The 57,671-nt window shown below is 50.7% G+C and carries 54 protein-coding genes and 5 tRNA genes (2 of these 59 running past the window's edge); 21 read left to right on the top strand and 38 right to left on the bottom strand.

Annotated features, from left to right (window positions below):
- The 6 genes in view from flhA to INP78_RS09410 are tightly spaced (at most 18 nt apart) and all read left to right on the top strand, a layout consistent with a single transcriptional unit that may run on beyond the window.
- Positions 1 to 509: the 3' portion of a flagellar biosynthesis protein FlhA gene (gene flhA / locus INP78_RS09435; protein ID WP_194741943.1), read on the top strand. Its footprint begins 1,579 nt before the window's first position; 509 of the gene's 2,088 nt are visible here — the last part of the coding sequence; its start codon lies beyond the left edge, outside the window; the stop codon is at positions 507 to 509.
- A gap of 1 nt (position 510) precedes the next feature.
- A complete protein-coding gene (gene flhF / locus INP78_RS09430; RefSeq protein WP_194741942.1) occupies positions 511 to 1,902 on the top strand; it encodes a flagellar biosynthesis protein FlhF in 1,392 nt (463 codons plus the stop codon).
- Positions 1,895 to 2,683, top strand: a complete 789-nt coding sequence (locus INP78_RS09425) for a hypothetical protein (protein WP_194741941.1) — start codon at positions 1,895 to 1,897, stop codon at positions 2,681 to 2,683. Before flhF ends, INP78_RS09425 begins: the two co-directional genes overlap by 8 nt.
- 18 nt (positions 2,684 to 2,701) lie before the next feature.
- Positions 2,702 to 3,436, top strand: a complete 735-nt coding sequence (locus INP78_RS09420; RefSeq protein ID WP_194741940.1) for an RNA polymerase sigma factor FliA — start codon at positions 2,702 to 2,704, stop codon at positions 3,434 to 3,436.
- A complete protein-coding gene (locus INP78_RS09415) occupies positions 3,436 to 4,188 on the top strand; it encodes a flagellar motor protein (protein ID WP_194741939.1) in 753 nt (250 codons plus the stop codon). Before INP78_RS09420 ends, INP78_RS09415 begins: the two co-directional genes overlap by 1 nt.
- Positions 4,188 to 5,078: a flagellar motor protein MotB gene (locus INP78_RS09410; RefSeq protein WP_228522779.1), complete on the top strand. Its 891-nt coding sequence runs from the start codon at positions 4,188 to 4,190 to the stop codon at positions 5,076 to 5,078. Before INP78_RS09415 ends, INP78_RS09410 begins: the two co-directional genes overlap by 1 nt.
- Before the next feature lie 4 nt (positions 5,079 to 5,082).
- On the opposite strand, the gene INP78_RS09405 is transcribed toward INP78_RS09410, so the two are convergent.
- The 9 genes from INP78_RS09405 to smc form a co-directional block, all read right to left on the bottom strand.
- Positions 5,083 to 7,305: a bifunctional diguanylate cyclase/phosphodiesterase gene (locus INP78_RS09405; protein WP_228522777.1), complete on the bottom strand. Its 2,223-nt coding sequence runs from the start codon at positions 7,303 to 7,305 to the stop codon at positions 5,083 to 5,085.
- A gap of 294 nt (positions 7,306 to 7,599) precedes the next feature.
- A complete protein-coding gene (locus tag INP78_RS09400) occupies positions 7,600 to 8,127 on the bottom strand; it encodes a DoxX family protein (RefSeq protein ID WP_194741937.1) in 528 nt (175 codons plus the stop codon).
- A 72-nt stretch (positions 8,128 to 8,199) separates the two neighbouring features.
- On the bottom strand, positions 8,200 to 8,829 hold the full coding sequence (locus INP78_RS09395; protein ID WP_228522823.1) for a sulfite oxidase heme-binding subunit YedZ: 630 nt from the start codon (positions 8,827 to 8,829) through the stop codon (positions 8,200 to 8,202).
- Between the two features lie 7 nt (positions 8,830 to 8,836).
- On the bottom strand, positions 8,837 to 9,784 hold the full coding sequence (gene msrP, locus INP78_RS09390; RefSeq protein ID WP_194741936.1) for a protein-methionine-sulfoxide reductase catalytic subunit MsrP: 948 nt from the start codon (positions 9,782 to 9,784) through the stop codon (positions 8,837 to 8,839).
- A gap of 164 nt (positions 9,785 to 9,948) precedes the next feature.
- The gene (locus INP78_RS14720; RefSeq protein ID WP_194741935.1) at positions 9,949 to 10,350 is read right to left on the bottom strand and encodes a GFA family protein; all 402 of its coding nucleotides are present in this window, start codon (positions 10,348 to 10,350) and stop codon (positions 9,949 to 9,951) included.
- Positions 10,351 to 10,378: 28 nt separating this feature from the next.
- Positions 10,379 to 11,200, bottom strand: a complete 822-nt coding sequence (locus INP78_RS09380; protein ID WP_194741934.1) for a tetratricopeptide repeat protein — start codon at positions 11,198 to 11,200, stop codon at positions 10,379 to 10,381.
- A 58-nt stretch (positions 11,201 to 11,258) separates the two neighbouring features.
- Positions 11,259 to 13,346 carry an NAD-dependent DNA ligase LigA gene (gene ligA, locus INP78_RS09375; RefSeq protein ID WP_194741933.1) on the bottom strand — a complete coding sequence of 696 codons (2,088 nt, stop codon included), beginning with the start codon at positions 13,344 to 13,346 and terminating at the stop codon, positions 11,259 to 11,261.
- A gap of 1 nt (position 13,347) precedes the next feature.
- On the bottom strand, positions 13,348 to 14,814 hold the full coding sequence (locus INP78_RS09370; RefSeq protein WP_194741932.1) for a cell division protein ZipA C-terminal FtsZ-binding domain-containing protein: 1,467 nt from the start codon (positions 14,812 to 14,814) through the stop codon (positions 13,348 to 13,350).
- 52 nt (positions 14,815 to 14,866) lie between these two features.
- A complete protein-coding gene (smc, locus tag INP78_RS09365) occupies positions 14,867 to 18,376 on the bottom strand; it encodes a chromosome segregation protein SMC (protein WP_194741931.1) in 3,510 nt (1,169 codons plus the stop codon).
- A gap of 90 nt (positions 18,377 to 18,466) precedes the next feature.
- On the opposite strand from smc, the gene queF reads away from it, so the two are divergent.
- Positions 18,467 to 18,913, top strand: a complete 447-nt coding sequence (gene queF, locus INP78_RS09360; protein WP_194741930.1) for a preQ(1) synthase — start codon at positions 18,467 to 18,469, stop codon at positions 18,911 to 18,913.
- 320 nt (positions 18,914 to 19,233) lie between these two features.
- Here the strand turns inward: queF and INP78_RS09355 are convergent.
- The 3 genes from INP78_RS09355 to INP78_RS09345 form a co-directional block, all read right to left on the bottom strand.
- Positions 19,234 to 19,309: transfer RNA gene (locus INP78_RS09355), tRNA-Glu, on the bottom strand.
- 88 nt (positions 19,310 to 19,397) lie between these two features.
- Positions 19,398 to 19,473: transfer RNA gene (locus INP78_RS09350), tRNA-Ala, on the bottom strand.
- Positions 19,474 to 19,652: 179 nt separating this feature from the next.
- Entirely contained in the window at positions 19,653 to 20,165 is a 513-nt protein-coding gene (locus tag INP78_RS09345; RefSeq protein ID WP_194742192.1) for a glutathione peroxidase, read from the bottom strand.
- Positions 20,166 to 20,404: 239 nt separating this feature from the next.
- On the opposite strand from INP78_RS09345, the gene INP78_RS09340 reads away from it, so the two are divergent.
- Both INP78_RS09340 and queD read left to right on the top strand, forming a co-directional pair.
- Positions 20,405 to 20,578: a hypothetical protein gene (locus INP78_RS09340; protein ID WP_228519760.1), complete on the top strand. Its 174-nt coding sequence runs from the start codon at positions 20,405 to 20,407 to the stop codon at positions 20,576 to 20,578.
- Positions 20,579 to 20,694: 116 nt separating this feature from the next.
- A complete protein-coding gene (gene queD / locus INP78_RS09335; RefSeq protein ID WP_194741929.1) occupies positions 20,695 to 21,141 on the top strand; it encodes a 6-carboxytetrahydropterin synthase QueD in 447 nt (148 codons plus the stop codon).
- Here the strand turns inward: queD and rfbD are convergent.
- The 7 genes from rfbD to INP78_RS09300 all read right to left on the bottom strand — a co-directional run bounded on the left by rfbD (position 21,138) and on the right by INP78_RS09300 (position 26,606).
- Positions 21,138 to 22,055, bottom strand: a complete 918-nt coding sequence (rfbD, locus tag INP78_RS09330; protein WP_368667985.1) for a dTDP-4-dehydrorhamnose reductase — start codon at positions 22,053 to 22,055, stop codon at positions 21,138 to 21,140. The genes queD and rfbD overlap by 4 nt on opposite strands.
- Positions 22,056 to 22,067: 12 nt before the next feature.
- The gene (gene rfbC, locus INP78_RS09325) at positions 22,068 to 22,619 is read right to left on the bottom strand and encodes a dTDP-4-dehydrorhamnose 3,5-epimerase (RefSeq protein ID WP_194741927.1); all 552 of its coding nucleotides are present in this window, start codon (positions 22,617 to 22,619) and stop codon (positions 22,068 to 22,070) included.
- Entirely contained in the window at positions 22,619 to 23,500 is an 882-nt protein-coding gene (gene rfbA / locus INP78_RS09320) for a glucose-1-phosphate thymidylyltransferase RfbA (protein WP_194741926.1), read from the bottom strand. The genes rfbC and rfbA overlap by 1 nt, the downstream gene beginning before the upstream one ends.
- Positions 23,500 to 24,585: a dTDP-glucose 4,6-dehydratase gene (gene rfbB, locus INP78_RS09315; protein WP_194741925.1), complete on the bottom strand. Its 1,086-nt coding sequence runs from the start codon at positions 24,583 to 24,585 to the stop codon at positions 23,500 to 23,502. Before rfbB ends, rfbA begins: the two co-directional genes overlap by 1 nt.
- 118 nt (positions 24,586 to 24,703) lie before the next feature.
- A complete protein-coding gene (dnaQ, locus tag INP78_RS09310; RefSeq protein ID WP_194741924.1) occupies positions 24,704 to 25,384 on the bottom strand; it encodes a DNA polymerase III subunit epsilon in 681 nt (226 codons plus the stop codon).
- 12 nt (positions 25,385 to 25,396) lie between these two features.
- Positions 25,397 to 25,846 carry a ribonuclease HI gene (gene rnhA / locus INP78_RS09305; RefSeq protein ID WP_194741923.1) on the bottom strand — a complete coding sequence of 150 codons (450 nt, stop codon included), beginning with the start codon at positions 25,844 to 25,846 and terminating at the stop codon, positions 25,397 to 25,399.
- Complete coding sequence (locus INP78_RS09300; RefSeq protein WP_194741922.1) at positions 25,812 to 26,606, bottom strand: class I SAM-dependent methyltransferase; 795 nt, start codon at positions 26,604 to 26,606, stop codon at positions 25,812 to 25,814. Before INP78_RS09300 ends, rnhA begins: the two co-directional genes overlap by 35 nt.
- 101 nt (positions 26,607 to 26,707) lie before the next feature.
- On the opposite strand from INP78_RS09300, the gene gloB reads away from it, so the two are divergent.
- The 7 genes from gloB to INP78_RS09265 all read left to right on the top strand — a co-directional run bounded on the left by gloB (position 26,708) and on the right by INP78_RS09265 (position 34,478).
- The gene (gene gloB, locus INP78_RS09295) at positions 26,708 to 27,487 is read left to right on the top strand and encodes a hydroxyacylglutathione hydrolase (RefSeq protein WP_194741921.1); all 780 of its coding nucleotides are present in this window, start codon (positions 26,708 to 26,710) and stop codon (positions 27,485 to 27,487) included.
- Positions 27,488 to 27,566: 79 nt separating this feature from the next.
- Positions 27,567 to 29,228, top strand: coding sequence for a transglycosylase SLT domain-containing protein (locus INP78_RS09290; protein ID WP_228522776.1), 1,662 nt, complete (start codon positions 27,567 to 27,569; stop codon positions 29,226 to 29,228).
- A 53-nt stretch (positions 29,229 to 29,281) separates the two neighbouring features.
- Positions 29,282 to 30,958, top strand: a complete 1,677-nt coding sequence (locus INP78_RS09285; RefSeq protein ID WP_194742190.1) for a peptide-binding protein — start codon at positions 29,282 to 29,284, stop codon at positions 30,956 to 30,958.
- A 2-nt stretch (positions 30,959 to 30,960) separates the two neighbouring features.
- A complete protein-coding gene (locus INP78_RS09280; protein ID WP_194741920.1) occupies positions 30,961 to 31,986 on the top strand; it encodes an ABC transporter permease in 1,026 nt (341 codons plus the stop codon).
- Between the two features lie 14 nt (positions 31,987 to 32,000).
- A complete protein-coding gene (locus INP78_RS09275) occupies positions 32,001 to 32,822 on the top strand; it encodes an ABC transporter permease (RefSeq protein WP_194741919.1) in 822 nt (273 codons plus the stop codon).
- Between the two features lie 38 nt (positions 32,823 to 32,860).
- Positions 32,861 to 33,646, top strand: coding sequence for an enoyl-ACP reductase (locus tag INP78_RS09270; RefSeq protein WP_024930069.1), 786 nt, complete (start codon positions 32,861 to 32,863; stop codon positions 33,644 to 33,646).
- A 259-nt stretch (positions 33,647 to 33,905) separates the two neighbouring features.
- Positions 33,906 to 34,478, top strand: coding sequence for a cold shock and DUF1294 domain-containing protein (locus INP78_RS09265; protein WP_194741918.1), 573 nt, complete (start codon positions 33,906 to 33,908; stop codon positions 34,476 to 34,478).
- Here INP78_RS09265 and INP78_RS09260 read toward each other — a convergent pair.
- From INP78_RS09260 to INP78_RS09205, 12 genes are all read right to left on the bottom strand, one after another.
- Complete coding sequence (locus INP78_RS09260) at positions 34,462 to 34,878, bottom strand: type II toxin-antitoxin system VapC family toxin (RefSeq protein WP_194741917.1); 417 nt, start codon at positions 34,876 to 34,878, stop codon at positions 34,462 to 34,464. The genes INP78_RS09265 and INP78_RS09260 overlap by 17 nt on opposite strands.
- On the bottom strand, positions 34,878 to 35,189 hold the full coding sequence (locus INP78_RS09255) for a type II toxin-antitoxin system Phd/YefM family antitoxin (protein WP_228522775.1): 312 nt from the start codon (positions 35,187 to 35,189) through the stop codon (positions 34,878 to 34,880). Before INP78_RS09255 ends, INP78_RS09260 begins: the two co-directional genes overlap by 1 nt.
- Positions 35,190 to 35,263: 74 nt before the next feature.
- Positions 35,264 to 37,162: a SurA N-terminal domain-containing protein gene (locus INP78_RS09250; RefSeq protein ID WP_194741916.1), complete on the bottom strand. Its 1,899-nt coding sequence runs from the start codon at positions 37,160 to 37,162 to the stop codon at positions 35,264 to 35,266.
- Between the two features lie 318 nt (positions 37,163 to 37,480).
- Positions 37,481 to 37,557, bottom strand: a tRNA-Asp gene (locus INP78_RS09245).
- Between the two features lie 163 nt (positions 37,558 to 37,720).
- Positions 37,721 to 37,796, bottom strand: a tRNA-Val gene (locus INP78_RS09240).
- Positions 37,797 to 37,858: 62 nt separating this feature from the next.
- A complete protein-coding gene (locus INP78_RS09235) occupies positions 37,859 to 38,131 on the bottom strand; it encodes an HU family DNA-binding protein (protein ID WP_019882242.1) in 273 nt (90 codons plus the stop codon).
- A gap of 120 nt (positions 38,132 to 38,251) precedes the next feature.
- A complete protein-coding gene (gene lon / locus INP78_RS09230; RefSeq protein ID WP_194741915.1) occupies positions 38,252 to 40,687 on the bottom strand; it encodes an endopeptidase La in 2,436 nt (811 codons plus the stop codon).
- 135 nt (positions 40,688 to 40,822) lie between these two features.
- Positions 40,823 to 42,112 (bottom strand): ATP-dependent Clp protease ATP-binding subunit ClpX, encoded by a 1,290-nt coding sequence (gene clpX / locus INP78_RS09225; protein WP_194741914.1) that lies wholly within the window; start codon positions 42,110 to 42,112, stop codon positions 40,823 to 40,825.
- Positions 42,113 to 42,139: 27 nt separating this feature from the next.
- Positions 42,140 to 42,787 carry an ATP-dependent Clp endopeptidase proteolytic subunit ClpP gene (gene clpP / locus INP78_RS09220; protein WP_305076179.1) on the bottom strand — a complete coding sequence of 216 codons (648 nt, stop codon included), beginning with the start codon at positions 42,785 to 42,787 and terminating at the stop codon, positions 42,140 to 42,142.
- 3 nt (positions 42,788 to 42,790) lie between these two features.
- The gene (gene tig / locus INP78_RS09215; protein ID WP_194741913.1) at positions 42,791 to 44,101 is read right to left on the bottom strand and encodes a trigger factor; all 1,311 of its coding nucleotides are present in this window, start codon (positions 44,099 to 44,101) and stop codon (positions 42,791 to 42,793) included.
- Between the two features lie 302 nt (positions 44,102 to 44,403).
- Entirely contained in the window at positions 44,404 to 44,778 is a 375-nt protein-coding gene (locus INP78_RS09210) for a RidA family protein (RefSeq protein ID WP_194741912.1), read from the bottom strand.
- Between the two features lie 125 nt (positions 44,779 to 44,903).
- Positions 44,904 to 44,988: transfer RNA gene (locus INP78_RS09205), tRNA-Leu, on the bottom strand.
- A gap of 147 nt (positions 44,989 to 45,135) precedes the next feature.
- Between INP78_RS09205 and INP78_RS09200 the strand changes: the two genes are divergently transcribed.
- Genes INP78_RS09200 through INP78_RS09185 form a run of 4 tightly spaced genes read left to right on the top strand, consistent with a single transcriptional unit; the run spans position 45,136 to position 51,070 of the window.
- On the top strand, positions 45,136 to 45,372 hold the full coding sequence (locus INP78_RS09200; RefSeq protein ID WP_194741911.1) for a hypothetical protein: 237 nt from the start codon (positions 45,136 to 45,138) through the stop codon (positions 45,370 to 45,372).
- A gap of 44 nt (positions 45,373 to 45,416) precedes the next feature.
- On the top strand, positions 45,417 to 46,835 hold the full coding sequence (locus tag INP78_RS09195; RefSeq protein ID WP_194741910.1) for a TolC family protein: 1,419 nt from the start codon (positions 45,417 to 45,419) through the stop codon (positions 46,833 to 46,835).
- Complete coding sequence (locus INP78_RS09190; protein ID WP_194741909.1) at positions 46,832 to 47,896, top strand: hypothetical protein; 1,065 nt, start codon at positions 46,832 to 46,834, stop codon at positions 47,894 to 47,896. Before INP78_RS09195 ends, INP78_RS09190 begins: the two co-directional genes overlap by 4 nt.
- 36 nt (positions 47,897 to 47,932) lie before the next feature.
- Positions 47,933 to 51,070, top strand: coding sequence for an efflux RND transporter permease subunit (locus INP78_RS09185; protein WP_194741908.1), 3,138 nt, complete (start codon positions 47,933 to 47,935; stop codon positions 51,068 to 51,070).
- A 31-nt stretch (positions 51,071 to 51,101) separates the two neighbouring features.
- Here the strand turns inward: INP78_RS09185 and INP78_RS09180 are convergent, their stop codons facing one another.
- Genes INP78_RS09180 through INP78_RS09165 form a run of 4 tightly spaced genes read right to left on the bottom strand, consistent with a single transcriptional unit; the run spans position 51,102 to position 55,358 of the window.
- On the bottom strand, positions 51,102 to 51,776 hold the full coding sequence (locus INP78_RS09180) for a hypothetical protein (RefSeq protein ID WP_194741907.1): 675 nt from the start codon (positions 51,774 to 51,776) through the stop codon (positions 51,102 to 51,104).
- Between the two features lie 17 nt (positions 51,777 to 51,793).
- On the bottom strand, positions 51,794 to 53,224 hold the full coding sequence (pabB, locus tag INP78_RS09175) for an aminodeoxychorismate synthase component I (RefSeq protein ID WP_194741906.1): 1,431 nt from the start codon (positions 53,222 to 53,224) through the stop codon (positions 51,794 to 51,796).
- Positions 53,215 to 54,285 carry a hydantoinase/oxoprolinase family protein gene (locus tag INP78_RS09170; protein WP_194741905.1) on the bottom strand — a complete coding sequence of 357 codons (1,071 nt, stop codon included), beginning with the start codon at positions 54,283 to 54,285 and terminating at the stop codon, positions 53,215 to 53,217. The genes pabB and INP78_RS09170 overlap by 10 nt, the downstream gene beginning before the upstream one ends.
- Positions 54,282 to 55,358, bottom strand: a complete 1,077-nt coding sequence (locus INP78_RS09165) for an ATP-grasp domain-containing protein (protein WP_194741904.1) — start codon at positions 55,356 to 55,358, stop codon at positions 54,282 to 54,284. The genes INP78_RS09170 and INP78_RS09165 overlap by 4 nt, the downstream gene beginning before the upstream one ends.
- Between INP78_RS09165 and INP78_RS09160 the strand changes: the two genes are divergently transcribed.
- Positions 55,353 to 56,060 (top strand): HisA/HisF-related TIM barrel protein, encoded by a 708-nt coding sequence (locus tag INP78_RS09160; RefSeq protein ID WP_194741903.1) that lies wholly within the window; start codon positions 55,353 to 55,355, stop codon positions 56,058 to 56,060. The genes INP78_RS09165 and INP78_RS09160 overlap by 6 nt on opposite strands.
- Positions 56,061 to 56,125: 65 nt before the next feature.
- On the opposite strand, the gene hxlB is transcribed toward INP78_RS09160, so the two are convergent.
- The 3 genes from hxlB to tal form a co-directional block, all read right to left on the bottom strand.
- Positions 56,126 to 56,662 carry a 6-phospho-3-hexuloisomerase gene (hxlB, locus tag INP78_RS09155; RefSeq protein WP_194741902.1) on the bottom strand — a complete coding sequence of 179 codons (537 nt, stop codon included), beginning with the start codon at positions 56,660 to 56,662 and terminating at the stop codon, positions 56,126 to 56,128.
- A 102-nt stretch (positions 56,663 to 56,764) separates the two neighbouring features.
- Complete coding sequence (hxlA, locus tag INP78_RS09150) at positions 56,765 to 57,397, bottom strand: 3-hexulose-6-phosphate synthase (RefSeq protein ID WP_019882222.1); 633 nt, start codon at positions 57,395 to 57,397, stop codon at positions 56,765 to 56,767.
- Between the two features lie 175 nt (positions 57,398 to 57,572).
- On the bottom strand, positions 57,573 to 57,671 hold the end of the coding sequence (gene tal, locus INP78_RS09145; RefSeq protein ID WP_194741901.1) for a transaldolase. The gene runs 855 nt beyond the window's last position; 99 of the gene's 954 nt are visible here — the last part of the coding sequence; the start codon falls outside the window, past its right edge; the stop codon is at positions 57,573 to 57,575.

Below are 57,671 nucleotides of genomic sequence, written 5' to 3'. Positions count from 1 at the left end.
TGCCAAAAATGATTACGCTGTCTAGCCTGCAAAAAGTATTGCAGAACCTGCTCAACGAAGGCGTGCATATCCGTGATATGCGCTCCATTCTGGAAACACTGGCCGACCATGCGCAATATACCCAGGATACTAATGACCTGACTTCTATGGTGCGCATCAAACTCGGCCGCGCCATTGTGCAGGACCTGTTCCCTTACAGCAATGAAATTACCGCCATGACGCTGGATGGCCAACTGGAAAGACTGCTGCTGCAAGCCTTGCAAAACAACCAGTCTAACCAGAGCGTGATTGAGCCTGGTATTGCCGAAAGACTGTCACAACAGACAGAAGTGGCTGCCAGACAACAAGAGCAAATGGGCCTGACCCCGGTGTTATTGGTGGCTGCCCCGCTACGCCAGGCTTTATCCAGATTTTTAAGAAGAACCGTCCCGCATCTCAGAGTGTTGTCACATGACGAGCTGCCAGATAACAAATCCATTCGTGTCACCAGTTTAATCGGAGCGCAATAATATGAACATCAGAAGATTTTTTGGCAAAAATGCACGCGAAGCATTGGCGCAAGTCAAACAGGCATTGGGTGATGATGCCATTATTGTTGCGAACCGTAGCGTCAATGGCGGCACCGAAATCATGGCCATGCTGGAAACAGACATTGCCTCTAATGCGAATTCAGCGCCTGCCGAGATGGGGATGGAACAATCCCGCAGCTTGCTGGACTTTGTCAATGCACAAGGCCAAGTGAATGCACAAGGCCAGGCCCATGCACAAAGCCAGCTAGCGCGCCAGGCAGCACCACAAGCGGCAATGTCAGCGCCTAGCGTGCAACACAGCACGCCAGTGGCTGAAGAGCCAGCCGCCAATGAAGGCGCCATTCTGGATATGCTCAAACAGCATAGCGAGCAGCAAGAACAAGCTTACCAGGTGGCCACGCAAACGCTGGAAGACAAAATGATGGGCATGATGCAGGAAATGCGTCAGATGCGCAGCCATTTTGAAACCCAGATGAGCGCCATGACCTGGCAGCACCATTTGCAACACAGCCCAGCCAAATCCAAAGTGCTGAGCACCCTGCTCTCTGCCAACTTCAGCGCCTCACTGTCACGCCAGATTGCTGAAAAAATGCCGAACCATATTGATGTCAACAAAGCGCCGATGTGGGCCAAGGAAGTGATTAGCCGCAACCTGCACACTTTGGATGATGAAGATGCCTTGCTGGACCGTGGTGGCGTGTATGCCCTGGTTGGCCCGACTGGCGTTGGCAAAACCACCACAACGGCCAAACTGGCTGCACGTTATGTGATGAAACACGGCACCCAAAACCTGGGCCTGATCACCACAGACAGCTACCGGATTGGTGGTTACGAACAACTGCGTATTTACGGCAAAATTTTGGGCGTAATGGTGCATGCCGTCAAAGACGAAGAAGACCTGAAAATTGCGCTGAATGAATTGAAAGGCAAGCACATGATTCTGGTAGACACTGTGGGCGTGAGCCAGCGTGACCAAGCCGTGACCGAGCAGCTTTCTATGCTGAGCCGTGCAGAGACGCCGATTCAAAAATTGCTGTGCCTGAATGCAACCTCTACCGGTGATACGCTAACTGATGTGATGCGCAGCTACAAAAAACATGATATCGCCGGTTGTATCGTCACCAAACTGGACGAAGCCGCCGCGATTGGCAATGTACTGGATGTCTTGATCCGCGAGCGTATGCGCCTGTTCTACACCACCAGTGGTCAGCGTGTACCGGAAGATATTGAACTGGCCGACAAGCCGGCCCTGATCGAGCGCGTATTGACGCCGCATCAGGCCAGCTTGCCTTACCAATACCTGGATGAAGAGTTGCCGCTGGTGATTTCCAGCATGATGCAAACCGCTGGTCAGGAGCAGCAACATGTTTAACTACCGCGACCAGGCGGATGGCTTGCGCCGCATTATGGCAAAAACCTCTGCACGCATCATTAGCGTGATTGGCGCTAATGGCCAGCCAGCCACGCCATGGATGCGCAATCTGGCACTGGGCATGCTTGCCCCTGAGCAACGTTTGCTGTTGATACACGCCAACCGCCAGCCTGGGCTAGCGCACTCATTACAGTCCATCGTGACCAACAACAGTGCACTCAAACGCGCCATCCTCAACCATCCGCAAGGCTATGACCTGACCTGTTTGGCCGAAAATGACCTGTTAACCTCGCCTTTATCTCAGGATTTAAAAGGGCAGCTGGACGGTATAGTGAAACAACTTTCGTACGATTACGATACCGTCATGATTGAAGCACAGCTGGATACGCAAGACCACAGCCTGATGATGCCACTCATTGCAGAGCATGAGCTGGTGATTCAAATGGACAGATCTGACACCGCCATTAAAGCGGCCTATGTGACGATCAAGCACATCAGCCAGCAGCATGGCCAGATCCCGTTGGGCGTGGTGGTGACAGGGGCCAATCATGACCAGGGTCAACAATACTTTATGCGCTTGAACCAGGTATGCAAGCAGTTTCTGGGCGTCACGCTGGACTTTATCGGCGCCATGCCGGCAGAAGTTTTGGCCGAACAGAAGAAAGCGGGCAATGCCAAGGCTGCGGTTGCCGAAGCTGGCCAGACCGCATTGGCTTTTAAATCAGTGGCACATCGTCTCGAAAAGCAACGGATCACCACGCCATCACTGGCTGTTGCCTAAAGTAAAAAGAGGAAAAACATGTATACCGCTAAAGGCACGACTAACAATACCGACCAGATGCTGAAACAGCATAGCGGTCTGGTTAAAAAAATGGCTTATCAATTAAAAGCCAAGCTGCCCTCCTGTGTCGAACTCGATGACCTGGTGCAAGCAGGCATGATAGGCCTGATGGATGCGATTCAGCGTTATGAAGATAATCACGGCGCGCAATTTGAAACCTACGCCTCACAGCGTGTGCGTGGTGCCATGCTCGATGAGTTGCGTGGTGCCGACTGGCTGCCACGCGGTATCCGCAAAAACATGCGCGATATCGAGGTCGCGGTACAGCAACTGGAACAAAAATTTGGCCGCCCACCTACCGAGTCAGAGATTGCCAAGCACATGAACTTCACGCTGGATGATTACTATGATGTCTTGAGCGACTGCCAGGGCCACCAGCTGATTTACTACGAAGATTTTCAGGATGACGATGGCGGCGAGCACTTTCTGGACCGTTATGTGGATGACGACACCAGTGATCCGGTCAAATCCTTGCTGGAAAGTGATTTCCGCGAAGCATTGATTGACTCTATCGACCATTTGCCCGAGCGTGAAAAATTGCTCATGGGCTTGTATTACGAGCAAGAGCTCAATTTAAAAGAAATCGGCGCCATTATGAGCGTGTCCGAATCACGCGTCTGCCAGTTGCATAGCCAGGCCGTGGCCCGTTTACGTGCCTCCATGCGCGATAAATCCTGGACCGGAGTGGCCTGATGGATTGGGGCAGTATTGCCGGGCTGGTCATTGCGCTGGCTGGTCTGGTCTTTGGGCAATTAATTGATGGAGGTCGTCTCAACTCGTTGATGCAGCCCGCAGCATTTGCCGTGGTGATTTTAGGCACCACCGGTGCCGTGCTGCTGCAAACCGAATTCAAGCTGTTTATCAAAGGCATACGCATGCTGCGCCTGGTGTTTGTACACCCGCAAGACGACAGAAAAAAGCTCGCCATTAAAATCAACCAGTGGAGCCTGCAGGCACGCAAGGAAAGCGTATTGTCACTGGAAAGCTATATCAAGCGCGAACAGGATCCTTTTGTACGCAAAGGCTTGCAGTTGCTGGTTGACGGCACGCCGGCTGACCGCATTCGCGAAGTGTGTGCGATTGATATGTATTACTATGAATTGCAGGAACGTGAAGCCGCCAAAATCTGGTCAGCGGCAGGTGGTTATGCGCCCACCGTGGGTATTTTGGGTGCAGTACTGGGGTTGATTCACGTCATGGAAAACCTGTCAGACCCGGCCAAAATTGGTAGCGGCATTGCGGTGGCTTTTGTCGCCACCATTTATGGCGTCGCCCTGGCCAACCTGGTCTTCCTGCCGATTTCAAACAAATTAAAAGGCCATGTTCAGCACGAAATGTCCAGGCGCGAAATGCTGCTCAATGCCTGGGTGTCGATTGCGCGTGGTGACAATCCGAAACTGGTCACCGAGCGCCTGGAATCCTATCTGCACTTGCGGGAATCCTGATGTACAGGCGCCAAAAACTGGACGATGATGATGAGAGCCATGACCGTTGGCTGATTTCATACGCCGACTTTATCACCCTGCTGTTTGCCTTTTTTGTGGTGATGTATGCCACCTCGACCATCAACCTGAACAAGTACCGTGCACTCTCCAGTGCCGTGGTCACGGCCTTTCAAGGCAAACCTGGCCAAATGGATGCGCCTGAGTCTCAAACACAAGCCACGTTGCAAAACCAGAGCTCAGTGCTCAAGCCCCTGCCCTTGAGCTATTTGTATCAAGAGAAAAAGCAGCGCGACCAGGAAAAGGTACGCGCCATTGGTCAACAGCTAGCCCATGCACTTACGCCCTGGATAGACGAGAAACTGGTCACTGTGTACCAGTCAGAACTCGGTATTGAGGTCGATATTCAAAGCAGCCTGCTGTTTAACAACAACCAGACAAGCTATACCGCGCAAGCACCTGCTGTGTTAAACGCGCTGGGCGCACAGCTGAAAAACGAATACCGCACCATACAGATTGAAGGTCATAGCGATAAACAAGTGTTTAGTGGCCAGCCAGAGGCGGAAACCAAACGCTGGGAGCTAACGGCGGCACAAGCCGCCCATATGGCTGCCAGCCTGGTTGCACAAGGCATTGCCAGCAAACAACTGACGGCTATCGGCATGGCAGAAACCAAACCAGTTTCCAGCAGCGATAATGCCTTGGCACAAGCCATGAATACGCGCATGACCATACGCATTTTAACGGCGGAAAGCAGCGCCCAACAAACCAGCAATGTGGCTAATAGGCAAGAGATACAGGCGGGATCTGTAGATGCGGCACCAACGCCAGAAACTTCGGCAGCGCCCGCCGCACAACCAGTGCCAGGGATAACTGGCGCAACAAGTCCATAAGTGCTTAAACCAGCGCGCCCTGCAACCAGTCGTTAAACTGCTCAATCGGCATCGGCTGGCCAAACAAAAAGCCCTGGTAGCGGCGGCAACCGTTATTCAACAGCAACTCCATCTGCGCTTGTGTTTCTACGCCTTCGGCAATCACACTCAGGTACATGCTTTGCGCCATGGCAATAATCGTCCTGACAATGGTGCGATCATGGCTATCGGTGACAATATCATTCACAAACGAGCGGTCGATTTTAAGTTGATACAGCGGTAACTTCTTCAAATACTGTAGCGATGAATAGCCAGTACCAAAATCATCCAGTGAGAACTGGATGCCCAACTGGCTTAGTTCCGCCATGATACGCACGGCATCATCGACGTTTTCCAGCAAGACGCTTTCTGTCAGCTCCATGCGCAATGCATTGGGATTGATCTGGTGACGCTGAATACACGCTTTGACCATGGCCACAAAATTGGCCTGGCAAAATTGGCGCGCGCTAATATTGACCGACAAACTGAGCTCACGGGTATTTAATGTACGTTGCCACAGTGCAATTTGTGCACAAGCCTGGTCTAGCACCCACATACCGATTTCGATAATCAGGCCGCTGGTTTCTGCCACGGCAATAAATTGCAGCGGTGAAATCAAGCCGCGCTGCGGATGCAACCATCTTAACAAGACCTCTGCACCAAATGGGCGGCCGGTGTGGTCGACCTGCACCTGGTAATGCAAGCGCAACTGTTGCTGCACGATGGCTTCACGCAGCTCCGTTTCAAGCATCACCTGCGTCGCAATCTCGGTTTGCATGCCTGGCTGATAGACGCAGGCATGATTACGCCCGCCCTGCTTGGCCTTATGCATGGCGATATCCGCCGCTTTTACATAGTCGGTATCACTGGTGCTGATATCGTTAAAGTTGCATAAGCCCATGCTGGCTGTAATCGGCAACTTTTGGCTACCGACTTTAAACGGGCGCTCAAAGACCTTTTGCAGCTTACGCTGCGCGGACAAGAGCTGCTGCAAGGCTTTGTCCTCGGATGCCGCGAGGCCGGATAACAAGACCAGGAACTCATCACCGCCCATACAGGCAATAAAGTGCTGCTCAGCCACTTTTTGCAAGCGTTCTGCGACTTGCTGCAACAAGCTATTACCTGCTGCATGGCCATGCGCTTCATTAATCCATTTAAAGTGATCAAGGTCGATATACACCACGCCCCAATGTTCACCCGTCTCAGGCTGCATGCGTATTTGCTGCAACACCTCATAAGCCCTTTTGCGGTTGGGCAAGCCGGTCACAGGCTCCAGGTAAGCCAGGCTTTGAATCGACTCTTGTGACAAGTGCCTATCAATCACCAGGCTCATTAATTTGGTCGCTTGCTCAATCATGGATTGTTCAAGCGCGCTTGGGGTTTGTGGCTGGCGATAATAGATAGCAAATGCGCCCAGCACGTCCCCATCCGCAGTTAAGATCGGCTCAGACCAACCTGCTTGCACGCCAGAGGCCAATGCGGCCTCACGGTGATTCACCCAGTAGGGATGGGTCATCACATTCTCGACCATCACCCGTTGCTTGATGGCGATAGACGTGGCCAGGGAACCATTACCAGCCTCCAGCTGCAACTGGCGCAATGTTTGTAGCAATGCTTGTGGCAACGACGGGGCGATCACGGTTTGTACCAGCTTGCCCAGATTCTTGGTCAGCACCAGCGCGCAATACACACCACTGTGCATGGCCTCAATATCGCGCACCATTTTTTCTAAAATCCTGAACGCATCCTGTTCTTTTAAGATCAGTTCCAGGATAGAAAACTGGAAGCGTTCATAGGCAATCGCACGTAACTTCTCTTGTTGAAACGTCAGCGCGGCCTGTTGTTCATTTGTCGTTTCGCGCACCAGTAGCAGTCTACGCGGCTCACCTGTCTGCAGGCTAAAGTAATAGACATTGCACTCCAGCCAGCGGTTGTGGCTATCATGGCAGGCAATCTGTATGGTGCGCTGGGTGGTTTCAGGCGCAGGCTGGGCCAGGATGGCTTTAATCGGGTCATGGGTGATCAATGGTAGGCAAGCCCACAAATCACAGCCGGACTCAAGGGTATGACAGACCAGCACAGAACCACCATTACCGAGCTGATCGGTCTCTGCGGCAATATAAAAACCGGAATAATCGACCAGAGAACGCCATTGGTCAAAGGCGTTAGTTAAGTCAAAAGAAGCACTCAGGCCAATCAAAGGGCTCAAACTTGCTGAAGCCTCCGAACTGCACGCAGCGCTCAAGATCTGACCTGCCAAAGCAAGCGCATTGGGCTCGAGATTTACTATAGACATCGCATACTTTCACAACCGCAGTGCAAAATCTAACTGCCGACAACTGGGCACCCTCTGCCCGTCGGTTGTTAAGATGACACACCCCCGAAGAATTTTAGTTGGGAGTCAATCCAGCATTGGCTACTCCCTTTTGTATTTACGATGATGTGACAAAAGGCAAATGAGTGTCAAGACAAATTCACGCCTATACAGCGACATTAACAACTGTCATCGGCGACCGTCACATAGATGTGACAACAGACGGTCAAAACTCCATTTTCCGGCCCCCTGCGTGACCAGAGGCAACAGCATGAGCAAGTAAATCAGAGGCAGTTTATAGTTACCAAAACCATCGCCTTCCACATCCTCAAAACGATACCCCATCAACAAATCGGCCACACTGCCCCAATGTTCCGGCCAATGCACACTGGCAATCGCGACCACCGTCACCACCATCAGGCTGAGACTGAAAAAGCGCGTAAACAGCCCTAGCAATAAAGCCAGCGCACCAAGCAGTTCAAAGGTCATGGCCATGTTCCAGTTCACTTCTGCGGGCAATAAACTAAACGGGAAAGGAAATTGCAACTCTGCAAACCAGTTTTGGCCATGCCATTTGGCCCATCCGGCTTCGCCAAACTCCCAGGCCAGGATCAGGCGTAAGAGCAAACCGGGTAGCCAGTCATTGACGGTGTGTAGCGTTAAAATCAGGTCTTGATATTTGCGCACTAAAAAAGGAGGGGTGAAGCGTTGAAACATGATTAGCTACCTTTCTAAAATTGAAGTTGTATCACTTAGTCTTCAATCTAGAAAATACCTTACATAGTAGCGCTAACTTTTTCTATTTTTTATAAAAATAGGCAAGCGGAGTGTGATCAATAGCGCAAACAACAGGCTATACATCACTGGCTCAGTCACATCTTTTTTCACCAGCCACCAGAAATGCAACAACACCAACACGCCAATCACATACACCAGTTTGTGCAGGCTTTTCCATCGTTGTTTAAGTGCTTTTATCGCGCGCTGGTGAGACGTGGCGGCCAGCGGCAAGGTCAGCAATAAAGCAGCCGCCCCCACTAACACATAAGGATGCTTGACGATATCTTTGGCAATATCCACCCAGTCAAACTGGTAATCAAGCCAGAGATAAGTCGTGACATGCAGACAGGCATAAGCAAACATCCATAAGCCCAACAAACGACGCACGGCAATCAGCCAAGCTTGCTGGGTGAGAGAGCGTAGTGGCGTGATGCCGAGCGAGAGCAATAAAAAGACCAACGCCCAGGTGCCGGTAGAGCGTTCAATAAACTCAACCGGATTTGCACCAAGCCCATCGGTGAACCCCAGGTAAATCAAACGTGAGACAGGGATAAACGCCCCCAACCAGATCAAGACTTTCAGCCATAAAATACGGTTTTTTGCAGATAGCGCAGCTAACCATTGCAGCAGATTTTGCATCATAGGCATGTTAAAAGTTTTTCTGTAAATCCATGCCTGCATATAACTGCCCTACTTCGTCATAACCATTAAACAGCCTGGTTTTAATGCGCCCGGCAAACAAACCAGCCCCGATACGTTTTTCTGAGGATTGTGTCCAGCGCGGATGATCTACCGCTGGATTCACATTGGCATAAAAACCATACTCACGCGCGCTGGCTTTCATCCAGCTGGTATGCGGCATTTGCTCGACAAAACGGATTGTACTAATCGCCTTGGCCCCTTTAAAACCATATTTCCAAGGCACCACCAGCCTTACCGGCGCACCGTTCTGGTTAGGCAACACTTTGCCATACAAGCCCACTGCCAGAATGGTTAGCGACTGCATGGCTTCATCCATACGCAGGCCTTCAATATAGGGCCAGTCCAATACAGGAATGCGCGCACCTGGCATATGGCGTGGGTCATTGTAAGAAATAAATTCAATATACTTGGCATTGCCCGTGGGCTGGGCCCAATCAATCAGCGCCTTCAATGGCAGCCCCACCCACGGAATCACCATAGACCAGCCTTCCACACAGCGCATGCGGTAAATACGCTCCTCCAGCGGTGCCAGCTTCATCAACTGCTCAATACCAATGGTTTTGCTTTGCTTCACCGCGCCTTCAATTTTGATCGTCCACGGCGTCGGTTTAAACAACACGGCCTCACGCGCAGGGTCTTCCTTGCCGGTGCCAAACTCGTAATAATTGTTATAACTGGTCACATCCTCAAAGCTGGTCAGTTTTTCTTCTTTGCCAAAAGCGGTCTTTTGAAAGTCCAGCGTCTGCGCCGCATAGGCCTGCGCGGGCAACAACAAGCCTGCGGCTGCGGCACCAGCTGCTTTCAGCACCGTGCGACGCTGCTCAAATAAGTCTTGCGGCGTGATCTCAGATGGCAAAATACCGCTAGGATTGCGGCGATTGTTATCGAGTAGCATAGAATTTCCAGTCTGGTGATGATGTATGCGTATTTGTCGCATATGACAGGAAAACCTTACAGGGGATTCGTGAGAAAAGGTAAATCTTTTGATAGCAGGGACTGATGTTTGATCGTTGCGTGCTGCCGATATATACAATTAATAGTTCACGCAGTTAAACAACATCACTGATGCCCTGGTTCCCATTCAGGGTAAACCTTCTCAGCAGGCGCATCACAGAGCCAAGGAACTGTATGAGATGCCCAGATTTGGAACTCAGGTCTAATGAGTGGATCATCGTCTAATGTAGCCACGCGAAGCACTAAATAGTCGCGGCCATCTCGACGAGCAATCAGATGGCTTCCACAATTTGAGCAAAAAAATCGTGTTTTACCTGGCGAGGACTGGTAACCAGTAAGCAGATGTTCGCCTTTTAACCAGCGAAAGTGGCTGTACTTGACCGAAGCTGCAGTATTGAATGCAGCAGCATGTGCTTTTCTGCATGTATGACAAGCACAGTGCGCAATGGCTGAATCCAATTGACTCACTTCGTACTCAATTGATTTGCACAGGCAAGAACCTCGCATATTTGGCCTTAGGTAAATAAATACTTAGCTATTCTGCTTGCAACAGCAACGCATCCAACTCAGCATCTTTTAACTTGGCCGCCATGGTTTCAGCTTGTTTAACCAATGACGCAGCGCCCGCAGCATCGCCTTGCGCACGCTTGCTTTCTGCCCAATAAATGGCAGTTTTGGCTTCGTAGAACTCACCACCATTGTCATGCGCATACTCCATCAGGCGTTGATAGGTTTTGTCTGCGCTGGCGTAGTCTTTTTTTGCAGCAAACAGCTTGCCCAACGTCAAGCTCGCTTCTGCATACTGGTCTGGCGTGCCTGACTTGCGCAACATCATCACGCCCTTGAGTTGGTATTCAATGGCTTTATCGGCTTGTTGCAGTTGTTGGTAGACCATGGCTTCGTGGATATAGCTGTCAGCACGCTCGTCATCGTTCATGGCCAGTTTTTCGCCGGTTTCAAATGACTTTATAGATTCAGCATATTGGCCAACTTCGAAATACGCCTCGCCGATCAGATTGTGCGCAACGCGGGCATAGCGACGCATATTTTGCTGCTCGCTGAGTTTGAGGGCTTGCAGGTAGCTTTCTAGGGCAGCTTCATGTGTCTTGGCTTCAAGCTGTGCATTGCCTAGCAACATATAAGCAGAAATCAGGTCAAGGCCTGTCGGTTTCAGACTGATGGCTTGTTTAAAACTTTGTTGTGCCGCGGCATTTTGTGCCAGGGCCGACTGTGCACGGCCTTTACACAGCCAGAATTCCGCCTGGCTGACATGCTGCTCTGCGACTTGTATGGCTTGTGCATACTGCTGATTTTGAACCGCGCTATCGCATGCTTCCAGGGCAGCATCCTTAGCCATAGACTCATTAATAATCAATAAATTAAGAATTAATGTTAAAGTTAATTTTGAATTCATATTAAAACAAGTCCGATTGTGTTGGTAAGGTTTCTGACGTTAACTGGGGAATTGCTTCGGGTGCCGCAGGTGCCTCTGCAGATGATTGCAGCATCGCGAGCAAGGCCGATTCATCTAGCACCGGGATATTCAGCTGCTGTGCTTTTTCGAGCTTGCTACCAGCCTCTGCCCCGGCAACAACATAGCTGGTTTTGGCCGACACGCTACCACTGACTTTACCACCCACGGCTTCAATCATGGCCTGCGCCTGGTCGCGCTTGAGTGTCGGCAAGGTGCCGGTGAGCACAAAGGTTTTGCCAGCAAAGGTAGCTGATGCGGTGGTTTTGGCGATATCGGCCCAATGCACGCCAAGCGCACGCATCGCGGCAATCACTTCCCGGTTATGTGGCTCCTGAAAGAACTGATAAGCGGCTTCTGCCACAATCGGGCCGACGTCGTTGACTTGCATCAGCGACGCCACATCGGCAGCCATCAAGGCATCCAGATTACCGAAATGCTGCGCCAAGTCTTTGGCGGTTGCCTCACCGACATTGCGTATGCCTAATGCGTAAATAAACCGCGGCAAGGTGGCTTGTTTGCTTTTCTCAATCGCCGCCAGCACATTCTGCGCAGACTTCTCAGCCATGCGCTCTAATTCGCTTAATACAGGCAGGTTCAGGCGGTAAACATCGTCCAGGTGATGCACCAGGTCGCGCTCTACCAGTTGATCGACCAGCTTCTCGCCCAGACCCTCAATATCCATGGCACGGCGGGAGGCAAAGTGGGTAATGGCCTGTTTACGCTGCGCCGGGCAAATCAGGCCACCGGTACAGCGCGCCACGGCCTCATCTTGCGGCCGTACGACATGTGAGCCACATTCCGGGCATGCAGATGGCATGACAAATACGCGCGCATCTGCTGGTCGCAACTCAGGCTTGGCGGACACCACTTCAGGAATGACATCCCCTGCCCGCCGTACAACCACGGTGTCACCGATGTGAATATCTTTACGGCGTAACTCGTCTTCATTATGCAAAGTGGCATTGGTGACGGTGACGCCGCCGACAAAGACGGGCTTCAGGCGCGCCACAGGCGTAATCGCCCCCGTGCGGCCAACTTGCACGGCAATATCTTCCACCACCGTAATCGCCTCTTCAGCAGGAAACTTATGCGCGATTGCCCAACGCGGTGCACGCGAGACAAACCCCAGTGCATCCTGCTGGCTAAACGCATTCACCTTATAGACCACGCCATCAATATCAAATGGCAGGCTGCTACGCTTGGCACCAATCTCGGCATAATAGTCACGCAAACCTTGTGCGCCGGTTTTAACCCCGCGCAAGTCAGAGACTGGGAAACGTAAATCGGCCAGGTATTGCATGGCCTCAGCATGAGAATGCAGCTCAGGCACACCTTCGCTGGCACCCAGGCCATAGGCAAAAAAATGCAGGGGCCGCTTGGCGGTAATATTCGAGTCTAGTTGACGCAAACTGCCTGCCGCGGCATTGCGCGGGTTGGCAAATAGCTTGGCGCCAGCGGCGGCTTGTTGCTGGTTAAGCTTTTCAAAGTCTTTTTTCAGCATCAGCACTTCACCGCGCACTTCAAGCAAGGCTGGCGGCTGCGCAATATTCAAGCGACCAGGAATGGCGCGTATGGTTTTCAGGTTATGCGTCACGTTTTCGCCAGTATAGCCGTCACCACGTGTCGCACCTTGCACAAACACACCGTGTTCGTATGTCAGCGTGATCGCCAGGCCATCAAATTTGGGTTCTACGGCGTAGACTATTTGCGACTGATCTGTGCCTTCTCGCACACGACGGTCAAACGCCTCGAGCTCGTCATCACTAAAGGCATTATTGAGCGACAGCATGGCCTGCCGGTGCTGCACGCTGTCAAAAGCAGACAGCGCCAGGCCGCCTACACGCTGGCTGGGCGAGTCTGCTGTAATGAGTTCGGGATATTGCTGCTCGATAGCCAGCAATTGTCGGTAAATGCCATCGTATTCATTATCACTGACCAGCGGCGCATCCAGCACATAGTAGTGATAATCGTATTCGGCAATGCGCTGCTTAAGCTGTTGTAAAAGCAGCGCAGCTTCTTGAGCTGGCATATCAGGAGAACAGGCGTTTGGCGTGGCTGCTGCCAGGAGTGATTCCCTGTGCAGCCATGGCATTGGAAATATTTTTCAGTTGCTGGCGGATCTTATCCAGTTGCGCATCACCAATGGCCTTGCGGTTCACATCAATCATGCTGGCACTTAAACTGCTCGCCATGCTGGCAGCAATCTCCACCATATGGTCAAACACACGCAAGCTATTAGGTGTGGTAGGAATATCCAACTGAAAGGTAACACCCGTCATCACGGCCGATTTCAGCATATCAGCCGAGAACGGTTTACCTTCGTAGTTGCGCACAGAAAACTCAAGCTGACCCTCGGTGTTGAAGAGCTCAAAGCGGCCATCTACGCTGAGTTGCATGCCACATGCTTCGGCCAGGCCACGCAACTTGGTCGCATGAAACATGCCCTGATTAGCCAGCACATGAAATTCGACGGCTTTATCCACCTCAATACAAAACGCATCAATCGACTGCGACTGCACTGACGGCTCATAACCACCCTGCCAGTGCACGGTCAAGCCCAGCGCACGCGCCAAAGTTTCCATCGATTTCTGGAAGCGTTTAAGGGTTTCCTCATCGACCGGGCCACCACGATCGGCCAGTTGCAAACTACAGGCGACCTGGCTGGCCGGGGTCTGGTCTTGCAGCGCTTTCGCATCTAACACCAAGACATCTTGCCAGTCACCAGTGATGGAGTTTTGTGCCCATAAGGTGGCATGCTGGGGGAAAGTTCTAACCTCAGCTTGCATATCCTCCAGCTCGACCAGCATCACGCCCAGCGGCGCATCAATCAGCCCTACCCAATCCATCGCCGTATGCACAGCATCTGGCAGCACAGAATCCTCTATATGCGCAGGCATGGCAGGCTCATCTTCTGCTGCATCGTCAGGAAAATCTAATGCGGGTTGTTCAAAGGCTGGTGCCGGAATATCATCGAAAGATTGCGCGACCGGTGCGCTTGCCTCAGGCTTGACTGAAATCACAGGCTCAACTTTAGCCGCCTGGAAATTGGCAGGCTCAGCCTTGGCGGAAGATGGCTTGGCAGAGGCAGGGGCTGCCGGTTCAGCAGGCTGCTTGTTTAAATTCAAGCCGTTTTTATCGAAGCTGGCGGCAGTCGCCGCATTGATTTTTGCTTTGGCAGACTCACCCACCGTGAAGTCCGGCTCGACCTTGGCTGACTGGCGCACGCGTGGCTCAGACATCCAGCCTTCGACGTCCTCTGAAACGACATGTTTATCGGTATTGGCTTTTTTAAGCGGCTCTTTTTTCAGGCTATCCGCTTTAGCAGCATCACTGGTTTTCGCAGCAGCAGCGTCGCTATCCAGCACATCACCACGGGTATGGCTAAAACGATATTCAACGTCTCTGCGATATTTTTTTTCCTGCCACCAGTTAAAAACTACCACTGCCAGAACGATGCTGACCCCAAGCAACACCAATATCATCCACAAATCAGACATGTGACCTTACAATCCTTAATAACGCTTGCATAATAATACAACAAAACTGGCATTAAGCCGCATGCATGCGTATTGCCTCGTCGATATCCACATCGACAATCCGCGATACGCCAGACTCCTGCATGGTGACCCCAATCAACTGTTGTGACATCTCCATAGTAATTTTGTTGTGTGACACAAACAGGAATTGGGTTTTTTCCGACATCACGCGCACCAGTTGGCAAAAACGCTCAGTGTTACTGTCATCCAAAGGCGCATCCACTTCATCCATCAGGCAGAATGGTGCCGGATTTAATCTAAACAAGGCAAACACCAGCGCCATTGCCGTCAGTGCTTTTTCACCGCCAGATAATAATTGTATGGTGGTGTTCTTTTTGCCTGGCGGCTGCGCAAATACCTGTACGCCGGTATCCAGGATCTCGTCACCAAGCAATTCCAGCTTGGCATTGCCGCCATTGAATAAAGTCTGGAACAATTCGCCAAAATTGCGGTTAGCTTCATCATAGGTCGCACGTAATTTGCCGCGCGTTTCGCGGTCGATTTTCTGGATCGCCTCTTCCAGCGTTTCACTGGCGGTCAGCAAATCCTTTAACTGGCTATCCAGATAACCCTTGCGCTCTTTTTCCACCGCCAACTCTTCAATGGCCGCCATATTGACTGCCCCCAATTGCTGTATCTGTTGCTGTAATTTTTGGGTATTTTGCGCCAGTGCTTGCGCCTGGCTATCCAGGTCCAGACCTTGCTGAATAAGCGCCTCTTCCAGGCCGGTCTCTACCAGCGCAGACTGGCATTGCTCCACTTGCAGGCGGCACTCCTGCTGTTTAAGGCGGCGCTGTTCGACGGCATCGCGCAGAGGGTGTAACTGCTGCTCAACCTGCAGCCGGTGTCGATCTTGTGCCTGCAAGGCGCTTTCCTGCTCGGCAAACTGGTTGCGCACGAGCGCAAGCGCTTGTTCAGATGCGTTTTGCTGTGTCAGCGCGTGCGCCAGATTCGCCTTGAGCGCCTCCATATTGCTGATTGCCAGCGCCTGCTCAGTCTCAACCAGGCGGTGCTGTAAGTTGTGGCTTTCCTGCTCGTTTTGCGTCAAGCGTTGCTGCAAGTCACCGACGGCATTTTTAAGTAAGGTTTGCTCAAAGACTTGTGACTGATGCGCTTTTTCGGCCTGCTGGACGGTATCGCGCAAATTAAAATAGCTTTGCTCAGCCTGCTGTTTTTGTGCCTGTGTTTCACGCGCGGCATGTTCCAGGTCGGCCATTTGCGATTGATGCCGGGTAATAGCGGCTTGCGCCTGCGCAAGCTCTTGACTCAAGTCGCGCTGACGAGCTTCAGCCTGCGCAATGTCTTGCTGCAAAGCAGTCTGGCGACGCAAGGCATTATCGTGCGCCTGCTGCTGGCGGGAGACTTGCAGTTGTGCTTCGTGGATGCTGGTAGTGAGTTGTTTAATGCGCTGGTGACTTTGCTGTTGTTGCTGACGAGTGGCCTGCAAACTGGCCTCCAGCGATTGCACTTGCTGCTGCGCCGCCGTGACATCCACTTGCGACTGACTCAACCCAGCTTGCAACGTATCCAACTGCTGCTGGCGCTCCAGCACGCCTTGCATTTGATTTTGGCGACCATAAAATACGGCGCTATATCGCTGGTAAACATCGCCACGCTTGGTCAACAAGCTGATGCCGACGGGCAATTTGGATTGGTAATGCGCGAGTTGCTGCACATCATCCAGCACATACACCCCGGCCAGCCATTGCTGCAGGGCCGCAGAAACGGCGGGTTGCTTGATGGTCAATAAACTATAGAGACTGGGCAAGCCATGCCATTGTTCAGGTAATGCCTCTGTCGCCGTTGCCGCCTGAGCAACCGCCAACGCCGCTTGCGGATGCGGCAATTGCGACCAGTCGGTGAGCGTTTCCGGCAACAGTGCATTCAACTTATGGCCAAGAAACACTTCCAGGGCAGGCTGCCACTGGCTATCCACCTGTATCGCCTGCCACAGGCGTGGCGCTGATTGCATGCCGGTTTTCTGCAGCCACGGGCCTAATTGCTGATCCTGCTTGATACTTTGCTGTAACTTTTGTAGCGACTGAATCTCAGCTTCCAATTGGTGCAGCGTCCGCTGCGCCTGTTGCCAATAGCTACGCGCTTGCTGCAATGCCTGCTGCTGTGTATTTTCTTCTGTGCGCAACTGGGTCAATTGCTGCTCTTCGTGTTGCAAGGCGGCTTGCTGCTCAGCCAATTGTTGCTGATGCGCGCCCAGCGCCTGCATATCTGGCAACGCCCACTGCCCCAGCTCATTCTGCAACTGCTGTAAACGTTGTGCGACGTCAGCCAGGTTACGCTGGATAAAATTCACATTATTTTGTTCCAGTTGCATCTGCTGGCGGGTTTGCTGCACCGCTTGCTGCGCCTGGTTCGCAGCCTGCTGAAACGCCTGCAACTGGCTGGCCTGCTCAGGCAAACCTTGCTGCATGCCTTGCAAATCTTGCGCCTGCTGCTCAACGGCCCCTTGCGCGGTGGCCAATGCCGTGGTTTTTTCCGCCAACTGTAATTGAAGCTGTTTCTGTTGCTGCGCCCTATGCTCCATTTGCCGTAATAATTGCTGCTGCTCTTGCAACAAGCGGTCGCGCGCCTCTTCAGATTGCTTCACCTGCAAGCCAAGATTGGACACCTGTGAATTCGCCTCGTAGAAGGCGGCCTGCGCCGCATGTAACTGGTTAGCCGTTTCCTGATGCTGCTGGCGTAACTGCTCAAGTTGCAGCTCATGGTTACGCAAGCTGGCCATTTGCGCCTCCAACGCATTCACGGCCTGCTCAACCGCCTGTGAAGCGGTTTCATGCGCCAGCACGGCATCGCGTTTACGTAACCACCACCATTGTGCCTCGGCCAATTGATGCGCCTGCTGCAATGCCTGAAACTTTTGCGTGACCAAAGCCTGGGCTTCCAGCTTGATAATCTGCTTGTTCATTTCACGTGAAATATCTTCTACCCGTTCCAGGTTTTCACGCGTATCGCGCAAGCGCAGCTCGGTCTCTCGCCTGCGTTCTTTATATTTGCTGATGCCAGCGGCCTCTTCCAGAAACACGCGCAACTCTTCCGGTCTGGCTTCGACGATGCGTGAAATCGTATTTTGGCCGATGATGGCATAGGCACGGCCACCCAGGCCGGTGCCCAAGAATAAATCGGCGACATCGCGTCGGCGCACAGCAATATTATTGATGTAATAGGTAGAGCCCTTGTCGCGCTCAATCACGCGCTTGACGGCGATTTCGGCATATTGGCTCCATTCACCATTGGCGCCACCCAGACTGTTATCAAAAATCAGCTCAACACTGGCACGGGAGATCGGTTTACGGTTAGCGGATCCGTTAAAAATCACGGCATCCATGGCGTCGGCACGCATTTCTTTGGCCGAAGACTCCCCCAGCACCCAGCGTACAGACTCCATGACATTTGATTTGCCACAGCCGTTCGGCCCCACCACGCCCACACGTTGCCCATGCAAATGTATGGTGGTCGGATCGACAAAAGACTTGAACCCCGCAAGTTTTAAATGTGTCAGACGCAAAGTAAGAAAAACGCTTATAAGAATTTGAATGGTAGCTTAGGCGTTATAATACCCATTTTTATCAAGAAACAACCAAGAAACGTGAGTGCAATGAACGAACATTTACTCGGTGGCAAGCCAACTGCCCAACCAGTGAAAACACTGGAAACATTCGACAACCCGAATCCTAACCGCGATTTCCATATCCATATGGAAGTACCGGAATTCACCTGCCTTTGCCCAAAAACCGGCCAGCCCGACTTTGCGGTGATTTACCTGGACTACATCCCAAACAAATTGTGCGTGGAATTAAAAAGCCTGAAACTCTATATGTGGTCGTTCCGTGACGAAGGCTGCTTTCATGAAGCCGTCACCAACCAAATTCTCGATGACCTGGTCAGCGCCATTGATCCGAAGTTTATGCGTGTCACCGCCAAGTTTTATGTGCGTGGCGGCATTTTTACCAATGTCGTGGCAGAACATCGCGCCGCTGGTTGGCAGCCACAGCCTTATGTGGAGTTATCGCAATTTTCCGCACAAAGTAATATCCGCGGATAAGCGAATGCATAAAATAAAAAAACCGGCATGGCCGGTTTTTTATTGCGCCAACCAATCAGCTGTCCAATCAATACATGCGCAATATCAACCCTATTTTTCGATTGTGTTTAAAAAGACATTGGGGAGGTGGCTTGATTTAGCCCATCCCTAAAAACGCATAGAAACTCTGCACAGATAATAGCGAATGCTATCCGTGCAATCATTTGGATGTGTGAATTTATTGTATAAACGAAAAAACCTCATATGTGACAGTTAACTGTTACATATGAGGTTTCATATATATAAATCACACTTCTGCGATTTAACCACTTGAGTGGATTTGGCGTCCCCACGGGGATTCGAACCCCGGTCGCCTCCGTGAAAGGGAGGTGTCCTAGGCCTCTAGACGATGGGGACCTAAGAAATTTAACAACCCGTGCATTATACCAGTTTTTCAAATAATTAAAATATTTATTTTTAAAAAAATTCAATATTTTCAATCACTTGGTGGAGATAAGCGGGATCGAACCGCTGACCTCTTGCATGCCATGCAAGCGCTCTCCCAGCTGAGCTATACCCCCGAATCCCTGGTAATGCAGCTCTTTGTTTTGCAGTGCAATTCAAAGAAGGCGCCATATTAATGATGGCTAGAAGTCTTGTCAACGGCTTTCAACATAAATCTTTAAAAAAACTGTATATCGCTTTGTTTGCCGTGCTGACCTGCTGAAAAAATCAGCAAATCAGCCGGTGGTGACGAGCATTATTTGAGGTAGGGCTTGATCTTGCCCATGATGTCTTCGCTCTCAGGCCGTGTCATGCTATTAAACGAATATACTTTTTGCCCGCCAGGCAGAATCACATATTTATAGAAATTCCATTGTGGCGCCTGCCCTGTTTGCTTGATCAATTGTTGATACAAAGAGTTGGCGCTACTGCCGGTGACGCTGGACTTCTCTACCATGGGGAATTTGACGGAATATGTCAGCTTGCAAAAGTCACCAATTTGCTTGTTATTGCCCGGCTCTTGCCTGAAGTCATTAGACGGAAAACCAATCACTACCAGGCCTTTGTCCTTGTATTGGTCATATAAAGACTCCAGCGCTTCAAACTGTGGCGTGAACCCACACTTGCTGGCGGTATTCACAATCAGGATGGGTTTGTCCTGAAATTGACAAAAATCGACAGTTTGCCCCTGCAGGGTTTTAAATTGGTGTTGGTATATTGGCAGGCATTCAGCCTGTGCCAATGAATAGCCTCCCAAGCCCAACAACATGAATATCACACCTCGCATTGCATCTCTCCTGAAATTTTTGTGTATGTTATGCCTTTACAGACAGCCAGTTAGCTTGATTGTTCTGTATGAATGGCGCATATTTTACTTTTTTTAATAGTTGCCGTTAATAAAATTGTAAGGAACAAAACTGATGATTGGCATAGTCTATGCTAATGCATTATTAAGAACAGTAAGGACTGACATGTTTGAGTAAATTAACGATGTACTGGGAGACCACCATGTTACAAAAAGCAACGCCTACCGACAAATTTAAAAAAATTGATCAAATGCTGGAAGATTTTGCTGGCGATGAAGTCGATGATTTCGAATCCAGCTACGGGAGCTATGAGAAGAGCCACAAGCACTACTCTGCTGACGAAGATGCTTTAATGAATATTGACGACCTGTATTAATCTGCCCGACCCTTTGCATGCAGGCCATAGCGCCTGACAACGTCATCACGCACAGCATGAACCAATTGGCTGTGCTGCAAGGTTACTGATATATCGTTGCCTGATATAATGCAGGGATGGAAATTACTACACGCTTGGAATTCGATGCCGGACATCGTATTCCTGATCATAAAAGTCAATGCCGCAATCTGCACGGCCACCGTTACGCCATAGAGATTACGCTCTCGGGTGACATCATCAATGCTGAGCATGCCTCAGAGAATGGCATGGTGATGGATTTTGCCGACGTGAAGCGCATTGCCCGTGAAACGATTGTTGACCGCTGGGATCATGCTTTCCTGGTCTATCAGGGAGATGCTGCTGTTCTGGACTTCCTCAACAGCCTGCCCAATCATAAAACCATTATCTTCCCGACCATTCCTACAGCCGAAAACATGGCTGCGGAAGCTTTCAGGTTACTCAAGGCGCAATACACTGACACCTTTGGCAACCACCTCAAGCTGATGAAAGTCAGGCTCTACGAGACGCCCAATAGCTGGACAGATGCCTTTGACCAGGCTTAGCTAACCGCCAACTCGGCCATCACCTGATTTAACGCGATTGACCACTCAGGCAAAGTCACGCCAAACGTTTGCTCAAGTTTGGCTGTAGAAAGCCTTGAGTTTTGCGGACGCTTGGCTGGCGTTGGATATTCAGCTGCCGCAATAGGCTGTACCTCGTTCACCGCCAATGGCGGCCAACCACGCACACTTTCTAACGCGCGATACTGCGCCACGATTTCACTGGCAAAACCGAACCATGAGGTTTCGCCACTATTCACCAGATGATACACACCACTTTGTGTCACATCCTCCTGGTTCCAGCGCGTGACTAGTTCTGTCACGGCCTTGGCGATCGCCGTATCCGCAGTCGGTGCGCCGTACTGGTCTGCCACAATACGCAAGTGTTCGCGCTCCTGAGCCAGGCGGATAATTGTTTTGAGGAAGTTTTTACCATAGCTGCCATACACCCAGCTAGTGCGTAGAATCAGGTGCGGCACCCCTACACGCCGAATCGCCTCTTCACCAGCCAACTTGCTGGCACCATAGACGCTGAGGGGATTCACGGCATCGGTTTCAGTATAAAGCGCATCCTTTGCACCGTCATAGACATAATCAGTAGAAAAATGAATCAAGCCGGCATTGAGTGTTGCGGCTTCCTCGGCCAATATGCCAGGCGCTGTCGCATTAATGGCATAGGCCAGTTCACGCTCAGACTCCGCTTTATCTACCGCCGTGTAGGCCGCCGGGTGAATGATTAAATCTGGGACGATTTCACGCACTGTTCGCCTGATATGCTCAGGCTGCGTTAAATCCAGTTGCTGGCGGTCACAGGCCAGTACTTGCCATTCATTGGCTAGCTCTAAAGCCAATTGCTGCTGCAATGCGTGACCCACTTGACCGCTGACACCGGTTAAAAAAATTTTTTTCATGGTTATCTTGAGAATAGATCAGAGGGCATCAAACTTAGGTGCATCTGCCCAGAACAAGCCTTGTTGATCCTTGGCTGACAGGCTAGGCGCCTGCGTCAATGGCCAGTCCACGCCGACCGTGGCATCATCCCATTTCAGGCAGGCTTCATGCTGTGGCGCATAATAATCGGTAGTTTTATACAAGAAGTCCGCCGTCTCTGACAAGACGACAAAGCCATGGGCAAATCCAGGTGGAATCCACAACTGGCGGTGATTTTCCGCGCTCAAATGCGCGCCTGTCCACTGGCCAAAGGTCGGTGAGTTGCTACGCATATCTACCGCCACGTCAAACACCTCCCCTTGCACCACACGCACCAGCTTGCCCTGTGGTTGCTGTAGCTGGTAATGCAGACCGCGCAACACGCCTTTGCCAGAGCGTGAGTGGTTATCTTGTACAAATTGCACATCTAGCCCGGTGCAGTCTTTAAAGGTGTTGGCATTAAAGCTTTCGAGGAAAAAACCACGCGCATCGCCAAACACTTTAGGCTCCAGAATCAACACCTCTGGAATCTTGGTTGCAATCACTTGCATTAAAACACCTGCTCTTTGAGAATTTGTTTCAGATATTGCCCATAGCCGTTTTTGGCGTATTTATCGGCCAATTTATCCAGTTGCTCAGCCGTGATAAATCCCTGGCGGTAAGCAATCTCTTCCAGACAGGAGATTTTCAAACCCTGGCGTTTTTCTATGGTCTGGATAAAACCACTAGCTTCCAGCAAAGACTCATGCGTGCCGGTATCCAGCCAGGCCATACCACGCCCCATCACTTCAACATTGAGGTCACCCCAGGCCAGATACTGTTTATTCACATCGGTAATTTCCAGCTCGCCACGCGGTGAAGGCTTGAGGTTTTTGGCGATTTCGACCACACGCTGGTCGTAAAAATACAGGCCGGTCACGGCATAACGCGATTTAGGCTGTGTCGGTTTTTCTTCCAGACTGATCGCGGTGCCTTGCGCATCAAACTCGACCACGCCATAGCGCTCAGGATCATTCACCGGATAGGCAAACACTGTCGCCCCCTGCTCACGTTGCCCTGCTGCCATGGCCATTTCACCAAGCTCATGGCCGTAGAAAATATTGTCACCCAGCACCAGTGCACTGGTATCGTTACCAATAAAAGACTCGCCCAGGATAAACGCCTGCGCCAAACCATCTGGCGAGGGTTGTACCTGATATTCAATGCGCATGCCCCATTGGCTGCCATCGCCCAATAACTCTTTAAAACGCGGCGTATCCATGGGGGTAGAAATAATCAGCACTTCGCGTATGCCTGCCAGCATCAATGCTGACAAGGGATAGTAAATCATGGGTTTGTCGTAGACCGGCAACAATTGCTTGGAAACCACTTGGGTTACCGGATACAAGCGGGTGCCAGAACCACCGGCCAATACAATGCCTTTTCTTGCCATTATGCGAGCTCCTCTCCACGTTCGTGGTAATTCTTGTTGAGCCAATGCTGATATTCCCCGCTGGTGACACGTGTCACCCACTCATGATGCTCCAGATACCAGCGCACGGTTTTACGGATGCCAGTTTCAAAGGTTTCTTGCGGCTTCCAGCCAAGTTCCTGCTCAATTTTGCTAGCATCAATGGCATAGCGTGCATCATGGCCTGGACGGTCCTTAACAAACGTCATCTGGTCGCGGTAACTGCCTTGCGCTTTAGGACGTTCCTGGTCGAGGATGTCACACAAGGTATGCACCACGTCCAGGTTGGTTTTTTCATTCCAGCCGCCGATATTGTATGTTTCGCCTGGCGTGCCTTTAGCCAGCACTTCGCGAATGGCACTGCAATGGTCTTCTACATACAGCCAGTCGCGGATATTGCTGCCATTGCCGTAAATAGGCAGCGGCTTGCCAGACAAGGCATTGTGAATAACCAGCGGAATCAGTTTTTCCGGAAAGTGATATGGACCGTAATTATTGGAACAGTTGGTGGTCAGGGTGGGCAAGCCATAGGTGTGGTGATAGGCACGCACCAGATGGTCAGACGCCGCCTTGGAGGCCGAATACGGACTATTCGGCTGATAAGTATTGCTCTCTTTAAACGCCGGATCATTCGGCCCCAGTGAGCCGTACACTTCGTCGGTAGAGACATGCAGAAAGCGGAACTGCGCTTGCTCGTCTACCGGTAAGGCTTGCCAATATGCGCGCACCTCTTCCAGCAAATTAAAGGTACCCACGACATTGGTTTGAATAAAGGCATCAGGCCCATGAATAGAACGGTCAACGTGGCTCTCGGCGGCGAAGTTGAGTACTGCACGTGGCCTGTGGGTTTCCAGCAAGGATTTCACAGCTGCCCTATCACCGATATCCGCGTGCACAAAAATATGGGCAGGGTTTTGGCTAATGCCAGCCAGGTTTTCCATATTGCCAGCATACGTCAATTTATCCAGGTTAATCACTTTGCCCAGCTTATGCCGCACCCAGGCATTCACAAAGTTGCTGCCAATAAAACCGGCACCGCCGGTGACTACAATGGTTTCTGTGAGCATAAAAGACCTACATTCAAAGTGATTTTACTGATTGATACATTTCATACTAGCGCATGAACAGGCCATTCAAAGACATGATTAACACATATGACACCGCGTTAATCAGCCACTAAAGCGGCTACCAGGGGCTTGCACCCGCCTTGGCTAAGCCTGCAATATATTGTTGATGCGCACCCAACTCCTCTTCATCTGCAGTGACCAGCTTTAATGCAGAAAAGTCTACGGCCAGATTGGCATGTGTCGCTTGCTCTACCGGGCTGGACAACTCCATCAGCAGGCTCTCCTGGCCGCGCGTCATGGCGATATATACTTCCGCCAGCAACTCCGCATCCAGCAAGGCGCCGTGCAAGGTACGCTGCGAGTTATCAATGCCAAAGTGTCGGCACAAGGCGTCCAGGTTGTTACGTTGGCCTGGCCGCATTTCCTTGGCCATTTTCAAGGTGTCGATAATGCCGCTGACATAGGTTTCCAGCTTGTCCTGGCCCAGCTTGGCGAGCTCCATATTTAAAAAGCCAATATCAAACGGCGCATTATGGATAATTAACTCGGCGCCACGGATAAACGCCACAAACTCTTCGGCAATACTGGCAAATAAAGGTTTGTCTTGCAAAAACTCCAGCGAAATACCGTGCACCTCTTGCGCGCCGGGGTCGATCTCGCGCTCGGGATTAATATAAATGTGGAAATGACGCTGGGTGGGCCGGCGGTTAAAGATTTCTACCGCGGCAATTTCAATAATACGATGCCCCTGGTCAGGATATAAACCGGTGGTTTCCGTATCGAGAAAAATCTGTCTCATCAATAACCCCTCTTAACTCGCCGCAACCGTCAGCACGCCCTGGTTAGCCAGTGCATCCGCACGCTCATTGCCTTCATTACCGGCATGGCCTTTTACCCAGATCCATTCGATCTGGTGCGCGACTGCCAGTGCATCCAGTATTTGCCATAAGTCGGCATTTTTAACTGGTTTTTTATCCGCCGTACGCCACTGTTTCTTTTTCCAGCCTGCCAGCCACTCTGTCATGCCTTTTTGTACATAACTGGAGTCTGTATACACCTTGACCTGTGAAGGCTTTTTCAATGCCTGCAGGCCTTGAATCACCGCCATCATCTCCATACGGTTATTGGTGGTCAGTGCTTCACCGCCAAACAGTGACTTTTCGTGTTCACCCGCTTTGAGCCAAACGCCCCAGCCCCCAACGCCTGGGTTACCCTTGCAGGCACCATCAGCGTACATTTCTATCCATTGTTGAGTCGACATCCGCGCATTCTAACTGTTTTTGCACTTGTTTTTGTATGCTGGACTGGCCTTTTCGCACCTGTAAAGCATGGTTGAGCGGTGATTTTTTCCAGTCAGGCTTGAGCAGACGCACATTCAAGACCCTTTTTTTGGCAATCAGAAAATACACGCCTCCGGTCATGCCACAGGTGTGCCGCCCCCAGCGCTCAAGGCAAGATTGCCGCGCCAGCCACACCGGGTCATTGATTGGCAAGGCATGAATCAAACTACCACTATGCACGACTTCAAAGCCAAGCACACTTAGCCAATCACGGATGCGCCAGGCGGTAAACAGGCGCTCAAAGTGCCCGGCCTGCTTAAATTGGCCCACCCGAGCGCGCAACCCCAGGCAGCTGACTGGTGTGATGCCAGTCAGCACCACCGTGCCCTCAGGCACCAGCACGCGAAACACCTCACGCAAAGTTTGTTGCGGATCAGCACACTGCTCTAGCACGTGCGGCATGCACACCAGGTCAACTGACTGTTCGGCAAACGGCAAGAACTCGCTTTCACACAATAGTGAAGCATTCGGCGTCGCCGAGAGCTGTAAGGAGTGTTTATAAGGGATGCGGCAATGTTCAAGTAAATCGTGCGTCGGCCAGCCTATCTGCAAGGCATGGAATCCAAACACATCTGCCACCGTTTGTGCATACAGCGGAATCTCGCGCTGGGCAATATAGCGGCCCAACGCCATGGCATCAAAAGCAGTTTCATTTAAGCTGGCTGGCTGGCTGGATTGCAAGATGAAGCTCCCAAAAATGCCAGAAATAACACAAAGTGTAAAACAGGCGGCTAAACACGATTGTGCCTTGACAATCATGATCATTTTTTCAATGATGCGGGATGCACGACACTTCTGCAAGCATAGAGATCACCGCACTGCCCGCTTTTAGCGATAATTATTTATGGCTGATTCACCGCGGTCAATATGCACTGGTGGTTGACCCTGGCGATGCCGAGGTTGTTGAGCAGGCCTTGCAGGCGCGCCAGTTACAGTTGGATGGCATCTTGCTTACCCATCACCATGCTGACCATGTCGGCGGAGCCGCAGCGCTACAGAAGCACTGGCAATGCACCGTCTACGCCCCTGAGAGCGATCACCCAGCTTATCAGTCTCTGCAGGCCACACGCGTCAAACAAGGCAATCGCCTGGCATTTAAACACTTTGGCGCTCTCAATTGCGACGTACTGGCCCTGCCCGGACACACGCTGGACCATATTGCCTATTACCTCAATCATCAGCACTTGTTTAGCGGCGATGTATTGTTTGGCGCAGGTTGTGGCCGCTTGTTTGAAGGCACGCCGCCGCAAATGTACGCCTCATTGCAACAGATCGCAGCGCTGTCGGCAAACACGCTGATCTACCCTGCACATGAATACACCGCGCACAATATTGCTTTTGCGCAAACGGTAGACCCCGACAATGCAGACTTGCAGCAACGCGCGCGCCATACCGCACACTTGCGCGCGCAGAATCTGCCTACCTTGCCCACAACACTGGCGCTGGAGTTAGCCACCAACCCGTTTCTGCGTTGCGAGGCCTTGTCACAACAAGCGGCTTTTCAGCACTGGTCAGCGATTGATGTGTTTACCGAGCTGCGCGCACGGCGCAACCACTTTTAATGTATAACCTTTCTGTAGACATAAAAACTTGTCTCACTGAAAAATTAACGTAGAATGATGTCCTCCTTAAAGCGCTTGTATGCGTTACGCCAATCACGTGCTGGTTGGCATGGCCCTAACGGCCACCCGGGTTTATCAATGCATGTGCAAGTTTTTCTCAGTATTACCTTGTGCAACAGTCTCAGGATTAAGTATTACCGTCATGCGTTTTAAAAAATTACTGCTATGTGCCGCCCTTTCAGCCCTTCCATTATTGGCATTGGCTGAATACGTAGAGCCAGCCAGCATGTCGGATGACAACGGCAGTTATGATGAAAGTTATGGCGGCCCGGAATCAGAAAACTACAACTCCAGCTACCAGTTTGAAGACTCGTTAACCCTGCAAGACAGTCTGTGGGACCGCGTGCGTGACGGCTTCAACATGCCAGACATAGACTCCACCTATACCAACAAGCACGAGCAATGGTATGCCTCGCGCCCGGACTACGTGTCACGCATGCTGGAGCGCAGCAAAAAGTACCTCTACCATATTGTGGTTGAAGTCGAAAAAAGAGGCATGCCGACCGAAATTGCGCTGCTGCCCATGATTGAAAGTGGTTTTAACCCCAAAGCGCTGTCTACCAGTAAAGCCTCAGGCATCTGGCAATTTATTCCGTCTACCGGCAAAGACTTTGGCCTTAAGCAAAACTACTGGAAAGATTCGCGTAAAGACGTCACTGCGGCCACCCAGGCGGCGCTTAACTACCTGCAAAAACTCTACACCATGTTTGGTGCCTGGGACTTGGCGCTGGCAGCCTATAACGCAGGTGAAGGCACCGTAGCGCGCGCGATTGAGCGCAACCGCCAGTTAGGGCTGCCCACCGACTACCAGCATTTGTCTTTGCCTGATGAAACACGTAACTACGTGCCGAAATTGCAGGCGATTAAAAACATTATTTTCCGCCCGGAAAACTATGGGCTAACGCTCAACGAGATTCCTAACAAACCGTATTTCACCACGGTGCAAGCGCCCAACAAAATTGACGCCAAGCTGGCGGCTGAGCTGGCAGGGATTTCACTGGAAGAGTTTAATGCGCTGAACCCCAGCTTTACGCGCCCGGTGCTGATTACCGAAAACAGCTATCAAAAGCTATTGCTGCCCACCTGGGCTGCCAGCAACTTCACCAATAACCTCAGTGGTTATAACCGGCCATTATCTAACTGGCATAGCTACCAACCAAAACGTGGCGAGCGCCTGGGCGCCATTGCCAGCCAGTTTGGCATCAGCATTTATGAGCTGAGCGCCACCAACAACCTCAAGCCTAACCGTAACCTGATTGTGCGCAGGCCTTTGTTGGTACCGGCCAGTGTGCAATCTGGCCTGACCAGGCCGATTGATGTCGCCGCCATGGCACAATTGCCGATTGAGATCCCTGTAGAAAGAGAATCCAAATCTGTATCTATCTCGCATAAGGTGAAACAAGGTGATACATTGGCAAAGCTGGCTAAGCGTTATGGCATCAGCAGCAAACAAATCATGCAGCAAAATCACCTGAAGTCCAAAAACCTGGCCGTTGGTCAGGTGTTGCAGCTGGAAAAACAGGAAAGCAGCACAAGCAGTGCCAGCCAGTCACATGGCTCAAAAACCAGCGCGAGAGCGGGTCATAAGAAAACAACGGCTACCAGCAAAACGCGTAGCAGCGGGCAATCCTCTACGCACAAAAAAACCACGACAACACATAGTAAAAAAACCAAACACTGACACGGCGAGACACCATGACGAATCGATGCATGACGAATCGACGATTGACCAGGATGCATCCCATTTGCACCAAGCAATATGCGTCCATTGGTCAACAGCTCATAATCGGCATGCTATGCAGCGCATTACTGGCTTGCAGTGCAGACAGCCCGGACCAGAATACGGCAGCGTTAAACCAGCCATATCCCGCACAAACAGGCGGCACGCTGATCAGTGCCATGCCCTCAGACCCCAGTGGCATGATAGGCATGGTGGCGGGTGAATCGGCCTCATTGGCAATCGGTGCTTACCTGTTTAACTCTTTGCTGACATTTAATCAGGACCTCGATCTTGCCGGTGAACTGGCGGAATCATGGCAGGTTGCAGATGATAAAAATACCATTACGTTTAAACTCAAGCCAGGCTTGCAATGGGCAGACGGCAAGCCACTCACCAGCGCCGACGTGTTATTTACCTGGCAACTGATCATTGACGAAAAAACGCATAGCCCCTATGCATCAGACTACCAACTGGTGACCAAGGCCGAGGCGCCCGATGCCCACACATTTATCGTGCACTATGCCCAGCCCTTTGCGCCTGCGCTCGAAAGCTGGGCACACTTGCAAGTGCTGCCAAAACACAAGCTGGCCGGGCAAGATATTCATACCACCAGTTTTGCGCAAAAACCGCTAGGCAGCCACTACTACCAGTTAAAAGAATGGCGGCATGGTGAGTACTTAAAACTGGAAAGAAATCCAAAATCAGTCTTGGGTCCAGCCAACATTGATAGCGTGGTTGAACGGATTATCCCAGACCCGGCCGCGCAGTTTCTGGAGCTGATGGCCGACAACATTGATAGCATGACGCTGGACCCGATTACCTATGCGCGTATTATTCCGTCGCGTCCGGCACTGCAAGCCAAGCTTAACCAGTACAAAGAGCTCGGCAATAGTTACACCTACCTTGGCTTTAACCTCAAGCGCAAACCGTTTGACGATGTGCGTGTCCGCAAAGCAATCAATTACGCCATAGACAAACAAGAGATTATCGACGGCGTGTATCTCGGCCTGGGCATCGCCATTGCCTCGCCCTACAAACCTGGGACGCGCTGGAGCAACCCAGACTTAACGCCCTACCCGTTTGACCCGGCCAAAGCCAAACAATTGCTGGCTGAGGCAGGCTATGTGGACAGCAATGGCGATGGTATTGTGGAACGCGATGGCAAAGAACTGTCATTTGAAGTACTGACCAACCTGGGCAATAAACAACGTGAAAAAACAGCGGTGATTATCCAGCGCCGCTTGAAAGAAGTGGGCATTGAAACGCGTATCCGCACCCTGGAATGGGCCAGCCTGCTCACCAACTTTATTAAACCAGGCGACTTTGACGCCGTCGTCATGGGCTGGGGCTTGAGCCTGGACCCTGACCAATACTCGATCTGGCACTCCAGCCAACAAGGCCCGGGCCAGTTTAACTTTATTGGCTACAATAATCCGGCCGTCGATAAATTGCTGGAGCAAGGCCGCATAGAGTTTGACCCGGAAAAGCGCATGCAGATCTATCACGACTTTGCCAAGGTGTTATATGAGGATAGTCCACTGGTGTATCTGTCTGCCGGCTATGGCCTGACGGCGATTCATAAGCGTGTACAAGGCATTATGAATCCGGTGCCTCCTGCCGGTGTGGGGTATGATTCACATAAATGGTATCTTCCTGAGCCCCTCAGACGCACGCAAATACAGGCAGAATAAGCATGCTCAATTACCTGATCAGACGCATAGTGTGGATGATTCCGATGTTGATCGGCATCAGTCTGATTTCTTTCTTCATCATGCACCTGGCACCGGGGGATATCACCAGCACCGAGGCCGCGTTTGATCCCAAATCCTCTGAAGAATCGCGTCAAAAGCTGCGCGAACTCTATCATTTAGACAAACCCGTGATTGTGCAATATGGCCTGTGGCTGGAGCGCATGGTGCATCTGGACTTTGGCCACTCATTTGCCAGCCACCAAAAACCGGTGTTTTGGGCAGAAACCGATAAAGACGGCAACACCACGCCCGGCATGATCCAGGAGGCGCTACCTGTCACGCTGCTGATGAATTTAGTCGGCTTGTTTTTGACCCTGACGCTGGCAGTGCCCTTAGGCGTCATCGCGGCCAAAAAATATGGTCGCTGGCCAGACCGTAGCATTACCCTGTTTAACTTTATCGGCTTTTCTATCCCGGGCTTCTGGTTATCGTTATTGCTGATGTACTGGCTGGGCGTCATTCACCCCTGGTTTCCGATTTCTGGCCTGCATAGCCTTAATTATGCCCAACTCGATGCGTGGCAAAAATGCCAGGATCTTTTCATGCATTTGTTCTTGCCAGTGGTGATTCCAGCAATCACAGGCCTGGCCGGTGTCACCATGTTTGTCAAAAACGGCATGCTGGACGTCCTCAGCCAGGACTTCGTGATCACAGCACGTGCCAAAGGCCTCAGTGACCGTACCGTCACTTATCGCCACGCCTTGCGCAACGCCCTACTGCCACTTATTACCCTGGTCGGCCTATCTCTCCCCGGCCTGATTGGCGGCTCGGTAATCGCCGAAACCATTTTTGCCATCCCAGGCATGGGCAAACTGTTTTACGACGCCGTCATGATGCGCGATTTTCCGGTGATCATGGGCATACTCACCATCGGCTCAGCGCTGACACTCATGGGCAACTTGCTGGCAGACTTAGCCTACGCCTGGGCAGACCCGCGCCTGCGCAGAGGCGTGATGCCACAAGGTTAAGGCTCACAAATACTATGCAAAGAATCCTGCAAAATCCTATGGCCGTCACCGGGCTCTGCTTAATTGGCATCATTTTACTGCTGGCGCTGCTCGCACCGTGGATTGCGCCCTATGATCCAGATGCCGTGCAAGTCAAACAAATCCTGATTGCGCCCTCTGCGGAGCACTGGATGGGCACCGATGGACTGGGCCGGGATGTCTGGAGCCGCATGCTGTTTGGCGGCCGTGTCTCTTTATTAGTTGGCCTGGTGGCTGTCGGCATTTCTACCGTGATTGGCGTCATTTTAGGGGCGCTGGCTGGTTACTACCGCGGCTGGGTAGATACCGTCATTATGCGCCTGGTCGACATCATGCTGTCTATCCCCAGCTTTTTCCTGATTTTGGCCGTGATTGCCTTTTTAAGCCCTTCTATCACCAACGTTATGATTGTCATTGGCCTCACCTCCTGGATGGGCGTGACGCGCTTAGTCAGGGCCGAATTCTTAAGCCTGACCCAGCGCGAATTTGTGGCAGCCTCCACCGCGCTAGGCGCACAAGACTGGCGCGTGATTTTTAAACACTGCCTGCCGAATAGCCTGACACCGGTATTAGTCAGCGTGGTATTAGGCATCGCCAGTGCCGTACTGCTCGAATCAGGTCTCAGTTTTCTAGGACTCGGCGTGCAGCCACCACAAGCCTCCTGGGGCAACATTCTCACCGACGGCAAAGAGTATATCCAGTTTGCCTGGTGGCTCTCGCTCTACCCCGGACTTGCCATATTAATTACCGTGTTAGGGTATAATCTGCTCGGCGAAGGTTTGCGTGATGTGTTTGACCCGCGTTCTCACACCCGCTAACCCAATTAACTGAACTACATTACCAAACAGGAACAAGCATGGCATTTCTTGCTGGAAAAAAAATTCTGATTGCCGGTTTGCTGAGCAACCGTTCAATCGCTTATGGCATTGCAGCCGCAATGAAGCGTGAAGGCGCTGAGCTAGCCTTTACCTATCAGGTAGACAAACACGAAAAACGTGTGCGTGACCTCGCAGCTGATTTCGAGTCCGATATCGTCTTACCCTGTGACGTGGCTGAAGATGCCCAAATCGACAACCTGTTCGTAGAGCTAGCCAAAGTCTGGGACGGCCTTGATGGCTTGATACACTCTATCGCCTTCGTGCCTAAAGTCGCCCTGGATGGCGACTACCTGGACAATATCAGCCGCGAATACTTCCACATCGCGCACGATATCAGCTCCTACAGCTTCTCCGCCATGGCCAAAGCCGCCTACCCGATGATGCAAGGCCGCAACGGCAGCTTGCTCACATTAAGCTACCTGGGTGCAGAGCGCACCATGCCTAACTACAACGTCATGGGCGTCGCTAAAGCCAGCCTGGAGGCCAACGTGCGCTACCTGGCTCAAAGCCTGGGACCACGCGGCATCCGCGTCAACGCAGTCTCTGCCGGCCCGATCAAAACGCTGGCCGCTTCAGGCATTGCTGACTTCGACAAAATGATTGGCTTTAACGAAAAACACGCCGCACTGCGCCGCAACGTGACCATTGAAGAAGTCGGTAACGTCGCTGCCTTCCTATCCAGCGATTTAGCTTCTGGCGTGACTGGTGAAATCACCTATGTCGACGGCGGTATGAACATCACCGCCGCAGGTCAAATCGACTAAGACGCTAGCGAGTAGAAAAATAAAAACGCCTGTTCTGTAAAGACAGGCGTTTTTTTATATCATCAAGAAGTGGCAGTCACAATAAAAAAAACATTATTTTCAAGATTAGGTCGACATCAAATGCAATAAAAAATAGGTGTAATAAAAAATAGCATCTAATTAATTATTAATATAAAAATAGTAATTTTATTTTTTATAAAACATATTAAATAAAATACCAAATGCAATATTACCCAATTAAACAAACCATTGATTGAACATGCGCTATCAAGGCAAAATCACCTCCTGGAAAGACGAACAAGGCTTTGGCTTTATCACCCCTAACGGCGGTGGCAAACAGGTCTTTGTTCATATTTCCGCATTCTCAAATCGTCACCGTAGACCGGTTAATAATGAAGTTGTGACTTACGAAGTAAACACAGAGGCGAATGGTAAGTTAAGAGCGGAACACGTTAAATACATTGATGAGGCGGTACGATCAAATGACGGCACGCTTCTGCTCGTCTTTGCAGTTGCTTTTTTTGCCTGCATGAGCGTTTCGGTATTTGTCGGTAAACTGCCGCCACTTGTCTTTTGGCTGTATGTTGCAGCAAGCTCGTTCACATTCATGGCTTATGGACTTGATAAATCGGCTGCCAGGCGCAAGAAATATCGTACGCCGGAGAAAACGTTGCATTTACTGGCACTCATCGGCGGCTGGCCGGGCGCAACAGTGGCGCAAAGCGTGTTTCGTCACAAGTCAAAAAAGCTTTCTTTTCAAATTAGCTTTTGGGCGACGATTATTCTTAATTGCATGGCACTTGGCTGGTTCTTACTTAATCCCATGGGTTAAGTAAGTTTGCGCCGGTATTTTGAAAGTATTTGATATTGCGAGTGACGATAGTCATGCCATGAACTAGAGCCGTCGCAGCAATCAAACCATCTCTAAAAGGCCCTAGATTAGGCACGTGCAATAAAGCACTTTTTTGCGCCACCTCTAAACTCACTGGCAGAATTCTGCCAGTAAAGGCGGGAATGACGTGGTCATTTAACCATGTGCGAAGAATGAGGCCTTGTGCAGTATCGCGTCGTGCTAACTGTAGCACACCAATTTCAAGCTCTTGTATGGTGATCACCGAAATAAACAGGCTGCCAACGCTGGCCTGCTCTGCCCACTGAACAACATTTGCATCAGCCTTACCTGCTCGAATTTTACGTAACTCAGAAACAACATTGGTATCGAGCAAATACATCAAAACAAGTCCGCAGCATTGGTGAGCTCTTTAAAGACGGGCAAATCAAGCTCAATCTCATCGGCACCTGGCATTGCCAATAAATCGGCAATCTTAACGTGATGGTCCATCAGCTTGTTATAGTCGTTAATCGTCAAAAGCACATGCGCAGGCTGCCCCCTATCCGTGATAAACACCGGACCTTGGCTGGCCGCTTTTTTCGCCTCGCTCGCGCGTTGATTAAACTCTCTGCTGGATAAAGTGGTTATTGCCATCATTTGCTCCCACATGCCAAATGTAGAAACATTACTACATTTAATAACTAAAATCAAGACTCTACATTTTAAGAGTATCTCCAATAAAAAAGGAGGGCAATGCCCTCCTTTCTTTATTTCAGCTCGCTTAATTATTCGTTATTTTTGGATAACAATACTTTTGCGTTGAACTGAATATCTTTTTTGGCTTTGAGTGAACCGACATAAGCATGGGACATCTCATCACCCAATGCTGCCTGATAGGCTTTAAATGCTCTGTCAGCGACATCTGGCTGGTCTTTGAGCTTCTGGGTTACCGCAATCACTTTAATCACGGTGTAGCCCTTATTCGCTTCATTAAAGCCATAATAAGCTGGCAAGGCATGTGTATTCACCTTAAACACATTTCTCATCACACCATCACTCAAGCCTTGCGCATTTCTGCGATCAATGGTCACTGGCGTAATCCAGTCAGTGTCGGTCGCTTTACCTGCTTTAAGATCAGCCAGCAATGCTTCACCTTTTTGTTGTGCCAGTTTGCCTGCAGCTTCTGCTTTTAACAAGGCCTCAATGCCGCCTTTGACTTCATCAAAGCTACGTGGCGCCTCTGGCGTGTACTCTACCACACGTCCAGCCACCAGGTTATTTGGTGACACTTCAACGGCTTCAGTATTACGTTTTTCTTTCACGACTTCGTCAGAAAATACCAAGGTGGCAAAACGATCACTCTTAAAGAACTTGGACACTTCTTCTTTGCTCATGGCTGGAGAGATTTGTACTTGTACATTGAACTTCTTGGCCACCGGATCCAGGCTACCAGACTGTTCGTACACGGTGTTACCAAAGTCATCGGCCAGTTCCGCATATTTGGCTTGTGCCTTCTGGAACAGCAACTCTGCTTTCAATTTGAGTTTCACAGAGTCAAAGTCTGAAGACTCGCCGGTAATGCCTGTCAGCTTGATGATGTGGTAACCAAATTCAGATTCAACCAGATCACTGATATCACCAACCTTCATTGAAAACGCGGCATCTTCAAATGGCTTCACCATCGCGCCACGGCCAAAGCTGCCCAAATCGCCACCTTTACCGGCAGAACCCGTGTCTTGAGAGTTTTCAATCGCCAGTTTTTCAAAGTTCTTAGGGTTGGCTTTTGCCAGTTTAAGAATCGCTTCTGCTTTTTCTTTCGCGGCCGCTTTTTCTGCTGGCGTTGCCGTGCTGCTGAAACCAATCAGGATATGACTGGCCTGACGCTGCTCATCGCCTTGTAATTTAGCTGCGTTTTCGTCATAGAACTGCTTCACTTCTTCATCTGACGCACTCACCTGCCCCATCAAACCAGCGGCAGTCAGCAAGGCAAATTGCAACTTCACTTTAGCTGGTGCAATGAACTTGGTTTTATGCTGGTTGTAATAAGCCTGTACTTGCTCTGGCGTCACGTTTACCTGACTCACGAAGTCAGACACTTTCACGTCTGCCACGGTCACTTCACGTTGCTCAAACTCTGACATCAGTGATTGCTCAGCCACTTTTTTCGGCATAAACACCAGGTTAGTCAAGCCATCACGCACCTGTTGTACAGCCAGGTCTTTGCGCACACTCTGCTCAAACTTGGCTGGCGTCAGCTTGTTCTGGGTCAGCAACTGGTTATAAGTCTCTTCAGAAAACTTACCATTGCTTTGGAACTCTGGCATGCCCAGAATGTGCTGACTCAATTGCTCATCACTGATTCTAAAGCGGTAATCCTGCACCGCGCTGTCTACCAAACGGCGGGTAATAATGCCCTCCAGTACTGACTGCTTGAATGCCGGGCTTTCCAGCATGGCTGGATCGACTTTTTGCCCTTGTGACTGCATGTAATTACGGGCATTTTCGACTGCGTTGGAAAACTCCTGCAGTGAAATCTTTTGACCATCTACTTTAGCCACGGCAACTTGGCCACCAGCCTGATTTAAATAGGAGTCGATACCAAACAACGCAAACGGCACCACAATCAGCGCCAGAATGATTTTTGCCATCCATCCTTGTGTGTGTTTTCTTAATGCTTCCAACATTTTATAGTTTCCATTACCTGATTTTTTGCAACAGCAAACTATACCATAAACCCGCCGTTATCGCCGGATTCAGGCCCGCCGTTCGCACTTTAGCAGTGGCGTTCTAACGGTTCAGAAATGACAGAGTGTCAATCAAGCATCTTTGTACATTTAAACGCAGCATTTAAGACACAGATACCCATCTCGCAAGAGCATGCTGCCACTCAAAAAAGAATTCATTTAAATCAGGGTTTAAACCTGCAAGATGTTATTGGAATCAAAAGACAGGTAAGGAATGCAGAAAAGAAAAAAGCCCTGAATAAATCAGGGCTTTTTATTTGGCGGAGCGGACGGGACTCGAACCCGCGACCCCCGGCGTGACAGGCCGGTATTCTAACCAACTGAACTACCGCTCCCGGTAATCGTTAAGCTGAAATTATAACACTGTTTCTTATAAAATCAACAACTATTTTTTAATTATTTGCTTGCACTTAGCTTCACTTATTAAAGTAACTTCTTAAGTACAACGTCACTCAAAAAATTAAGAGCGCAGACCTCGCACTCTTAATTTTAATTGTTTGGTGGGTGCTAACGGGGTCGAACCGCTGACATTCGCCTTGTAAGGGCGACGCTCTACCAACTGAGCTAAGCACCCGTAACAACCACTTGTGTTGCTACTGCTGGCAGAGCAACTAAACGCTGCTCAACCAAAGAATGCTAGTTTACAGCATCTTTAAGACCTTTACCAGCCCTAAATTTAGGAGATTTAGCAGCTTTGATATTAATTGTTGCGCCGGTACGAGGATTACGGCCAGAACGGGCAGAACGCTCACCTACATAGAATGTACCAAAACCAATCAAGGTTACCAGATCACCTTTTTTCAATGCGCCGGAAATAGCCTCAGTTGTTGCATCCAGAGCACGAGCCGCAGCGGCTTTAGAAATACCAGCAGCACTTGCAATATGATCTATCAATTCTGATTTATTCACGTGTTTCCCCTAATAACTAGTTAAAAAGACAGGTACATCCTGTACCGTCTTTATATCAAGCCGCAAAACGAGCTGTCAAGCGCTAATCCGGCCTTTTGACAATAATTCGCATCAATTTTACTAATGCGTGACAGCTTGCTCCGGATTCGCGTCGCCAGAAGCCACAATCTCAACCGCCGGCGCATTGACGGCCAACGGTTGCGGTGCGCTTTCAAGCGCCAAATCCAGCACCTGGTCTATCCATTTGACGCAATGAATGTCCAAGTCCTTTTTGATATTGGCCGGAATTTCGACCAAATCTTTTTCATTGGCAGAAGGAATTAGCACAGTTTTAATGCCGCCTCTATGCGCTGCCAACAGTTTTTCTTTCAAGCCACCAATCGGCAAAACCTCACCACGCAGGGTAATTTCACCTGTCATGGCGACATCCGCACGCGCTGGAATGCCTGTTAACACAGACACAATCGCTGTCGTCAGACCGATACCTGCACTTGGGCCATCTTTAGGCGTCGCCCCTTCTGGCAAGTGAATATGGATATCTTTCTTCTCATAGAAGTCAGTCGGGATGCCCAAGCCTTCAGAACGGCTACGTACGACACTCATCGCGGCTGTGACAGACTCTTGCATCACATCACCCAGCTTACCGGTAGTAATGGTTTTACCTTTACCTGGTAAGGTGACCGCTTCAATCGTCAGCAATTCACCGCCCACAGAGGTCCACGCCAGGCCAGTCACCTGCCCTACCTGGTTCTCTTTGGCAGCAACACCGAAGTCGTAGCGTTTCACGCCCAGGTATTGCTCAATGTTCTTGCTGGTGATATTGATCTTTTTAACGGTTTTGCTTTTGCCTTTGGCCAGCAACTGCTCTTTAACGGCCTTGCGGCAAATCTTGGCAATTTCTTGCTCCAGACGACGCACACCTGCTTCACGCGTGTAATAACGCACGATATCGCGCAACACGCTTTCAGCTACGGCAATGTCTGTCGACTTCAGCGCGTGTGCTTTTAATTGCTTAGGCAACAGATAGCGTTGAGCAATATTGATCTTTTCATCTTCGGTATAACCAGACAAGCGAATGATTTCCATTCGATCCAGCAATGGCTCAGGAATATTCATACTGTTGGCCGTGGCCACAAACATGACGTCGCTCAAGTCATAGTCGACTTCAACATAGTGATCGGCAAAAGTATGGTTTTGTTCTGGATCCAATACCTCAAGCAATGCTGAGGATGGATCTCCACGCATGTCTTGCCCCATCTTGTCGACTTCATCCAGCAGGAATAACGGGTTTTTAACGCCAACCTTAGTCATGCTTTGCAGCACTTTACCTGGCATAGAACCAATATAGGTACGGCGATGACCGCGAATTTCGGCTTCATCACGCACACCACCCAAAGCCATACGAACAAACTTGCGGTTCACCGCTTTAGCAATGCTTTGCCCCAGCGAGGTTTTACCTACCCCTGGCGGGCCTACCAGGCACAAGATTGGGGCCTTAAGTTTACCCACGCGTTGCTGCACAGCCAGATACTCGACAATACGCTCTTTAACTTTATCCAGGCCATAATGATCGGCATCCAGAATCGCTTCTGCGGCTTGCAGGTCTTTGCTGATTTTGGTTTTCTTTTTCCAAGGCAGATTGAGCAAAGTATCAATGTAATTGCGCACCACTGAAGCTTCCGCAGACATCGGTGACATCAATTTGAGTTTTTTGAACTCGGCAGTGACTTTGGCCAGAGCCTCTTTAGGCATCGCCGCATTTTTGATGCGCTGCTCCAGCTCTTCCATCTCGGCATTTTCGTCCTGCTCGCCCAGTTCTTTCTGAATGGCTTTGACTTGCTCATTCAGGTAGTACTCACGCTGGCTTTTCTCCATTTGGCGTTTCACGCGGCCACGGATGCGCTTTTCTACCTGCAAGATGTCGATTTCAGACTCCATCAGGAACAGCAGATGCTCCAAACGCTCAATCACACTGAGCATTTCCAGCACTTTTTGTTTTTCTTCCAGCTTGAGCGTCAGATGTGCAGAAATGGTGTCCGCCAGGCGGCCAGGCTCGTTAATCGTTGCCAGTGAGGTCAGGATTTCTGGCGGAATTTTCTTGTTCAGTTTGACGTACTGGTCAAACTGGGTCATGACGGTACGCATCAAGGCCTCAGCCTCTTTGTCGTCCTGGTCGGTTTGCTCGACTTCTACACCCAATGCCATAAAGCAATCATCTGTTTCCACAAAATCGGAAACACGCACACGATGCAGGCCTTCAACCAACACCTTGACGGTGCCATCAGGCAACTTGAGCATTTGCAGCACAGTTGCCAGTGTACCAATCTCGTACAGGTCTTCTGCTGCAGGGTCGTCTTTATTGGCAGACTTTTGAGCGACCAGCAAAATCTTTTTATCGCCTTCTGAGGCGCGCTCCAGTGCTTTGACCGACTTGGTGCGGCCAACAAACAGTGGGATCACTAAATGCGGGTAGACAACGACATCGCGCAATGGCAATAACGGGATCAAGGCGTTTTCTTCGGGTATCTCGGAGTCAAGCAAAGTGTGTTCTGTCATAGCGTCTTTCAAAAAGTGTCAAAGGAACTAGTCCTTTGCATTTAGATGGGAACATTCTTTGAGAATTCAAGAGAGCAGGCATCTAATGTTGTAGATGCTATCTTGCAATAGCCGGGCGGCTATTGCAAGGGGGATTTAGCTTGCGTTTTCGACGCGTTTTTGTGCATCCTGATAAATCAGAATAGGCTCGGAAGTGTGTTCAATCACGCCAGCATCGACAATGACTTTAGCCAGGCTCTTGAGCGATGGCAACTCGTACATAAGGTCGAGCAAAGCATGTTCCATGATAGAACGCAGGCCACGGGCGCCAGTTTTACGCTCCAGGGCTTTTTTAGCGATCAAACGCAGGGCTGAATCTTCAAACTCGAGTTCCACGCCTTCCATCTTGAACAGCTTCATGTACTGCTTGGTCAACGCGTTTTTCGGCTCAACCAAAATCGTCATCAAAGCAGCTTCGTCCAATGATTCCAAGGTGGCAACCACAGGCAAACGGCCGATAAACTCTGGAATCAAGCCAAACTTGATCAAATCTTCTGGTTCAACTTCACGCAGCACCTCACCTACAGCACGCACGTCTTCTTTGCTCTTCACTTCAGCGCCAAAACCAATGCCGCCTTTTTCCGAGCGATGACGGATGACTTTTTCCAGGCCATCAAATGCGCCGCCGCAAATGAACAGGATGTTAGTCGTGTCCAGTTGCACAAATTCCTGGTTAGGATGTTTGCGGCCACCTTGTGGTGGCACGGAGGCAATGGTGCCTTCGATCAGTTTCAGCAAGGCTTGTTGTACGCCCTCGCCTGACACATCACGCGTGATAGAAGGATTGTCAGATTTACGTGAAATCTTGTCTACTTCATCGATGTAGACAATACCGCGTTGTGCTTTTTCAACGTCGTAGTCACACTTTTGCAGCAATTTCTGCATGATGTTCTCAACGTCTTCACCGACATAGCCAGCTTCGGTCAATGTCGTGGCATCAGCCATCACAAATGGCACATCCAGCAAACGTGCCAGTGTTTGTGCCAGCAATGTTTTACCTGAACCGGTTGGCCCAATCAGCAAAATATTGCTTTTTTGCACTTCAATATCATCTTTACCAGTCTGATTGCTATCAGACAGCGGATTATAACCAAGGCGTTTGTAGTGGTTATAAACCGCTACAGCCAGGTTCTTTTTCGCCTGTACCTGACCAATGACGTATTGATCCAGAATCTGGCAAATTTCTTGCGGCGTCGGCAGTTTTTTGTCTGCAGACTTAATTTCATTCAGGCTCTGGATTTCTTCGCGAATAATGTCGTTGCACAAATCAACGCATTCATCACAAATGAACACAGACGGGCCAGCAATCAGTTTTTTAACTTCGTGCTGGCTCTTGCCACAAAACGAGCAATATAAAAGCTTTTCGCTATCAGATTTGTTTGCCATGCTATTCCCCTGCGGTTTGCTCGCTGATTAAACAGCGCTACGTGCGGCAATCACCTGGTCTACCAGGCCATAAGCCTTGGCAGCGTCAGCACTCATAAAATTGTCACGATCGGTATCGTTGGCAATAGTTTCAATTTTTTGGCCAGTATGATGCGCCATAATGCCATTCAACTTGTCTTTCAAGTATAAGATTTCCTTGGCATGAATCTCGATGTCTGAAGCCTGGCCCTGGAAACCGCCCAGTGGCTGGTGAATCATGACTCGCGAGTTAGGCAGGCAGAAACGCTTGCCTTTGGCGCCTGCAGTCAGCAGAAATGCGCCCATGCTGGCAGCCTGACCAATACACAAGGTACTGACATCTGGCTTGATAAACTGCATGGTGTCGTAAATCGACATCCCGGCAGTCACAGAACCACCTGGAGAGTTGATGTACAAGGAAATATCCTTGTCCGGATTTTCTGCCTCAAGGAACAACAGCTGCGCCACCACCAGGTTGGCCGTCATGTCGTTGACAGGGCCGACCAGGAAAATGACGCGCTCTTTGAGTAGTCGTGAATAGATGTCATACGAACGCTCACCGCGGCCACTTTGCTCGATGACCATTGGGATATAGCCAAGCCCTTGCGGCTCCATTCTTTGTTGCATCATGCCCTCGTTCGCGTTCATATAATTCATGGTTTAAGCACCTGCCATCATCAATTCATCAAATTTAATTTTCTTGTTAGTGACTTTGGCTTTATCCAGCACCCAAGCCACTACGTTCTCTTCTGTTGCCAAGGCTGCAGGCTCGTCCAGACGTTTGACATCTGCATAGTACCAGCTCACCAGCTCGTCAGGCTTCTCGAAGCTTTGCGCAAAACTGTCTACCATGGCACGCACTTGATCCGCCGTTGCTTGCAAGTTATTGCTATTCACCAACTCAGTCAATATCAAACGCAATTTGGCGTTACGTTGCGCCTGTGTTTCAAACACAGAGGGCTCCATCGGCACTTGCGCTGGGTCAACCCCACGCTGGCGCAGGTTTTGTGCTGCCACTTGCATCAGGCGGTTGGTTTCAGCAGAAACAATCGCTTTTGGCAATTCGAAGCTGGTTTCATCCACCAGGGCCTGGAATACAGACTCTTTGACACGTGCTTTGATGCGCTTGTCGACTTCTTGCTCCAGGCTTTGTTTGATCTCAGACTTCATGGTGTCGAGGTTACCATCTTCCACGCCCAGGTTTTTAGCAAACTCAGCGTCGATTTCAGGGTAAACCGGTTGTGAAACAGACACGAACTTCACGTCATAAGTCACTGTTTTACCTGCCAATTGCGCAGGATTGTGATCTGCTGGATAAGTAATGTCGAAGGATTTCTCGGCACCGGCCTTACCGCCAACCAAGGCATCATCAAACTCTTTGACACGGCCAGGCTCACCAATAACCAGATCGATACCACGGTCGCCCGTGCTTTCAACCTGTTGACCATCGATAGATGCGGTCAATGTGATGTTAATGCGATCCGCTTTTTTAGAAGCGCGCTTCACAGGCTCATAGCTCACGCGCTGTTTGACCAACACGTCCAGGGTTTTCTCTACGTCAGCATCGGACAATTCCAGTGCCGGACGCTCGATCTTCACCTTGCTCAGGTCACCAACGGCCACTTCCGGGAAAATTTCGAAAGTCGCAATGTATTCAAATTCTTCCGCCGCATCTTTAAATGGCAGATGTTCAATATTCGGGAAGCCAGCCACGCGCAGCTTGTTTTGCTCAACAGCATCACCGAAGCTGGTCTCAACCGCCTTGGAGTACACTTCGTCACGCACCTGGTCACCATAGTGCTGATTCACCAGGCCGATAGGCGCTTTGCCCGGACGGAAACCAGAAAATTTGGCCGTACGAGAAATTTGCTGTAAACGTTGTCTGATTTGCCCTTCCAGCGGAGCCAAAGGGACTTTGATAGTCATGCGACGTTCCAAGTTGCTGACTGTTTCAACAGATACTGCTGCCATGCTGAACTTCCTGTAAAAATCGTTTTAAAACGATGGGTTATGTAAGTAGACGCACGCTTGTGCGCCTTAATAATTGCTTAAACACAACCTGATCACACTCTAAAGCGTTTAAATAGTGATCAAATCATGAAAAAAGAGCCTAAAAATATAACACAACTCTCAATTGAAATAAACTTCAAGACCATGCCTACGCAGCTAGCGTATCACTTACCTTCTATGAATCAATAGAAGCTGACAAAAAAGCCCGTGTTTAAAATCAATATGACGCCAGAAAGACAGACTTCAAGCGCCAGCTGTGCACATTAATTTAAAGCAACAATCGCTTCAATTTCTACCAGTACATCACGTGGCAACTTGGCCACTTGCACAGTAGAGCGTGCAGGCGTGTGCGCCACAAATGCTTCAGCGTAAATCTGGTTCATCGCCGCAAAGTCATCCAGGTTTTTAAGAAACACAGTGGTTTTGACCACTTGCTGCAAACTGCCGCCTGCGGCTTCAATAATCGCTTGCAGGTTAGCCAGCACCTGGCGGGTTTGCACCACAATGTCACCATCGTTCAGGCTACCGTCCGGGCGCAATGCAATCTGGCCTGAGGTATACAGGATATTACCAACCACAACCCCTTGTGCATAAGGGCCAATTGCAGCGGGTGCATTCGGTGTTTGTACGATATTCATATGTAATCTCTTTCTGCCAGCCATCCAGCGGCTCGCTATCCCTTGTTATCCATCGCTAAAAACAATAAAGGCCTCCTGCAACGGAAGCCTGTTATTTCGTTCATACTCCACCTGGTTATATCAGGTGGTGCGAAAGGAGAGACTCGAACTCTCACGCCTCGCGGCGCTGGAACCTAAATCCAGTGCGTCTACCAATTCCGCCACTTTCGCATCTTGCCAGCCAACACCGACAATTCGCTATTATAGCCCATTTCTGGCCTATCCCACAAACTTATGGCGTTCACATTGACAAGCCAGGCGTTCAACTGCAAGATGCTGGATTAAATATCATAGAATAAGTTGTTGATGGGACAGGATATGCATTCAGCCGAAGAAAACATGCTTAGAGCCGAGCTTGAGCTTTTAATGCGCGAGCGTGAAATTTTGCTCAAGATTACTGGCGTGGCTGCCGGTTTAATCGCAGAACTTAATACTGCCGACCTGCCTATCCGCACCGTCGAGGCAGCCGATTTGCTGGCAACGACAATCAACCAGCTACCAGAAGAACTCTTGCAAGACGCGCTGGATGCCGCCCACGCGACCATTGTCGAGTAAATGTACACCGGGCGCTGGTGTTTGACGCCAGCCCTGCAAGCGCCATGCGTCTGCTCGCTTACCTCTCACCGCTGTTATTAACAGCCTGCGGCATCGCCTTTCAGGCCAAACCTATTCCGCAGCAACAGAATATTGACACCATCCAGCAAGCAACGCCTGCTGCAGATGGCTTTAAAACCTTTGTTGCCATACAGTCACCGCAAACACCTTGGCCCATTGATGCCTGGGACCTGGATAGTCTGACACTGTCGGCACTCTATTTCCACCCTGCCCTTAAAGTGGCCAAGTCTGACTATGCCGTGGCACTGGCAGGCATTACCAGCGCCGGGTTGCGCCCCCAAGTCGGCCTGAATGGCCAGCTATCACACAGCAACCGCGCCAATGGCGACATTAATCCCTGGTCTTACGGTTTACAGGTCGATATTCCGGTGATTACCGCCAACAAGCGGCAGATTAATATCGATATTGCTCAATATCAGGCTGATATTGCAAAGATACTAGTCTCGGAAACTGCCTGGACCCTGCGCCAGCAACTTAGCCTAGACCTGATTCTGCTGGCCGAACAACAGGCAATGCAAGGCAGCCTGAGCAGGTTGCAAAAAGCCCAACAGACCTTACTCGCTGCCTACCAGAAGCGGCTTGATTATGGGGTGGCAGGCAAATCAGATGTGCTACCTATCCGACTGCAGCATGACCAATCCGCATGGCAATTACAGCAACTGACCTTGCAGATCAGGCAAACCGAGCAAAAAATCCTGCATGATGCTGGCCTGACCGAACAGCACAACTTGCCTCTGAATATCGCCCCGATTCCGTTATCACAGATATTGAAGGCGAGATTTGCACAATCACAAGCGTATGCAGATGCGCCCACCATCCAGAACACGGCATTAACCAACCGTATGGATATCCAGCGTGGCCTCGCACAATATGCCAAGGCCGAATCGCAACTCAGGCTGGAAATGGCCAAGCGTTACCCCGACTTATCGCTTAACCCGGGCATGATTTATGAGTATGGCGACAAAATCTGGTCTTTGGGCATAGGCTCCATGCTTAACCTGCTCAATAAATCTTCTGACTTATGGGCGCATGCCGAGCAAGTACGACAAAATGAAGCGGTGCGTTTTTACGCCCTGCAACATCAGGTCATCCAGCTGTCTGAGCAGTCTTTTATCAAGTATCGTGATTCTGCCAACCTGCTGGTGACGTTGACGCACGAATATGAACAGCAATCTCGCCGCAAAGCGCAGTTGGAAAACCAGTGGCATCAAGGCCTGATCGACAAAACCGAATACCTGCAAACCGAAATCCAGTTTTATAGCGCGCAGCAGCGCCTGATTACGCAACAGGCCAATGTCATGCGCGCATTGCAAGAGATTGAAAATGTGATGCAAAAGCCGATTGCACTCTCGCAGCGTGCAACGACTTTTGCCAACCAGCAGCAAGAGGCGCCAGCAAAATGAATAAAAAAGCACTCTGGATTATCGGGGCCCAGATTATTTTAATTGTGATCCTGATTTGGGCCATTGTGTTTGTTGGCCGTGATGAATATGAATCCATCCAAGATGATAGCGAAGAAGAAATTGAAGGCCCGGTACGCGTAACGGAACAAAACGGCCTGCAAGTCGTGCAACTCAACCTGGCCACACAACAAAACAGCGGTATCAGCGTACAACCGTTACAGCCATACGATTATCACGGCAATATCAAGGTGTTGGGCTCGGTCATTTCGATTCAAACCCTGGTCGACTACAACAGCCAATATCAATTGCTCAAATCACAACTGGCACTGGCTGAAAGTGTGTTGCCTAACCATCAATTGCAATACCAACGCTATAAGCACCTGAATGAGGACGATAAAAACGTCTCGGATAAGGCTGTGCAGGAAGCACAGGCATTAGTCATTAACGACCAGACCCAGATTAAAACCACGCAATCACAACTCAAAGCCCTCACGGACACCATTATTGCGCAATGGGGACAACCACTGGCCATGCTGGTCACTCAGCACCCGGCCCCCGGTCCGTTGCATGATTTGCTGATGCAAAAGCAGGTATTAGTCCAGGTCAGCTTCCCGCTCAACTTCAAGGCGCCTGAAGGTAACTCCAGTCTGTATATTTCGCCCATCCAGGATGAAATCTCGCCGATTAAGGCTGACTACGTGTCGCAGTCGATACAGACAGATATCAGCAATATTGGTAAAACTTACTTCTATAGCGCACCGGCAGACTTTTTGCGCGTGGGCATGCGTGTCAACGTCGTCCCCGCGCAATCCTCGTCAGCCACCATGAAAGGCGTCATCGTGCCTAACCAGGCGATTGCCTGGCACGGCGGCATGGCCTGGATTTACGTTAAAACCAAACCAGATACCTTTTTGCGCAAACCTGTGGCTTCTGATATTGAGCTGGATAACGGTTGGTTTGATAACAGCATCGCGCCAGGCACCGAAGTCGTGACCCGCGGCGCGCAATTATTGCTGTCAGAAGAATTCAAGTTCCAGATTAAAAACGAAAATGAGGATTAATCTGCAAACGCTGAATCATCACAGAGGGCAGCCAATATGATGTCTGCACTGGTGAGGTTTGCCATCCGTTTTTATGGGGTGATGATAGGGCTCGCCCTGCTGGTCATTGTTTATGGTGCTTACAGCCTCACCCAAAGCGATTTAAACGTCTTTCCTGAGTTTTCCCCAACCCAGGTCGTCATCCAAACCGAATCGCCCGGCCTCTCGGCCAGCCTGGTTGAAAAACTGGTCACGCAGCCGATTGAGAATGTGATTTCAGGCGCCATCGGCATTAAAAGCCTGCGCTCGCAGTCGATTCCCGGCCTGTCGATTATCACGGTGATTTTTCAGGATAAGTCAGACATTTACCGTAACCGGCAAATCGTCGCCGAACACCTGAATATGCTGGGCAGCCAATTGCCGCCTGGCATTGTGCCCAATATCACTCCGCTCACCTCCTCGGCCAGCACGGTCATGGGCATAGGCGTCACCTCGGACAAACTATCGCTGATGCAACTGCGTACCTTGGTCGACTGGCATTTAACGCCGCATTTGATGGCGATTCCTGGTGTAGCAGATATTAATGTCTATGGCGGCGAAGTGCGCCAGTTCCAGATCAAGATTGATCCGCGCAAACTGATGCTATATCAATTGAATGTGCAGGATGTGGTCAATGCGGCCAGCCGTGCCACCGGCGTGCGTGGTGCAGGCTATATTCAAAACGACAACCAGCGCATTATCGTCAATAGCCAGGGGCAGACCACAACGCCGCAACAATTAGCCAATATCACGCTTTTGCGTAAATTAGGCCGCACTATCCGCATCAGCGATGTGGCAGAAGTGGCCGAGGGTGCTGCGCCTTCTATCAGCGCAGCCGCCATCAATGGCCATCCTGCGGTGTATTTATCCGTGCAAGGCCAGTTGGGCGCCAACGTATATGCGCTGACCAAGTTGCTGGAGCGCAAACTGGCGGACATCAAACCCAGCCTGACTGCGCAAAAAGTCACCCTGCACGAAGGCTTGTTCCGTCCGGCCAACTTTATTGAAACCGCCATCCACAGTTTGCGCACGGATATTTTAATCGGCTCGTTTCTGGTGGTGCTGGTGCTGTTCGCATTCCTGTTTAACGTGCGCACGGCGGTGATTTCGGCAACGGCGATTCCCTTGTCATTGCTCACCGCTATTGTCGTGCTCTACCAATACGGCGTTGGACTCAACATTATGGTGTTGGGCGGCCTGGCGATTGCCCTGGGCGAAGTGGTCGACGATGCCATTATTGATACGGAAAACATTTTCCGCCGCCTGCGCGAAAACCGCTTACTGGCGCAACCGCTGCCCGCAGCGCAGGTTGTATTCCGCGCCTCGATGGAAGTGCGTAGCTCGGTGGTCTATGCCACTATTATTGTGGCTCTGGTATTCTTGCCGCTACTCACTTTGTCGGGCGTCGCCGGTAAACTATTTGCCCCCTTGGGATACGCGTATATTTCCGCCATCCTGGCCTCGCTAGTGGTTGCGCTCACGCTGACCCCGGCGCTTGGCTATGCCCTGCTGGCAAACGCGCCGTTACAAAATGAAGACTCGCCGGTTTTGCGCTGGCTGAAACAGCGCTACGTCAAACTGTTGTATCACATTGAGCATCGCTACCAGATGATTCTCATGACCAGCTTTATTTGCATTACCCTCGGCCTGGCCATTCTGCCGCTCTTCAGAAGCCAGTTTATCCCTGCCCTGCGCGAAGGCCATTACATCCTGCATATGACCACGGTGCCAGGTACCTCTGAAGTACAGTCACTCAAGCTGGGCAATCAGGTCACCAAAGTGCTGCTGGAGATTCCGGGGGTTAAAAGCGTGGCGCAATGGATAGGCCGCGCACCCAATGCAGCAGATACCTTTGGTACACATTACAGTGAATTTGAAGTCGAAATCGGCACAGTGTCCGGCAAAGAACAGGCACGTATTTACCATGACATTCGCGAAGAGCTCGCCGGTGAAGCCGAAGATGACGATGATGATGGTAAAGCCGAGTTAGGCTTTGTTGGTGCTAATTTTGCCATCAATACCTTTTTAACCGAGCGTATTGAGGAAACCATCTCCGGTTATGCGTCCGGCTTGGTGATTAATATTTTTGGCCAGGATCTGGATGCGCTGGACCGCGATGCGCAGAAAGTCGCCAACCTGCTTGGGAGCATACGCGGCGTGCGCGATATCATGGTGCAATCTCCACCAGAAACGCCAGAAATTGTGATCCGCCTCAAGCAGGAAAAACTGGCATTATGGGGCTTGCAACCGGTAGACGTGTTAGACACGGTCAAGGCCTGTTATGAAGGCGTACCGGTCAATCACGTGTTTATGGGCAACCGCTCTGTCGGCGTCAGCGTGCTGCTCAATGATGCCTCACGCGATGACATTGCAGACATGCGTAATATCCCGATTTTTAACCCCGAAGGCCAAATGCTAAAGCTGTCCGACGTGGCCTATGTCGCGCAAGAAGGCGGCCGCTCCAAGATTCTGCACTCGGGTGCCAAACGCATTCAAACCATCACAGCGAATATTACTGGTCGTGACCAGGCCTTGTTGCTTGAAGACATCCGTAGCACCTTGCATAAAAAACTGCAATTAAACAGCGGCAACTACCTGGAATTCTCTGGTGAAGCGGAGGCCAATGCACAATCCCGGCAAGACCTGATTATTCACTCGCTGGTGGCTGGCGTGGCGATTTTCCTGATGCTGTATATCGCTTTTGGTCGCCTGCGTAACCTGATGCTCACCTTCGCCAACCTGCCCTTTGCACTGATTGGCGGTGTCGTCGCCACTTTCTTTACCGGCGGCTGGATTTCGGTCGGCACCCTGGTAGGCTTTGTGACCCTGTTCGGTATCACACTGCGCAACTCCATCATGATGGTGTCGCATTTTCAGCACCTGGTAGATGTAGAAGGCTATGAATGGAACCTGGATACCTGCATCCGTGGCGCCTCTGAGCGCTTGCCGTCCGTACTGATGACGGCACTGGTGACCGCGCTGGGGCTGTTGCCGCTAGCGATTGGCAGCGGCGAGCCGGGGCGAGAAATTGAAGGGCCAATGGCGACCATTATTGTCGGCGGCCTGATCTCTTCTACCATCCTTAACCTGCTGATTTTGCCGACCATCATGCTGCACTTTGGCCGTTTTGAGAAAAGCGATACACCTGTGTCCTGACCGGCTGAATCAACCGCCAGTCAAACCAAGTTTATGGCTGATGTTGCAACAAATAGTCAGCTAACAGGTTCATCGTTAATGCATTGCCCGCAAAGCCCTGCTCAAACAGCGCATATTCGCTTTGGTGCACCACATAGGTCTGAAATTTAGCCCCGGCTAGCAAGCCTGATAATCCCTGGTCCACAATGCCCATGGCCTGCAACGCTGGCAAACCAAGACTGCCCTGCGTCTCTAACAATCTGTCGTCTGATTTAACCAGTAGTAAATGTTGCGCTTCCAGCTGCCAGGCCAGCCATGCAGACAGACTATCTGAGGTCACATCCCAACTTTCGGCCAGCACATGCTCATTGGCAAACGTGGTGTTTAAAGCCATTTCGCTGGGCAGCCATACCAGGCCGCGATGCTGCCAGCCGCTTTCTGCAATTTCGAGTGGATTTCGCACCAGTGCAAGTTCAGGCACCATGGCTACCAGGCTGCGCGCCATTTGATCCATGGCGTAGATGGCCAGTGCGTGGGCCTGCGAGTCATTAATATGGCCGTCCGGGTGTGCTGCCCGCATCTGCTGAAAATCGCGAACGGCATCGGCATACAAGCCGCCGCCAGGCACAATAATCACCTTACCATCGCCCCAACGGACAACCAGGCGCAACCATTGCACCAGGCTGTCGTAGTGTGTCACGCTACCCCCTAGCTTGATCACCCACATATGCATGTTCCCGAGTATTATTTTGTCATTTTAAAATGTGCTGCCAACTTGAAAAACTGCGAGGCTTTATCAAATGTTTCCTGATACTCCCTGGCACAATCCGAGTCAGCTACCACGCCGCCGCCGGCAAAAAAGGTCATTCTTTCATTACATATCACGGCGGTTCTTATCGCGATATTGGTATCCATACTACCATCAAAACCAATATAGCCAATACTGCCACAGTAAATGCCGCGCCGGTGCGGTTCGAGTTCTTCAATAATCTCCATCGCACGCAATTTGGGGGCGCCCGTAATCGAGCCGCCGGGAAAGCATCCTCGCAATAAATCCAGCGCTTGGTATGCCGGGGCAAGCAAGCCACGCACAATACTCACCAAATGATGTACATTGGTAAAGCGCTGCAATTTAAACAAGGCATCGACCTTGACCGACCCGACTTCGCAGACCTTGCCAATATCATTGCGCAATAAATCCACAATCATCAGGTTTTCGGCACGGTCTTTGATGCTGTGCGCTAATTCCTGCGCGGCTTCCGCATCGACAGCGGCATCCTGATGCCGCGGGCGCGTGCCTTTAATCGGCCGTGTTTCCACTTTGCGATCAATCACCTGCAAAAAACGCTCCGGTGACATCGACAATACCGCCAGCGGTACCCCAGCGCCATCCTCAACTTGCAGGTAAGCCATAAATGGCGCGCGACTCAATTGCCGGAAATGGTCGTAGGCAGTACAGGCATCGCCTGTCACATCCACCACAAAACGCTGTGCGAGATTGATCTGATAACAATCACCGGCGCGTATATAGTCCTTCACTTTTTGGAAAGCGCTGGCATAGGCGGCTTGATCCATATTCGGCTGAATCTCGCCAGTGACCGCAAACGCAGCCTGATGCTCACTGCGCGGTTGTAATAATTGTTGATGCAAGGCTTCCAGGGCCTGCTGGCTGGTAAAATGGGCGTGCGAGACCAACTTGCTGATGCCCAAATGATGATCGACAATAATCGCCCAATCATAGATACCCACCAATAATTCAGGCAGTGGCATATCTTCCGCAGCCAGTGTGGGCATGGTTTCGATACTGCGCCCCAGGTCATAGGCAAAATACCCCAGGGCGCCGCCTGCAAAGGGAATATCAGCGATGCGTTCAACCGTATGCGGTGTTAACCATTGCTGGATGACCTGGAAAGGATCTTGCTGCGACTTTTCTATCCCCTGGTTCGTATGTACTTCAGTCTCGGCCTGGCGATGGATGATTTTGGCCACCGGCGCAGCCACCACAATATCAAAGCGTGCGCCAAGGCTGACTTCTTCATCTACCGTCGTTTGCGCCTGTGACTGGCTGGCTTCGACGCGGCCACTTTCCAGCAACATCGGCCATGACAGATGCCTCACTTGCCGCAGCCAGTGCATGCCTTCTGCATAAGGTAAATCAAATTGAATTAATGCCATGCTTGCCATAACCTCGCCACCGCATAGGCTGGAAAACAGACCTCTGCATCTTGTTTCAATTGTACATTGCCTGCTGGCATCCAGGCCGTTGCAGGTCGATAAGCCAGGCCCAGGCGCTGCGCCAGTTCTGCGACCAGAAAGCTGCCCGCCCCCAGCCCCACCAGGGTCTTGACTGGACTCGCTGTATTTGTGATGGCCGATTGTATGGCCTGTTGTAAATAATCCAGTTGCGTGGCTTTAAACGCAAGCGCCAGCGACTGCCAGACATCGTCCGCTTTATCTTCCACATCATGCCCGATCATACGTGCCAGGCGTCGCATACTGTCCACCATCGCGCGACCTTGTCCATCGGCAGTATCAGCCAAATCATAACTGGGAGATAACTCACCAAGCACACGATAGACATCCGCCGTCGTGGCAAAATATTCTGCCGCAATATGGCGCGGCTCAGGCTGTGTCTGCCCTGCTTCTGACCAAGTGATGCATGGCCCCAATGCCATCAGCGGCGTACGCACCACACCTGTATAAAACAAGCCTTGTTTCGCCATACGTTCCGCGTCAGACCAGCCCGCGGGCAACACCTGCTGCTGGTCACACAGCGTGATATCGCTGGTGGTGCTGCCAATATCGACCACTAACATGGCGTCCCAGGCCATGCTAGTCGCCAGGCACTGCGCCGAGGCATGCCAATTCATCGAGGCGATGTACGCCTCCTGGCCCGTCACACGTTCCGTAAACCTGGCGCCTTGCGTCGCTGAGGCCAGGTAAAACTCGGCGTGTGGCAAATAACCTTGCACCGTTTCAGCAATCGCGCGCACGCCCTGCAAACGGTTATCAAACAAATCAACCAGCTCACCAGTCATGGTGACTGCATGGTCGCAAGCAGCGGCTTCAATGTGCCAGTCATGCAATACATGCTTGATCGCATCCTCAAGCAGCGGCAAGCCTTTCCACAAGGCACATGCCAGCTGCAATACACGCACAATCTCACCTTGCGCATCCAGCATCACCGCTTTCACATGCGCGCCGCCGATATCCCAACCGATGACCGCGCGTTTCATACCGGCAATAACTCCGTATGGCGCTTTGCGGCTAAGGACAGCACACACGATGCCTGCGCTTGAGCGGCACTCAATTTATTTTCCAACATAGCATCCAGAATCATGGCAGCAGGATTTTCTGTGAGTAATTGCGATAAGGCAATATAAGGCGTGGTCAGGCGAGGATTAATTTCAACCAGGACCAACTGTTTGTCAGGAGTCAAAATCATATCAGCGCCCCAGTAGCCTAGCAGGCCGGGAATGGCACGATGAATCTGCTCAGCCAGGGTTTGCATCGCAGGCAGATAGGCGGCAGCCTCATTGACCCCTGCGCCATCAAAATGGAAACACCCCTGCTGAATATTGACCTTCTGCTGATGCCCGGCAATCACGTGTACCTGCGCCTGGGTAGATAACACCGACATGCTCAATGCCAATCCTGGTACATAAGGCTGCAATAGAAGCTTGCCTAACAATCGGGGATCTTCATTTGAAACTTTTAGTTTAAAATCAAAAACTTCAGATATTTTTTTAAAGTAAAAAGTAAACTCACAGCCAGCGCCATCATCGGGCTTAACCACCCAGCCATCCGTAACAGCTGCATGGTACCAGCTCAGCTTTTCCAGCGTGTCGACTTGCGCTAAAAACACATGCGGCAACACAGCGATGCCCGCCTGCTGGCAAACTTCAGCCATGATTGATTTAGCACTGGTTTGTGCAATAGCCTCGGCACCACAGCCTATCCACACTTTACCTGCCGCTTGCACCAGTTGCTGCATGTGATGTAAAACACCGTCTGTTTCAGGGGCAATCACCCAGCAAGCATCCACGTCGTCAGACGCTAATTGCTGGCGCCAGAGCGCGTCAGCATCATCACCGGGGTGTAATGGCTGGCTACTGGCATGGATAGGAGCGGCAACGCGGCTATCGTGGCTAGTGATACAATCAACGCCCAGCGCTGACAAGTCCGCCAGCAAGGCATCACGCATCAGCAAGCCTTCTTGCAGCAAGCTGGCAGGCAATGGTTCGGAGGCCAGGCCACCAGCGCTGACATATTCACAGACCCAGATTTTCAAGCGAGATTTATTGTGCATATTATTCCCGTCATCGATTTGATGTATGGCCAGGTAGTGCAAGCCATACAAGGGCAACGCCAGCACTACCGTGCGATTCAATCGCAGTTAACAGATAGTCACGCCCTGCTCGATGTCATCACTGCTATTTTACAAGTTTATGCCTTTGACTGCCTGTATATTGCCGATTTAAATGCAATCACAGGCCAGCAAGAGATGCCTCACCACCTGCCCTTGATCAAACAGGTCATGCCTCATTTTCCGGCACTGCAATGGTGGGTAGATGCAGGACTGAATAGCACAGAAGGCCTCCAGCCCTGGCTGGACGCAGGCATCCGGCCAATCATCGCCAGTGAAACCTTGGTGGATATGGAGACCTATCAAGCCATGCGTGAAATGGCAGCACATAGCATTTTGTCGCTGGATTTCTTTCAGGATGGCTTTCATGGCCCGGATCGCTTGTTAACAGCAACAAACCTATGGAGCCAACCAACCATATTGATGAGCCTACCCAAGGTCGGCGCCAACCAAGGCCCTGACGTTGAGAAAATCAGCTTACTCAAAAAACAGCACCCACAACAGGCCATCTATGCCGCTGGCGGGGTCAGGCATGGCGCAGACATACAGGCATTGGCACACGCGGGCGCAGATGGCGTATTGATTGCCAGTGCACTACACCAGAAACAGCTCACCGCCAGTGACCTGGCAGCGTTCGCGCAATAAAAAACCGGCCACCAGGCCGGTTTTTTTAACAGCAAAGCTTCGTGAGAAACTTATTCTGTCTAGACTTACTCCAGGTTTGCGTGCAATGCGCGCATGCCTTCTTCTGTCAGGCCTTTGGCGTGGATCAATTCAGAAATTGCGCCTTCCAGGAATACCAGGGTAGACAATTCAAATTGACCGCCCATAGGCATGCCTTTCACCAATGGGAAGCTGTCGTCTTGACCAACTTGAACCACCAGGTCAGCCACATCAGCCATGGCTGAAGATTTTTTCATGGAAATGACCACCAGTTTGGCGCCCACTTCTTTGGCTTTTTTCACAAATGGCAACAAGGTGGCTGTACCGCCGGAACCTGAAACCAGAATCAGCAAATCACCTTTTTTGATCGCTGGAGTCACTACTTCACCGATCATGTAAACGCTGTAGCCAGAGTGTACCAAGCGCATTGCAAAGAAGCGTGACACCAACAGTGAACGACCTGCGCCACCGATAAATGTTGAACCAGCCTCTTCAACCAGTTTCAGCAATTCAGCCGCTTTTGACTTGTCAGTCACGTCCAGAATACGCTTTAAGTTGTCCAGAATAAATTGTTGATGATCCATGTTTTGTCCTGTATTCAAAATGTTTAATAAAAAACCCGACACATTGCTGGGTCGGGTTTTTTGTCTCGCTGATCAATAATTACTTATTGATGCTTAAATGAATTAAGCGTGAGCGATAGCAGTGATTTCTGCAGCAGCAGCAGCTGGGTCAGCAGCGCCGTAGATAGCAGCACCAGCAACGATGATAGTCGCGCCAGCGTCACGTACTTGACCTGCAGTAGCGGCTTTAACACCACCAGCAACAGAGATTTCAACGCCCAAGTTCAAACCAGCAACAGCAGCCAAGTCAGCAAAAGGAGTTTGACCAGCAGCTTGTTGGTCCAAACCAGTGTGGATACCGATGATGTGAGCACCAGCAGCAGCAACTTCTTTAGTTTTAGCAACTTTGTCTTCAACGCTGATCAGGTCAACTTGCGCTTTTTTGCCGTATTTGTTAGCAGCTTTGATTACGCCTTTGATTGTACCGATGTCGGATACGCCCAAAACTACGCAGATGTCAGCACCGGCTTTGTAGAATGGCTCAGACTCGTACTCGCCTGCATCCATCGTTTTCAGGTCAACCAGGATCTTGTTGTTTGGGAACTTAGCGCGCAAAGTTTCCAGCAATTTGATACCGTTGTGCTTGATGCATGGTGTACCGATTTCCAGAATGTCAACGTGTGGAGCAACTTTTTCTGCCAAAGCGATCGTTGCGTCGAAATCCAATGAGTCTAATGCCATTTGTGTTAATGCCATGTTTTTCTCCAAAAATTAAAATTTAAATGCTATTGCTAGCGTACTACCAATTCAAGCTGGTCGCTCATAGTAAGCTGGCAGCCAAAATAAGTCAATGTTGCAGGCCAAATTGTGCCTGACTAAAAGTGAAGAACTGGCAGGTCCTGCCAGTTCTTTCTATCATCTCACAGAGATATTACAGTTTTGCGGCTAAAGCAGCTTCCAGCTTGTTTTGGTCAGCCACGAAACCACGGATACCTTCAGCCAACTTCTCAGTCGCCATTGGGTCTTGGTT

Origin of the sequence: Methylophilus sp. 14, assembly GCF_015354345.1 — a bacterium.
In the GTDB taxonomy this organism is placed as follows: domain Bacteria; phylum Pseudomonadota; class Gammaproteobacteria; order Burkholderiales; family Methylophilaceae; genus Methylophilus.
Note: the sequence above shows the minus strand (reverse complement) of the source record. Positions and strands in the feature narration are given on the sequence as shown.

Coding starts and splice junctions, on each gene's coding strand:
- flhF (WP_194741942.1), top strand. CDS start 511: ATGAACATCAGAAGATTTTTTGGCAAAAATGCACGCGAAGCATTGGCG.
- INP78_RS09425 (WP_194741941.1), top strand. CDS start 1,895: ATGTTTAACTACCGCGACCAGGCGGATGGCTTGCGCCGCATTATGGCA.
- INP78_RS09420 (WP_194741940.1), top strand. CDS start 2,702: ATGTATACCGCTAAAGGCACGACTAACAATACCGACCAGATGCTGAAA.
- INP78_RS09415 (WP_194741939.1), top strand. CDS start 3,436: ATGGATTGGGGCAGTATTGCCGGGCTGGTCATTGCGCTGGCTGGTCTG.
- INP78_RS09410 (WP_228522779.1), top strand. CDS start 4,188: ATGTACAGGCGCCAAAAACTGGACGATGATGATGAGAGCCATGACCGT.
- INP78_RS09400 (WP_194741937.1), bottom strand. CDS start 8,127: ATGTTTCAACGCTTCACCCCTCCTTTTTTAGTGCGCAAATATCAAGAC.
- INP78_RS09395 (WP_228522823.1), bottom strand. CDS start 8,829: ATGATGCAAAATCTGCTGCAATGGTTAGCTGCGCTATCTGCAAAAAAC.
- msrP (WP_194741936.1), bottom strand. CDS start 9,784: ATGCTACTCGATAACAATCGCCGCAATCCTAGCGGTATTTTGCCATCT.
- INP78_RS14720 (WP_194741935.1), bottom strand. CDS start 10,350: ATGCGAGGTTCTTGCCTGTGCAAATCAATTGAGTACGAAGTGAGTCAA.
- INP78_RS09380 (WP_194741934.1), bottom strand. CDS start 11,200: ATGGCTAAGGATGCTGCCCTGGAAGCATGCGATAGCGCGGTTCAAAAT.
- ligA (WP_194741933.1), bottom strand. CDS start 13,346: ATGCCAGCTCAAGAAGCTGCGCTGCTTTTACAACAGCTTAAGCAGCGC.
- INP78_RS09370 (WP_194741932.1), bottom strand. CDS start 14,814: ATGTCTGATTTGTGGATGATATTGGTGTTGCTTGGGGTCAGCATCGTT.
- queF (WP_194741930.1), top strand. CDS start 18,467: ATGAACGAACATTTACTCGGTGGCAAGCCAACTGCCCAACCAGTGAAA.
- INP78_RS09345 (WP_194742192.1), bottom strand. CDS start 20,165: ATGTTGTTGGGCTTGGGAGGCTATTCATTGGCACAGGCTGAATGCCTG.
- INP78_RS09340 (WP_228519760.1), top strand. CDS start 20,405: ATGTTACAAAAAGCAACGCCTACCGACAAATTTAAAAAAATTGATCAA.
- queD (WP_194741929.1), top strand. CDS start 20,695: ATGGAAATTACTACACGCTTGGAATTCGATGCCGGACATCGTATTCCT.
- rfbC (WP_194741927.1), bottom strand. CDS start 22,619: ATGCAAGTGATTGCAACCAAGATTCCAGAGGTGTTGATTCTGGAGCCT.
- rfbA (WP_194741926.1), bottom strand. CDS start 23,500: ATGGCAAGAAAAGGCATTGTATTGGCCGGTGGTTCTGGCACCCGCTTG.
- rfbB (WP_194741925.1), bottom strand. CDS start 24,585: ATGCTCACAGAAACCATTGTAGTCACCGGCGGTGCCGGTTTTATTGGC.
- dnaQ (WP_194741924.1), bottom strand. CDS start 25,384: ATGAGACAGATTTTTCTCGATACGGAAACCACCGGTTTATATCCTGAC.
- rnhA (WP_194741923.1), bottom strand. CDS start 25,846: ATGTCGACTCAACAATGGATAGAAATGTACGCTGATGGTGCCTGCAAG.
- gloB (WP_194741921.1), top strand. CDS start 26,708: ATGCACGACACTTCTGCAAGCATAGAGATCACCGCACTGCCCGCTTTT.
- INP78_RS09290 (WP_228522776.1), top strand. CDS start 27,567: ATGCGTTACGCCAATCACGTGCTGGTTGGCATGGCCCTAACGGCCACC.
- INP78_RS09285 (WP_194742190.1), top strand. CDS start 29,282: ATGCATCCCATTTGCACCAAGCAATATGCGTCCATTGGTCAACAGCTC.
- INP78_RS09280 (WP_194741920.1), top strand. CDS start 30,961: ATGCTCAATTACCTGATCAGACGCATAGTGTGGATGATTCCGATGTTG.
- INP78_RS09275 (WP_194741919.1), top strand. CDS start 32,001: ATGCAAAGAATCCTGCAAAATCCTATGGCCGTCACCGGGCTCTGCTTA.
- INP78_RS09270 (WP_024930069.1), top strand. CDS start 32,861: ATGGCATTTCTTGCTGGAAAAAAAATTCTGATTGCCGGTTTGCTGAGC.
- INP78_RS09265 (WP_194741918.1), top strand. CDS start 33,906: ATGCGCTATCAAGGCAAAATCACCTCCTGGAAAGACGAACAAGGCTTT.
- INP78_RS09260 (WP_194741917.1), bottom strand. CDS start 34,878: ATGTATTTGCTCGATACCAATGTTGTTTCTGAGTTACGTAAAATTCGA.
- INP78_RS09250 (WP_194741916.1), bottom strand. CDS start 37,162: ATGTTGGAAGCATTAAGAAAACACACACAAGGATGGATGGCAAAAATC.
- lon (WP_194741915.1), bottom strand. CDS start 40,687: ATGACAGAACACACTTTGCTTGACTCCGAGATACCCGAAGAAAACGCC.
- clpX (WP_194741914.1), bottom strand. CDS start 42,112: ATGGCAAACAAATCTGATAGCGAAAAGCTTTTATATTGCTCGTTTTGT.
- clpP (WP_305076179.1), bottom strand. CDS start 42,787: ATGAATTATATGAACGCGAACGAGGGCATGATGCAACAAAGAATGGAG.
- tig (WP_194741913.1), bottom strand. CDS start 44,101: ATGGCAGCAGTATCTGTTGAAACAGTCAGCAACTTGGAACGTCGCATG.
- INP78_RS09210 (WP_194741912.1), bottom strand. CDS start 44,778: ATGAATATCGTACAAACACCGAATGCACCCGCTGCAATTGGCCCTTAT.
- INP78_RS09200 (WP_194741911.1), top strand. CDS start 45,136: ATGCATTCAGCCGAAGAAAACATGCTTAGAGCCGAGCTTGAGCTTTTA.
- INP78_RS09195 (WP_194741910.1), top strand. CDS start 45,417: ATGCGTCTGCTCGCTTACCTCTCACCGCTGTTATTAACAGCCTGCGGC.
- INP78_RS09190 (WP_194741909.1), top strand. CDS start 46,832: ATGAATAAAAAAGCACTCTGGATTATCGGGGCCCAGATTATTTTAATT.
- INP78_RS09185 (WP_194741908.1), top strand. CDS start 47,933: ATGATGTCTGCACTGGTGAGGTTTGCCATCCGTTTTTATGGGGTGATG.
- INP78_RS09180 (WP_194741907.1), bottom strand. CDS start 51,776: ATGTGGGTGATCAAGCTAGGGGGTAGCGTGACACACTACGACAGCCTG.
- pabB (WP_194741906.1), bottom strand. CDS start 53,224: ATGGCATTAATTCAATTTGATTTACCTTATGCAGAAGGCATGCACTGG.
- INP78_RS09170 (WP_194741905.1), bottom strand. CDS start 54,285: ATGAAACGCGCGGTCATCGGTTGGGATATCGGCGGCGCGCATGTGAAA.
- INP78_RS09165 (WP_194741904.1), bottom strand. CDS start 55,358: ATGCACAATAAATCTCGCTTGAAAATCTGGGTCTGTGAATATGTCAGC.
- hxlB (WP_194741902.1), bottom strand. CDS start 56,662: ATGGATCATCAACAATTTATTCTGGACAACTTAAAGCGTATTCTGGAC.
- hxlA (WP_019882222.1), bottom strand. CDS start 57,397: ATGGCATTAACACAAATGGCATTAGACTCATTGGATTTCGACGCAACG.